We start from the raw sequence: 57,671 nt of genomic DNA, 5'->3' as shown, positions 1-57,671 counted from the left end.
GTACTCGACGGGCATGGGCAGGGCGGCCGCGAGGTCGTCGAGCAGGGTGGGGGAGTGCCAGCCGGGGAGGTGGGAGGCGTACCGCAGGCGTCCGGTGCCGGGATCGAAGGCGCCCGGGGTGCCGATGACGACCCTGCGCACGTCGGACTGTACGAGCCCGGCGGCCTTCACCGCGCCGTCGAGCGCCTCGGTCACCTGGTGCACGACGGAGTCGGCCCGGCGGCCGGGGGTCGGCAGTTCGAACTCGCCCGCGCTCGCGCCGGTGATGTCGGCCACGGCGGCGCGGATACGGTGCGGGGTCACGTCGAGGCCGGCGACGTACGCCGCCCTGGGGTTGACCGCGTACAGCTGGGCGTTCGGTCCGGGGCGGCCCTCGGTCGTACCGGTGGCGACGACGAGGCCGGCGGTCTCCAGGCGGACGAGCAGCTGGGACGCGGTGGGCTTGGAGAGGCCGGTGAGCTTGCCGATCCTCGTGCGGGAGAGGGGGCCGTGTTCCAGGAGGAGGTCGAGGGCGGCGCGGTCGTTCATCGCGCGCAGCACGCTGGGTGTGCCCGGCGTACTCGGTGTGCCCGGCACACCTGGCGTGCTCGGCGGTCCGGCCATGCCCACGCACCCACCCTTCGCTGCCGTTCGGCCGCCGCCATTGTCCTGCTGCGGCCCCTTGAACACTGTTAGGAAAGTTTCCTGTTCCGTGGACGAACGTAGGACGCCGCCAGGCCGCCGTCAAGAGGCCGCCCACGGACAGCGCCCCCGCAGGCAACCGGAGCGTTGCCTGCGGGGGCGCGGGACGGGCGGAGGACCCGCCTACTTGTTGAGGTTCGTGGCGGGCGGCGGTATCGGCGACGCCGCGAGGGACTGCGGAGATGTCGGGCTGGCCAGGGCGGACGGCGCCGCCATGCCCGCCGTCGGGTCACCCGGCGCGGCCTCGTCGCCGAGCGCCGCCGGGCCGCCGACGATCCGGATGCCGGCCCGGTCGAACGCCTGCTTGATGCGCCAGCGCAGCTCCCGCTCGACCCCGAGCGCCTTGCCCGGCATCGTCTTCGCGGAGACCCGCACCACCATCGATTCGAGCAGCACCGAGTCCAGGCCGAGCACCTCGACCGGGCCCCACAGCATCTCGTTCCACGGCTCGTCCTTGGCGAGCTCCGCGGCGGTCTCGACGATGACCTCGCGCACCCGGTCCAGGTCCTCCGTCGGCCGCACCTGTACGTCGACCGCGGCCGTGGCCCAGCCCTGGCTGAGGTTGCCGATCCGCTTGATCTCGCCGTTGCGGACGTACCAGATCTCGCCGCCGTCGCCGCGCAGCTTCGTCACCCGCAGGCCGACCTCGATGACCTCGCCGGACGCCACCCCGGCGTCAATGCTGTCCCCGACGCCGTACTGGTCCTCAAGGATCATGAAGACGCCGGAGAGGAAGTCCGTGACCAGGTTGCGCGCGCCGAAACCGAGCGCGACGCCCGCCACACCGGCCGAGGCGAGGAGCGGCGCGAGGTTGATGTTGAGCGCGCCCAGCACCATCAGGGCGGCCGTGCCGAGGATCAGGAACGACGCGACGGACCGCAGGACCGACCCGATCGCCTCCGAGCGCTGGCGGCGCCGCTCGGCGTTGACCAGCAGGCCGCCGAGCGCCGTGCCCTCGACCGCCTGGGCGCTGCGGTTCATCCGGGCTATCAGCTTGGTCAGGGAGCGGCGGATCACCGTGCGCAGCACGGCGGCTATCACGACGATCAGGAGGATCCGCAGACCGACGCTCAGCCAGGTGGACCAGTTCTGCTCGACCCAGCTCGCGGCGTTGTTCGCCTGCTGCGCCGCCTCGTCGAGGGTGACGGGCTCGGGCGACGGATCGGCGGCCGACAGGACGGACCAGAGCACGGCGGGACCTCCAGGCGGGACGGGACGACAACAGACCAACCACACTAACGGGGCATCCCGCGTGGTCCGGCGCGCTGTTCGAGGGAGAGACAAGACTCACCAGGGCATCAAGGTGGTGTGGTCGAAAACACTTCGAGCCCGTTACCCGGACGTGGTGGCGTTTCGACCAGGCATGAGGGGAGACTGAGAGCAGATCGTCCCGGCGCGAGCCACGCGCCGCCGGCGTAATAGGAGGCATCCGTGCCGCATGTCCTGGTCCTCAACGCGTCGTACGAGCCGCTCGGCGTCGTACCGCTCCGCCGCGCGCTCGTCCTCGTCCTGGAGAACAAGGCTCTCTGCCTCGAGGAATCCGGCGCCTTCATGCACAGCGCGACCCGCGCTGTCCCCGCACCCAGCGTCGTGCGGCTGAAACGGTTCGTGCGGGTCCCCTACCGGGGGCCCGCCCCCCTCACCCGCCGTGCGCTCTTCGCCAGGGACGGCGGGCGCTGCATGTACTGCGGTGGCGTCGCAACCAGCATCGACCACGTGGTGCCGCGCAGCCGGGGCGGCCAGCACGCCTGGGAGAACGTGGTGGCCGCGTGCCGCCGCTGCAACCACGTCAAGGCCGACCGGCACCTCATGGAGCTCGGCTGGCGCCTGCGCCACCAGCCGGCGCCGCCGTCCGGGCTGGCCTGGCGGATCATCGGCACCGGGCACCGGGACCCGCGCTGGCTGCCGTACCTGCAACCGTTCGGCGCGGACGACGCGCTGGCCCGGATCGACGGCATCTCGGCCTGAGGTCCGGGCCTTTCGCCGCTTCCCGGGCGGGGCGGGGGACGCCTTGCCCGGGCCGGGTCGCCGGCCCGGCGGAGTGGGGGCGGGCCGTGTGGGGGAAGCCCTGTGCGGCGGCCGCCGCGCCCGGGGGCTGACCGGCGTCGGCCACCGTGCGTGGCGGAAGCCCGCCGGGGCCGCCGGCACCCCGCGCCGGGGCTAGTCCGCGTCGGCCACCGCGTACGCCTCGACCGCGAACAGCGAGTAGCCGAACGGCAGCGCCCGCTCGTCGCACTGCACCCGCACGAAGCGCGCGTTCCCCGCGTCCATCCGGACCGCCTCGCGGCCGCCCCGCCCGTCCCGGACCGTCGCCGCCGTGCGCCATGTGCGGCCGTCCTCGGACACCTGGACGCGGTACCTCTTCGCGTACGCCTCCTGCCAGTGCAGGACGACCTGTCCGAGCCGCACCGGCTCCGGCAGCTCCGCCTGCCACCACGCCGAGGGCCCGATCGGTGACGTCCACCGGGTCGCCGGGTCGCCGTCGGCCGCGTTCGGCGCCGTGAAGTCGGCGGTCTCGTCGCCCGACGACGCCACCCGCACGCCCCCGCCCCGGACGAGATCGGGCCCGCCCGTACGCGGGAAGGCCCGCACGGTGAGCACGCTGTCCTGCCCGTCGAACGACACCGGCACCTTGTACTCGCCCGCCCGCACCGCCTTGTCCACCCGGACGTCGAGCGGCACGGCGGTGGACGCGCCGCGCGGCACCGTCGTCGCCCTGGGCGCGCGCACCTCGATGCCCTTCGGGGCCTCGGCCGTCAGCCGGCCGCGCACCTCGCCGGGCCGCTGCCCGGTCAGCCGTACGGTCACCCGCTCCGGCCGGCTCCCGCCGATCTCCGCGTCCGTCTCGGTGCGCTCAAGTCGCAGCCCCGCCCGCGGCTCGTCCGCGAACCACGGCACCACCCGGTGCACGACGGGCGCACCCCCGCCACCGGCCTCGTCCCAGGTCAGGCGTACGGCGTCGACCCGCGCACCCTCGGCGGCCGTCTGCGTCCAGCCGCTCTCGGACAGCGTCCCGACCCGCCGCCAGCCGTGCCCCGGCACATGGGCCTCCACCGCCGCGCCCTCGCCCGTACCCGGCTCGGTCATGGCGGTCAGCGCCTCGACGGGCCGCGCCCGGTCCAGCCGCACGGTGTACGAACCGGCCTCCTCCGTGACCCGTCCCGCCTCCCGGTCCGCACCGGTCCAGGCGTCCGCCGCCTTGACGGTCCGCGCCACGAAGGCGTCGAGCACGCCCTTGCCGACGGTGACCCGGCTCGCCTTCAGGGAGCCCCGCAGCGCGTCCAGGTCCAGCGAGGCGCGCCAGGCGGCCGGACCGTCGCCGCGCGCCTGCGCCTGGAGCAGGTCGACGGACAGCTCGCCCGCCCGCCCGTATCGCGCCAGCTGCTCGGTCCACGGCCGTACCTCGTCGTCGAAGGCGCCGCCCGCCGAGTCCTGGAGCCGCAGCGGGGCGTCGCGCATCACCGTGAACGCGTCGCGCAGCCGCTTCGCCGCCGCGTCCCGTGCGCCCGGGTCGGCGGACGTCCGCGTCCGCCAGAAGCCGTCGATGAGCGGCCGCAGGTACGCCGACTCCTCGCCGCCCAGCACGGACGACGCGTCGTTGCCCGCCAGCGCCCGCATCGCGGCGCGGGCCTGCGCGTCGTCGCCCGCGAGGTCGTCCATCGCGGCCTGCCAGGACTCCTGCGGCTGGTAGCCGCGCGGGTTCCAGGCGTAGTCGGCGGCGGTGAACAGGGGGATGCGCGAGGCCGACGCCTGCTCCATGGCGTTGGCCAGCACAGCGGCGGACCCGGCCGCGACGGCGGGGTCCCGGCCCGTGTACGGGCCGAGGAAGATACGGTCCTGCGCGTAGTCGTTGACCGGGTAGTTGTCCATCGTGACCAGCGGATGCGCGAACGCGGCGCGGGCGCCCGCGAGTTCACGCCCGGTGATCGTCTTCGGTACGACGCCGACACCCGTCCACGCGACGTGCACCCCGCCGTCCAGCTCGGCGGCGAGCGCCCGCCGGTAGTCGGTGTCACCCTCCTGGTAGAACTCCGTCGGCATCACCGACAGCGGCTCGGAGCCCGGATGCCGCTCCGCCAGGTGCCGCGCCACCGCGTTGGCCACCCGCGCGTGCGCCTTCGCCGCCGCTTCCGGTCCGGACCCGAAGGCGTCGGCGTCCGCGTCGCAGTGCCACTCGCTGTAGCTGACGTCGCCGAACTGGAGCTGGAAGGTGCGCACGCCCAGCGCCCACATCGCGTCGAACTTGCGGTTCAGCGCCTTGATGTCGCCGTCGGACGACATGCACATGGCCTGCCCCGGGGCCACGGCCCAGCCGAGCGTCACATGGCTGCCGCGGGCCCGCTCTGCCAGTGCCCGGAAGTCGGCGCGCTGGTCGGCCGGGTACGGGTCGCGCCAGCGGGCCTGCCGGTACGGGTCGTCACCGGGGGCGTAGAGGTATCGGTTCTGCTTCGTGCGGGCCATGAAGTCGACCTGGGCGAGCCGCTGTTCGCGGGTCCACGGCTGCCCGTAGAAGCCCTCGGTCATGCCGCGCACGGCCGTCCCCGGCCAGTCCCGGACGACGACTCCGGCGATCCGCTTTCCCCGGCTGTCGCTGCCGGCCCCGCTGTCCTGGTCGTCCGTCACCAGTTGGCGCAGGGTCTGCACGGCGTGGAAGAGGCCGTCGTCGCCGACGCCGTCGAGCGCGACCGTGTCCCGTCCGCCGACGCTGCCGACGGCTATCCGGTAGCCCCCGGACGGCAGATCGGCGCGTTCGGGTGCGCGCAGGGCGCGCAGCGCGTCGTTCGCGCCGGTGCCCCCGGCCCGTACGACCAAGCCACGTGCGGGCAGCGGCTCGTCCGGCCGCACGGTGTAGAGCGTCGTGACGCCCGCGTCACGCAGTACGTCCCCGAGGGCCTTCAGGGCGTACGGATCAGTGCCCTCCTCCGCGACGAGCGCCGCTTCACCGCCCACCCGCACCGACTGCCCCGCGGCCCGCATCGACTGGGGCCGGGGCCAGACGGAGGGCAGGGCCGCGGCGTCGTTCCCACGGTCCGGCTTCGTGGTGGAGGGGGCGCCCGGGTCGGGGTCGGAGGGGGCGGCGAACGCTCCGTGCGAGCCGCCGAGCAGCCCCCCGATTACAGCGACCGCGACGGCGGTCGCACCCCTCGCGCCTCTCCTGCGCCCCAACTGCACGGCCGTCTCCTCAGTCGCGTCAGCGTCCCCTGTGGGCCCGAGCCCACCACCCGTCCGGCCGGGTGTCAATTCTCGTCACGGGAACCAGGTGTGACGCGGGCCACGTTGATGGAACGTATACGTCTGCGGCCGTGTCCTTTGGGTAGGGCTGCTGTGTCCACTTAGCCCACCGTAGGGAGGCCCCTGTGGCCGCTGCACAGCTTCTCCTCTCCGCCCTGTCCAAACCCGTGCCCGTCCCCCGTGCCCAGCTCGACGACGCGTTCCCCTTCGACGACGCGGGCTTCGCGGAGCCGCTGCTCACCGCCGAGCCGCCGCTGACCAGCGAACCCCCCATGGCAGACGCCGCCCCGCTCACGAGTGAGCCTCCGATGGCCGACGTCGCCCCCCTGACCAGCGAACCGACAGCCCACGGCACGGCATCGGGCGTGGAGCCCGCGGGGGTCTAGATGGGCCTTGCCCGGCTCGCGGCCCTGCACGGCGTCGCCACGTCCTACCAGCCGTCGGCGCACCGCACGCTCCAGGTCCCCGACGACACGGTGGTGGCCGTTCTGGCCGCCCTGGGCGTCGACGCGCGCACGCCCGAGGCGGTGCGTACGGCCCTCGAAGCGCACGAGGCCGCCACCGCCCGCCGCCTGCTGCCCGCCGCACTGGTGTCCTGGACGGGTCCGGCCGGCCCCCAGCCGCCGCCGGCCCTCACCGGCCTGCCCGCCGGTACGCGGCTGCGCGTCGAGACGGAGCAGGGACCGGCCGTGGAGTGGGACGTGCCCGACGCCGCCCCGCCCGAACCGCTCACCGACGCGCCGCCGTCGGTGGCGGACGGTACGGGCGGTGGGGGTGGAGCGGGTGGCCCGGGCCGGGCGGTTGGCGAGAGCGGCGAGGTCGGCCCGCGCGTCGAGGGCGGTGAAGGCGGGGAGGGCTGGGGCCGGTTACCGCTCGGAGTGCACCGGCTGGGTGTCCGTACGCCGCAAGGGCAGGAGGACGCCGCCACGCTGATCGTCGCGCCCGCCCGTGTGCCGCGGCCCCCCGGCCGCACCTACGGGTTCATGGTCCAGCTCTACTCCCTCCTCTCCCGGCGCTCCTGGGGCATGGGTGACCTCGGAGACCTCGCCGAGCTCGCCGCCTGGTCCGGGCGCTCCCTCGGCGTCGGCTTCGTCCAGATCAACCCGCTGCACGCCGCCGTCCCCGGTACGCCCACCGACCCCTCGCCGTACCGCCCCTCCTCGCGTCGCTTTCCCGACCCCGTGCACCTGCGGGTCGAGGACGTCCCGGAGTACGCCCACGTCCCGCCGGCCGACCGCGCCCGCATCGACGAGCTGCTCGACCGGGCCGCCACCCTGCGCGACGGCGTCCTCAACAAGGGCGAGCTGATCGACCGCGACGCCGTGTGGCAGCTGAAGAAGCGGGCCCTGGAGCTCGTACGGCAGGTCCCGCTCGGCCCCGGCCGACGCGCCGCCTACTGCGACTTCCTCGCCGAACAGGGCACGGCGCTGGAGGACCACGCCACCTGGTGCGCGCTCGCCGAGGTGTACGGGCCCGACTGGCACACCTGGCCGGCCGCACTGCGCGACGACCCGCGCTCCGCCGCCGTCGGGCGCGCCCGCGACGAGCTGCACGACCGCGTCGACCTGCACGGCTGGCTGGCGTGGCTCACCGACTGCCAACTGGCCGCCGCCCAGAACGCCGCCCGCGAGGCCGGCATGCCCGTCGGCATCGTCCACGACCTGGCCGTCGGCGTGCACCCGGGCGGCGCGGACGCCTGGGCGCAGCAGGACGCGTACGCCCGCGGCATGTCCGTCGGCGCCCCGCCGGACGCCTTCAACGCGCTCGGCCAGGACTGGGGGCTGCCTCCGTGGCGCCCCGACGTCCTGGCCGCCGCCGGGTACGCCCCGTTCCGCGGCCTGCTGCGCGGACTGCTGCGCAACGCCGGCGCGCTGCGCATCGACCACGTCATGGGCCTCTTCCGGCTCTGGTGGGTCCCGGAGGGCCTGCGGCCGACGGAGGGGACGTACGTCCGCTACGACGCGGAGGCGATGCTCGCCGTACTCGCCCTGGAGGCGCACCTGGCCGGCGCGAGCGTCATAGGGGAGGACCTGGGGACGGTCGAGCCGGGGGTACGGGACGCCCTCGCCCAGCGCGGCGTGTCCGGCACGTCGGTGATGTGGTTCGAGCGCGACTGGGCCGGTACGGGCGGACCGCTGCCCCCGGACGCCTGGCGCGAGCACTGCCTGGCCACGGCGACGACCCACGACCTGCCCTCCACCGCCGCCCGCCTGACGGGCGAGCACGTGGCGCTGCGCCATCGGCTCGGCCTGCTCACCCGGCCGCTGGAGGAGGAGCGGGCCGAGGCGGCCGTGGAAGTGGCCGACTGGCTGTCGTACCTGGCCAGGCTCGGCCTGCTGCCCGAGGGCGCCGGCGACGAGGAGGGCGAGATCCGTGCCGTGTACCGGTTCCTGCTGCGCACCCCGGCCCGGATGATCGGTATCTGGCTGCCGGACGCGGTGGGCGACCGCCGGCCGCAGAACCTTCCGGGCACCTGGGACCAGTACCCGAACTGGCGCCTGCCGCTCGCCGACGCCGAAGGGCGCCCCACCACCCTGGAGGACCTGGCCTCGTCACCTCGTCTGCACGACCTCGTCGCCGCCTTCCGGCCCCGTACGGCACCCCCGGGCGCGCGGCCCGCCTAGGCGTTCGCTAGGTTGGCACCGTGGACAAGAAGAACGCCCTGCGCGCCGGTGCTGTCGCGGCCGGTACGACGCTGATGATGCTGCTCATGTCGTCCCCCGCGCTCGCGCTCACGCCCGACGACGGTGACGATCCGGGATCCGGCCTGAGTGTGGCCGAGACGCTCGGCCTGTATGTCGTGGCTCCGATCGCGCTGTTCGTGGTGATCGCGGGACTCGTCATGGTGCTGGACAAGTCCAAGAAGCAGAGCTGACCTCGCGGGGCTGCTGACCGTGCGGTCTCGCTGACCGTGCGGAGTCCCGCAGTACAGATACGACGGTTCTCCGAGGGCGCCTCCACTGGGGGCGCCCTCGGGCGTTGTCGGGGGCAGGCATGCGGGGGGTGCGGGCCCCCGTCAGTCGCGGGTGCTGCCGGCCAGTAGCAGGCGCAGCAGCTCCTGGAGCTGCTCCACCTGGTCCTCGCGGAGCCCTTCGAGTGCCTCGTGCTGGATCTCCAGCCCCGCCACCACGGCCTCGTCGACGATCGCGAGGCCGCGCTCGGAGAGCGTCACCCGCAGCCCGCGCCGGTCGTGCGGGTCGGGGCTGCGGCTGAGCAGACCGGCCCGTTCCAGCTTGTCGAGCCGGCCCGTCATCCCGCCGGTCGTGAGCATCAGCGTCGCGGAGAGCTGGCGCGGCGAGAGCGTGTACGGCTCGCCGGAGCGGCGCAGCGTCGCGAGGACGTCGAACTCCCCGCGCGCGATCCCGAACCGGTCGTACGCCTTCTCGATGCGGTCGCCCATCGCGCGCGCGACGCGATAGACGCGTCCGAAGACCGCCATCGGGGCGGTGTCGAGGTCGGGGCGCACCTCGGCCCACTGGGCCGTGATGGCGTCGACGGGGTCCTTGCCGGCCGGCTTGGCGGCGTCGGTGGTCCTGGTGGCCTTGGTCGTCATGAGCGCAGTATCCGAAGACTTCAGGTCGACCGCAAGAAAGTAGTTTGCGGGCAAGTAGCTTACGAGTAAGCTACTTGCCATCGACCTGCTTCTTCTGGTCGGTCTCCTTCCTCTTCGCAGTCCGACCTCGGGGGGTCAGTGCAGTCATGCATCGTGCCGGGACCATCGCGCTCACCGCGCTCGCGCCCATCTCGTGGGGCTCGACGTACGCCGTCGCCACCGAATTCCTGCCGCCCGACCGGCCGCTCTTCACCGGCCTGATGCGCGCTCTGCCCGCCGGGCTCGTCCTGCTCGCGATCGCCAGAACGCTGCCGCGCGGGGTCTGGTGGGGGAAGGCGGCCGCACTCGGGGCGCTCAACATCGGGGCGTTCTTCCCGCTGCTCTTCCTCTCCGCGTACCGGCTGCCGGGCGGCATGGCGGCGGTCTTCGGCTCGCTGGCACCGCTGTGGGTCGCCGGGCTCGCCGTCCTGCTGCTGAGCGAGAAGCCGACCGTACGCACCCTGCTGACCGGGATCGCCGCCGCGCTCGGTGTGAGCCTGGTGGTGCTGCGCGCCACCGCCGCGCTGGACACCCTGGGGGTGCTGGCGGCCCTCACCTCCTCCGCGTCGATGGCCGCGGGCACAGTGCTGACCAAGCGCTGGGGGCGGCCGGAGGGCGTGGGTCCGCTGGTGATGACCGGCTGGCAACTGACCGCGGGCGGGCTGCTGATCGCACCCGTCGCCTTTCTGGTGGAGGGTGCGCCGCCGGCGCTGGACGGGCGGGCCGTCGGTGGCTACCTCTACCTCGCGCTGGTGAACACGGCGGTCGCGTACTGGCTGTGGTTCCGCGGCATCGGCCGGCTCACCGCGACCTCGGTGACCTTCCTGGGGCCGCTGTCGCCGCTGACCGCCGCGGTGATCGGCTGGGTGGCGCTGGGGGAGGCGCTGACGCCGGTGCAGCTCCTGGGCATGGCGATCGCGCTCGGAGCGACGCTGCTGGGGCAGGGGAAGGCGGCCGCTCCGAAGGGAGGGCCTCCGGGGCAATCGTTCAGATCAACTGAAGGGATCGATCAAAAAGATTCGATGGACCTGATGGGTGGGGCGGTGCGACGGTAGAGCTCGCGATCAAGAAGCGCGGAAGTGCGGAAGCGCGGAAGCGCGAAGGAACACGTCGGAGGGGCAGGGGACAACAGTGGCAGTCCAGGACCGCGTCCAGGTCGGTAGCGAGCCGGTGGGAGAGAGGGGGAGTGCGGACGCCGGAGCGGGCGGGCGGTCGGTAGGCGCCGAGAGGGCGACCGCCGTCGGTCTCGTGCTCGCGGCCGTCGCGACGGTCGTCTGGTCCGGCAGCTTCGTCACTTCCCGGGCCCTCCACGACTCCGTCCCGCCCGTGCAGGCTGCCTTCTGGCGCTGGATCGTGGCGATCGTCGCCGTCGCCCCCTTCGCCGCCCGCGAGGCGTGGCGCCAACGGGCGGTGCTGCGGCGCAACTTGGGCTTCGTGGTGCTGGCTTCGCTCCTCGGCGTGACGGTCTACAACACCCTCGTGAACCAGGCCGGACTCTCGACGTCGGCCGGCAACATGGGCATGATCATGGCCGCCTCGCCGGTTCTGATGGCCGCGTACGAGCGCCTGGGAGGCGCCCGCATCGGCGCTCGCCGCACGGTCGGCATGCTGGTGGCGTGCCTTGGGGTACTGCTTCTGGTCAGCAAGAGCTCCCTCGCCATGGACTTCGCCGCCGGGGACCTGTGGATGCTGGCGGCGGCCGTCTGCTTCGGCTCGTACAGTGCGCTGCTGCGGCGCAAGCCCACCGGGATCGGCGGACTGGCGTTCCTCTTCAGCACGTTCGTGCTCGGCGCGTTGATGCTCCTGCCGGCGTACGCCGTCAGCCTGGCGCTCCAGGGTGGCTTCCAGCCGACGGCGGGAACGGTCGGCCCGCTGGTGTACGTGGGCGTCTTCTCCTCCGCGGTCGCGTTCTTCGCGTGGAACAAGGCGATCGCGCTGATCGGCGCGGCGAGGGCGGGCGTCGTCTACTACCTCCAGCCGGTGTGCGTGGCGCTGCTCTCCTTCGTCCTGCTGGGCGAGGCGACGGGCCCGGTGCAGATCGTATGCATGGCGCTGATCCTCGGCGGAGTGATGCTGGGGGCGGGACGGGGGCGGTGACGGGAGGGCTTTCCGCCTCCGGCCGGGAAGGGCGCCGGGATACATTCCGTCCCATGATCGAGTGGGACATCAAGAAGCTGCGGATCCTGCGGACCCTGCGTGAGCGGGGGACCGTGACCGCGACGGCCGAGGCGTTGATGATGACGCCGTCGGCCGTTTCGCAGCAATTGTCCAACCTCGGCAAGCAACTCGGCGTACCCCTCCTTGAGGCGCACGGGCGGCGGGTTCGCCTGACGGACGCCGCCCACCTGGTGCTGCGGCACGCGGAGGCGGTCTTCGCGCAACTGGAGCAGGCGGACGCCGAGTTGACGGGCTACGTGCGGGGAGAGGCGGGCGAGGTGCGCGTGGGGGCGTTCTCGACGGCCGTGCCCGCGCTGGTGGTGCCGGCGGTACAGCGGCTGCGTACGACCCATCCCGCGCTGGAGGTGCGGGTGCGGGAGGCGGAGGCGGCGGAGGCGTACGAGCTGCTGGCGAGCGGGGCCGTGGACCTGGCGCTGTCGCTGGCGGCGCACGCGCCGACCGCCCGCGACCAGCAACTGGCCCGCGTGCCGCTGCTGGCCGACCCGCTGGACGTGGCGCTCCCGGCGGGACACCCCATGGCGGCGGCGCCGGGGCTGAGGCTGGCCGACCTGTCGGGCGAGCCGTGGATCTTCGGCGGGAGCGGGCCGTGGTCGGAGATCACGCGCCACGCGTGCGAGGCGGCGGGCTTCGTGCCGGAGCAGGCGCACAGCGCCGCCGGCTGGACGGCGATCCTGGCCATGGTCGAGGCGGGCATGGGCGTGGCGCTGGTGCCGCGCATGGCGGCGGCGGAGCGGCGAACGGGAGTGGTGATGCGGGTCCTGAGCGCGGACCAGCCCCAGCGCCACGTCGTGGCGGCGGTACGCCGGGGAGCGGAGGCGGGTCCGGCCGTGGCCCGCGTCCTGGCCGCCCTCCGGGAGGTGGCTACGGCGCGACGGGGGTGAAGGGTGTACCACTGGTTGTTCGGCGGGGTGGTTCTCGGGCCGTCCCTGGCGCTTCAGGGTCGGTGGGCCGGGGTGGTGCGTCAAGGGCGCTCCTGCGTCGCGTCGCCTTCGGCGATTGCGCTTCGCTCCACCCTTGACCCACCACCCCGGCCCACCGCTGACGCTCAACAGGGGACGGCCCAAGAAAAACGCCCAGCACGGGAAGTCCGGGGAGTGGTGCGGGTGGGTTCGGTGGCTGTCGGGTGAGTGGGTGGGGCGCGGTAGCTTCCGGGGGTGGTGCGGCCCCTGGCTCGGCGGGTGCGGCGACGGTTGTTGGTGCGGCACCACGTTTGCGATGCACATATGCGCCCACGCCGGTGGTCGGCCGGCCTGGCCGGGCGACCTGCGGACGCTGCGCTGCCCTGGAATGGCGCCAACCGCACAGTTCCTGGCGGCGGTCGCCTCTCCAGGCTCATCAGTCACACGGGTAGTGGCTCGGTGCGCGGTCTGGGGGTTTTGGTTCGTTGCGGTCGGTGGCTGCCCGAGGGGCCGGTGAAGACTCCTGACCCCGCCACCGTTCATCTCTGCTTCAAAGCTTGTCCAGAAACATTCGATGGACCTGACCGTTCATTCGGTGTGACAGTCGGTCCCATGACGACGAACTCCGCACAGGCCGAAGACCCGCACGCCAACGACGCCGCGCCCTACGGGGGTGGCGACCCGTACGCCGATTACCGGGGCGGGGACTTCCCCTTCACCGAGCTCGTCGACCTGGCCGACCGGCGTCTCGGGGCCGGGGTCGTCGCCGCCAACGACGAGTTCTTCGCCGAGCGCGAGAACCTCCTCGTCCGCGAGCGTGCCGTCTTCGACCCGGAGCACTTCGGGCACAAGGGCAAGATCATGGACGGGTGGGAGACCCGCCGGCGGCGCGGTGCCGACGGCGCGCACCCCTTTCCCGCGCCCGACGACCACGACTGGGCCATCGTCCGCCTCGGCGCCCCCGGCGTCATTCGCGGCATCGTCGTCGACACCGCGCACTTCCGGGGCAACTACCCGCAGCGCGTGAGCATCCAGGCCGCCGCCGTGGAGGGGTCGCCGAGCCCCGAGCAGCTGCACGCCGCCGACGTGAAGTGGGAGGAGATCGTTCCCCTGACGCCCGTGCGGGGGCACGCCGCCAACGGGTTCGAGATCAGCGGCGAGCGCCGCTACACGCACGTCCGGCTCTGCCAGCACCCCGACGGCGGTGTCGCCCGGCTCCGTGTGCACGGCGACGTCGTGCCCGACCCGCAGTGGCTCGACCTCCTCGGGACCATCGACCTCGTGTCGGTGCTCAACGGGGGTGTGTACGAGGACGCTTCCGACAAGTTCTACTCGTCGCCGACGCAGATCATCCTGCCGGGGACCTCGCGGAAGATGGACGACGGGTGGGAGAACCGCCGGCGCCGGGTCCGCGACACCAACGACTGGGTGCGGTTCCGCCTCGTGGCGCAGGGCGCTGTCCGCGCCGTCGAGATCGACACGGCGTACCTCAAGGGGAACTCGGCCGGCTGGATCGCCCTCAGCGGGCGCAACGGCGAGAACGGTGAGTGGTTCGAGATCATCCCGCGCACCAGGCTCCAGCCCGACACGCTGCACCGCTTCAAGCTCCCGGCCCAGGCCGTCGCCACGCACGTACGGCTCGACGCCTTCCCCGACGGCGGCGTCGCCCGGATGCGGCTGCACGGGGCGCTCACCGAGCAGGGGGCGGCCGACCTGCGGGCGCGGTACGAGGACGTGGCCGGGCAGTAGCCCACAGACCCCGCCCGGCGGCCGGCAGCGGCACAGCGCCCGGCCGCCGGGCGGTTTCAAGCGCCGAAAGGGCGCTCCCCGCTGGGGGAGCGCCCTCCAGGCGGCTCCTAGGCCGCGGCGTCCGCTGCCTGTGCCTTCAGGGCGCGTTCGATGCCCGAGCGGGACTCCAGGACCAGGCGGCGCAGGGCCGGGGTCGGGTCCGCCGAGGCAAGCCAGGCGTCCGTCGCGTCCAGCGTCGCCCGGGAGACCTGGACCGCCGGGTACAGGCCGACCGCGATCTGCTGGGCCATCTCGTGGCTGCGCGACTCCCAGATGCCCTTGACCGCCGCGAAGTACTTCTCCGTGTACGGCGCCAGCAGCTCGCGCTGGTCGGTCTGGACGAAGCCGCCGATCAGCGCCTCCTGCGTGGAGTTCGGGAGCTGGTCGGAATCGATCACCGACGCCCACGCCTGGGCCTTGGCCTCGGCCGTCGGCCGTGCCGCGCGTGCCGACGCCGCGTGCAGCTCGCCCGCCGACGTCCTGTCGCGCTCCAGCTCCGCCGCGATCGCCTTCTCGTCCGCCCGGCCCGTCGCCGCGAGGCGTCCGACGAACGCCCAGCGCATCTCGGTGTCGACGGCCAGGCCGTCCACCGTCTGCGTGCCGTCCAGCAGGCCCTGGAGGAAGTCCAGCTGCTCGTCGGTACGGGCCGTGGCGGCGAACGCCCGCGCCCACGCCACCTGGTGGTCGCTGCCCGGCTCGGCCGCGCGCAGGTGCTCCAGCGTCGCCGCCGTCCACCGCGCCAGGCCCGTCTCGCGCCACTGCGGCGCCGCGTACAGCTCCAGCGCCAGCTTCGCCTGGCGGTGCAGGGACTGCACGACGCCGATGTCCGACTCCTTGCCGATGCCCGAGAGCACCAGCGCCAGGTAGTCGCGGGTGGCGAGCTCGCCGTCGCGCGTCATGTCCCACGCGGCCGACCAGCACAGCGCGCGCGGCAGGGACTCGGCGAAGTCACCGATGTGCGCCGTGACCATGGCCAGCGAGTCCGCGTCCAGACGCACCTTCGCGTAACTCAGGTCGTCGTCGTTGAGGAGGACCACCGCGGGGCGGGGCGTGCCCGCCGGGAAGGGGACCTCGGTCAGCTCGGCCGCGTCCACGTCCATCTCGATGCGGCTCGTACGGACCAGCTTGCCCGCGCCGTCCAGGTCGTAGCAGCCCACCGCGATCCGGTGCGGACGCAGGGTGGACGTGCCCTTCGCACCGGCCGGGAGCGCCGGGGCCTCCTGGCGGACGGCGAAGGAGGTGATGGTGCCGTCGGCGGCCGTCTCGATCTCCGGGCGCAGGACGTTGATGCCGGCCGTCTCCAGCCACGCCTTCGACCAGGTCTTCAGGTCACGGCCGGACGTCTTCTCCAGCGCGCCGAGCAGGTCGGGCAGGCGCGTGTTCCCGAACGCGTGCGCCTTGAAGTACGCCTGCACGCCCTTGAAGAACTCGTCCTGGCCGACGTACGCCACGAGCTGCTTCAGTACGGAAGCGCCCTTCGCGTACGTGATGCCGTCGAAGTTGACCAGGACGTCGTCCAGGTCACGGATCTCGGCCATGATCGGGTGCGTGGACGGCAGCTGGTCCTGACGGTAGGCCCAGGTCTTCTCCGAGTTCGCGAAGGTCGTCCACGCGTGGGGCCACTTCGAGCCCTCCGCGTGCGCCTGGCAGGCGACCGACGTGTAGGTGGCGAACGACTCGTTCAGCCACAGGTCGTTCCACCACTCCATGGTGACCAGGTCGCCGAACCACATGTGCGCCAGCTCGTGCAGGATGGTCTCGGCGCGCCGCTCGTACGCCGCGTCCGTCGTCCGCGAGCGGAAGATGTACTGGTCGCGGATGGTCACCGCGCCCGCGTTCTCCATCGCGCCCGCGTTGAACTCCGGCACGAAGAGCTGGTCGTACTTCGCGAAGGGGTACGCGTAGTCGAACTTCTCCTGGAACCAGTCGAAGCCCTGCCGCGTGACGTCGAAGATGTCGTCCGCGTCCAGGAACTCGGCGAGCGAGGGGCGGCAGTAGATGCCCAGCGGGACGCTCTGGCCGCTCGCGTTCTCGTACGAGCTGTGGACGGAGTGGTACGGGCCGACGATCAGCGCGGTGATGTACGTCGAGATGCGCGGTGTGGGCTCGAAGACCCATACGTCGGCCTTCGGCTCCGGGGTGGGGGAGTTCGAGATCACCGTCCAGCCGGACGGGGCCTTCACGGTGAACTGGAAGGTCGCCTTCAGGTCCGGCTGCTCGAAGGACGCGAAGACGCGACGGGCGTCCGGAACCTCGAACTGGGTGTAGAGGTAAGCCTGCTGGTCGACCGGGTCGACGAAACGGTGCAGGCCCTCACCCGTGTTCGTGTACGCGCAGTCGGCGACGACCTTCAGCTCGTTCGGTCCCGCTTCGAGGTGCTTCAGAGCGATCCGCGAGTCGCGGAAGACCGCCGCGACGTCGAGCGACTTCCCGTTCAGCACGACCTGGTGCACGGCGGGCGCCACCAGGTCGATGAAGGTCTCCGCCCCGGCCTCGGCGGACTCGAAGCGCACGGTGGTCACGGACCTGTACGTGCCGCCCTCCTGCGCGCCGCTCAGGTCGAGCTCGATCTCGTACGCGTCAACAGTGAGCAGGCTCGCCCGCCGCTGGGCCTCTTCGCGGGTCAGATTCGTGCCAGGCACCCGGTCATCTCCTCGGTATGTGTCGTTTTTCGCCATCCTTCCACGCCGTCCGCACGATGGCTGCTGAGTCAGCTCGCAGCTGACAGGACGCGATGTCCGAAGTCCGCCGGCACGTCACCGGCGCGGTGACCAGGGTGGCCGTATGACCACACACCCCTTGCTCGCTGTCCCTCCCGCCGCGCTCCGGCAGCTCCGGGCCGTCGACGACGCCGGGCGCGCCCGCGTCCCGTACACCGACGAGGAGGGCGGCGCGCCGCTGCGCTGCTGCCTGCGCCCGAGCGAGGCCGGCGAGCGCATCGCCCTCGTGTCGTACGCGCCGCTGCGCCGCTGGGCGGCCGGCACGGGCGCCCGGCCCGGGGCGTACGACGAACAGGGACCCGTCTTCATCCACGCCGAGGAGTGCGGGGGCCCGCTGCCGGCCGACGGCTACCCCTTCGCCCGGCCCGGCGCCCTGCGCAGCGTGCGCCGCTACGACGCCGGGGGACGCATCGTCGGCGGCCGGCTGCTGGAGATCCCGGACGACGCGACGGCGGCCTTCGACGCCGTGTTCGCCGGGGCCTTCGCCGACCCGGAGGTGGCGCTGGTGCACGTACGGGCCGTCGAGTACGGCTGCTTCCTCTTCGAGGTACGCCGTCCCTGAGCCGCGCCCGCGACCGCCCGCGCGAACGTCCGGACCCGCTCGGTCTCGCCGTCCCGGTGCCACACCATGCCGAGGACGGAGTCGGGCACGCCCTCGACCGGTACGAAGACGACGTCCTCACGGCCGTGGTAACGCGCCGTCGGCCGGCACAGCAGCATCCCGCCGCGCCCGGCGGCGACCAGCGTCAGGCCCTCCTGGAGCGTGGTGACCGAAGGCCCCGGGGCGGCGGAGGGGGCGTGCGCCTCGCGCCAGTAGGCCGGGGCGGGCGGCGACGCCGTGACCAGCGGGAGGGACGCGGCCTCGGCGGCGGTCAGCGAGGTCCGGGAGGCGAACGGGTGACGCAGCGACAGCGCGACCGTCTGCCGCTGCCCGGAGAACACCGGACCCAGCCTCAGGTCCGGCTCGCCCATCGGCAGCAGCACGACGGCCGCGTCCACCTCACCGCGCCGTACCGGCCCGAAGGGGTCGCAGAAGGGGATCTCCGCGATCTCCGTCACGCAGCCGGGGTGCCGCTCCTGGAAGGCGGTGATCGCCTCCGTCAGGCAGGCGTCCGCCGTGCCCTGGAAGCCCACGCGCAGCGTGCCGGTGACGCCCCGCGCGTCGGCGCGCGCGTCGTCGACGGCCGTACGGAGCGAGGCGTACGCCGGACGGAGGTCCGCGAGGAGCCGTTCGCCGGCCGGTGTCAGACGCACACGGCGGCTGGTCCGGTCGACGAGACGGGCGCCGATGCGGGACTCCAGCGCGCGCAGGAGCTGGCTGACGCGGCTCTGCGACACGTACAGCCGCTCGCCCGCACGGCCGAAGTGCAACTCCTCGGCGAGCGCCAGGAAGCTTTCGAGTTCACGGATCTCCAGCCCGGCCACGCATGCCCCCTGATCGACGAGTCCCGCTCATAGAAGGATGAGCGCTTCGCCGTTGTTCCCCGCCGCGGTGCGCAAGAGGCTGGACGGCATGCACAGGAACAGGCGCTGGAACACGCGCTCGCACACACAACAGACCGGTCGGCGGGGGGCGTTGCCGCCCGCCGTGTTCGCCGTCGCCGCCGCGACCCTCGCCGTCGTCACGACCGAGATGCTGCCGGTCGGCCTCCTCACGTCGCTCGGCACGGGCCTGGGCACGTCCGACGGCACGGCGGGCCTGACCGTCACCCTCCCCGGCCTGGTCGCGGCGCTCGCCGCGCCCCTGCTGCCGGTCGCCGTGCGGCGGGCGGACCGGCGGCTGGTGCTCTGCGCGCTGATGGTGCTGCTGGCCGTCGCGAACGCGCTGTCCGCCCTGGCCCCCGGCTTCGGGGTGCTGCTGGCCGCGCGGGCGCTGGTCGGGGTGTGCATCGGCGGGGTGTGGGCCGTCGCCGCGGGCCTCGCGGGGCGGCTGGTGCGGGAGGACGGGGTGGGGCGGGCCACCGCGCTGGTCTTCAGCGGCATCGCGGTGGCCTCCGTGGCGGGGGTGCCGACCGGGACGCTGCTGGGGGAGCTGGCCGGATGGCGCTGGGCGTTCGCCGCCATGGGCGCCTTCTCGCTCGCGGTGGCCGGGCTGCTCGCCCTGCTGCTGCCGCCGTTGCCCGCCCGGGGCGCCGTGGGGCTGGGGGAGGTCGCCGGGCTGCTGCGGGTGCCGCGGGTACGGGCGGGGCTGCTGGTGGTGGTGGCACTGGTCACCGGGCACTTCGCGGCGTACACCTATGTGCGTCCGGCACTGGAGCGCGTACCGGACATCGGCACGGGACTGATCAGCGTGCTGCTGCTGGTGTACGGCATCGCGGGCATCGCCGGGAACTTCCTCGGCGGCGCGGCCGCCGCCCGCGACCCCCGCCGGACCCTGCTGGTGATCTCGGCGGCGCTCGGCGGCACGGTCCTGCTGACGGCCGCGCTGGGCGGCGCCCGCGCCCCGGCCGCTGCGGCGCTGCTGGTGCTGTGGGGCCTGGCGTACGGCGGCGTCTCGGTCGGCGCGCAGAACTGGCTGATGGCGGCGGCGCCGACGCGGCAGGAGGCGGCTTCGGCGCTCTTCGCCGGCGTGTTCAACGCGGCGATCGCCCTCGGCGCGCTGCTGGGCGGGCGGGCGGCGGACCGGTACGGCGTACCGGGCGCGCTGTGGCTCGGCGGCGCGCTGGCGCTGCTGGGCACCGTGGCGGTGATGACGGCCGGGCGCGGAACGGCGGGGCCGGGCTCCGCGGAGCCCGGCCCCGCCGGAGGTGAGAGGAACGAAGGGGTGGAGAGAGTCAGCCCTTGAGCTCGGCCGCCACCAGCTCCGCGAGCTGCACGGCGTTGAGCGCCGCGCCCTTGCGCAGGTTGTCGCCGGAGAGGAACAGCGCCAGGCCGTTGTCCACGGTCTCGTCGCGGCGGATGCGGCCGACGTACGAGACGTCCTTGCCGGCGGCCTGGAGCGGCGTCGGGATCTCGGACAGCGCCACGCCCGGGGCGCCGGCCAGCAGCTCGGTCGCGCGCTCCACGCTCAGCGGGCGCTCGAACCGCACGTTGACCTGGAGCGAGTGGCCGGAGAAGACCGGCACGCGCACGCAGGTGCCGGAGACCTTGAGCTCGGGGATCTCCAGGATCTTGCGGGACTCGTTACGGAGCTTCTGCTCCTCGTCCGTCTCGAAGGACCCGTCGTCGACGATCGATCCGGCCAGCGGCAGGACGTTGAACGCGATGGGGCGCTTGTAGACGCCCGGCTCGGGGAACTCGACGGCCTCGCCGCTGTGCGTGAGCTCGGCGGCGTGGTCCACGACCTTCTTGACCTGGCCGTCGAGCTCGGCGACACCCGCCACACCCGAACCGGAAACGGCCTGGTAGGTGGTGGCGACCATCGCGGTCAGCCCCGCCTCGACGTGCAGCGGCTTGAGGACCGGCATCGCGGCCATCGTGGTGCAGTTCGGGTTGGCGATGATGCCCTTGGGGCGGTTCGCCACCGCGTGCGGGTTGACCTCGGAGACGACCAGCGGCACGTCCGGGTCGCGGCGCCAGGCCGAGGAGTTGTCGATCACGACGGCGCCCTGCGAGGCGACCTTCTCGGCCAGGGCCTTGGAGGTCGCGCCGCCGGCGGAGAAGAGCACGATGTCCAGGCCGGAGTAGTCGGCCGTCGAGGCGTCCTCGACGGTGATGTCCTTGCCCTGCCACGCGATCGTGGAGCCCGCGGAACGGGCGGAGGCGAAGAGGCGCAGCTCGTCGGCCGGGAACTCGCGCTCGGCCAGGATGCTGCGCATGACTGTGCCGACCTGACCGGTGGCTCCGACGATTCCGACCCTCACGAGGACTCCTTCGTGCGTACGAACGTGCTGCAGGCGGCTGACCTGGTGCTGCCACCCATCATGCGTCTCTCCAGGGCGGCCTTGTCCAATCCATTGTCCGGCCCCTGGACGCCGTGACCAGCGTCACCTCAGCTCGAAACCCCAGCGGCCGCCGGTTCTGATCTGGAGGAAGCCCCTGGGGAAAGTGTGCAGGCCGGGGCCGGTGGTGATGCGCCGCACAGGCTCCAGGCGCTCGTCGAGCGCCCACACGACGGTGAGGTCGGGGTTTTCGCGCGACTCGTGCGTGAGCATCATCTCGACCTCGGGCCCGGTGTTCCGTACGACGGCGTAGCCGTGACCGGAGAGCGCGTCGCCGAGGACCGGTGCGCTGTCGGGGGACACCGGCTCGATCTGCCAGCCCGTCGCCGCGGAGGCGACCACCAGGACGTAGCAGTAGCCGGCGTCCGCCACCCAGAGCGGTCCGACGACCGGCCGGCGCCTGCCGCGGGTGTCGCCGGAGATCACCGCCTTGCCCGTCGCCTGGACGGTGCGGGTGGTGAGCTGGTCGTCGTCGGACGTGGTGCGGCGCAGGCCCAGCAGCGCGGGCGGGCCGTCGTAGCGCAGGACCGCGCTGCCGGTGCCGGTCAGTGGGCCGGTGAGCGCCGGGGCCGCGGTCGCCGGGTGCAGGTTCAGGTTCCAGTCGACGGCGTTGTCGACCCGCAGCCGGACCTCGGGCTCTCCGTGGCGGAACAGCAGGGTGCGGCCGTGCGGACCGTGGTCGGCGCCGCGCAGGAAGCGCTCCTCGTCGTCGTACTCGTCCAGCATCACCACCTCGTAGCCGAAGAGGGAGCGGTCGCTCTGGATCGCGTACTCCAGGACGGCGGGCCGGCCCGGGTTCGGGTTGGTCAGGGTGACCGTGCCGGCGCCGCGGCCGTGCCGGGCGCCCGGGCCCCCGGCGGCGGCCGGGTGCGTGTCCGGCAGCGGACGGGGGGTGAGCGACCAGGGGCCGTCCGCCTCGACCTTGATCACCAGCGGGCCCTCGGTGAGGGGAACGGTCTGCCGCAGCGGGCCGGTCTCGTTGACGAGGAGCTCGTAGTCGTCGTCGAACTTCTCGGGCCGGCCCGAGCTGGACACGCCGAAGTAGCCGCCCTCGTCCTCGTCGCCGTCGAACGTCACGTCGAGGTCGGCCACGGGGCCGCCGTAGACCAGCACCTCGGGGCCGAAGCCGTGGATGCCCTGGCCGATGGCGCGCGCGACGGACAGCGGCTGCACCATCACGGTCCAGTCGTTGTCCGCCTCGATCTTCAGCCGCAGCGGGCGGTCGGCGCGGTGCTGTACGAGCGCCCGGCCGCGGAAGGTGGCCAGGGTCGTGTTGAAGAGCAGCTCGTCGTCGCGGTTGCGGCGGTCGAGGGTCTCGACGCAGAAGTAGCCGTCCCCCTCGTGCCAGCCCTCGACGATCACCGGGCCGGGCGGAACGGGCCCGTCGACGGTGACGACGTCGTTGCCGTGGCCGCGCCGTACGAAGGCGGGGAACTCGGGGCCGAAGGCGTGGGGGACGCGGTCCCGGACGGGCACGGCGTCCCGCACGGGGGCGGGTGCGGTGACCGGGGCGGCGGTGTGCACGGGCGCCTGAGGGTGCGCCGCCTGCGGTACGGGCGCGTGCGCCGGCGGGGCGTCGTACGGCTGGGGCTGGGGCTGGGGCGGGGCCTGCGGTGGCTCGCCGCCGTCGACCGCGATGCCGAAGTCGGTCGCCAGCCCGGCCAGCCCGGAGGCGTAACCCTGCCCGACCGCGCGGAACTTCCACCCGCCGTCGCGCCGGTAGAACTCGCCGAGGACGAACGCGGTCTCCGTCGTCGCGTCGTCCACCGCGTAGAGCGCGACCATCGCTCCGGCGCCGGTGAGGACCTGGGCGTACAGGCCGGGTACCGAACCGAAGACGCCGCCGTCGCAGGAACCGGCTATCAGCACCCGCTGCACGGCGAGCTCGACGCGCGGCAGGTCGACCTCCAGCCACTCGGCGAGCTGCCCGTTGCCCTCGTTGGTGCCCAAGTGGCGCACGGTGCCCGACGGGTGCTGCGGCTGGTTGTAGAAGACCAGGTCGGCGTCGCCCCGTACCTTGCCGTTCGCGTCCAGCAGGAGGGCCGAGGCGTCCACGGCCGGGGCCCCGGCCACGTTCCGGCGGCAGACGGCCACCCGGAGAAGCTCGCTGGGCACAGGGGTGTTGGCCCCCTTGATGATCTGCGTCATGGGGTTCATGGTGACAGTGAAGATGATGTGAAGTCGATGCGCTGTTCGCACGGGTGCCGGGCGGATCGCCACGAAAGCCGAAGGGGCGGGCGCCTGTGCGGGCGCCCGCCCCTCCTCAGCAACTCACCGCCAAGCGGCCGTGGTTACGGCGTGACCTTGTCGATCTGCGCGCTGCCGGAGCCCGCGATCGTGCCGCGCGCGTTCACCAGCTGCACCTCGCCGAAGAACTTGCGCCCCTCGGGAGCCGCACCGGCCACCACGACCTCGGCCTTGACCTGGGCCGAGGCGCCGTTGGCCAGCTTCACGAGCTGCGCGTCGTCGATCTTGACCTCGCCGAGCGACGGGGCGAAGTACACGTCGCGGTAGTCGTACCCGGTGGTCCCGGCCGGGACCGAGTATCCGTCGACGACGATCCGGTACGTGCCGGCGGCGGGCTTGACGAGGCTGACGGCCTCCTCCGAGTCGCCGTCGGCGGCCTGGCCGACCAGCGTGCTGCCGAGGTAGACCGACAGGTCCAGGTCCGCGGCGGCGTCGGAGACCTTGCCGATCGCGATGTCGAGGCGCTCCACGCCCTCACCGACGGTGAGCGTGGACTCCTGCTGCTCGCCGTCCTTGATCGACGGACGGGCGTCCTTCGACGAGCCGAGCGAGCCGGCCTTCAGCTTGCCCTCCAGCGCGGCGAAGCCGTTGGTGACCTTCCACTCGACCGGAGCCGGCGTGCCGACCTTGGCCTCGGGGATGGTCTGCACAGCCGGGTCGAAGGCGGCGCCGAGCACCGTCACGTCCAGCTTGTACGGGTTGTCGAGCACCGGCGACGTACGGCGCGACTCGACCTCGATCTCCCAGACACCGGCCTGCGGGTTGGGGTACGAACGCACGTCGGGACGGCACGTGTTGGCCGGGTTGGTGTAGTTCGGGTAGCAGTTGACCGTCGAGGTCGGGTCCGACGGCACACCGTACGGGTGGATGGAGATGAAGCGCGTCTGGCTGCCCTCGGCGAGCCCGCCCAGGGCGACCTCCAGGGACTTCGCGCCCTCGGGGACGTTCACGAAGTACGACTTCGGGGCGTTGCGCTGCACCGAGCCGGTCGCGGAGAACGCGTACGAGGGCTGCGCCAGCGCCTCGGCGGCGACCACGGTGGTCAGGATCTGCTTGTCGATGCCCTCGGTGGCCTTGTCGGACACCTCCAGGATCGCGCTGTGGATGCCCTTGGCGCGCGGCTGGGCGGAGACCTTCACGGTGACCGGCTCGTTCAGCGGGAGCCGGACCACGTCGTCACCGACGATCTTGAAGGTGCCGTCGTTGTTCTCGAAGTGCAGCTCGTGGCGGACGGCGCCGGCGGGGCCGGTGGTCCGGGTGAGCGTGAGGTCGTAGACCTTCTTCTGGCCGGCCTTCAGGCCGCCCTCACGGTCGTACAGACCGGTGCCGAAGCCCGGCGTCTTGAGGAACTGGTCGATCGCGGTGTCGACCGGGGCCTTCACCGTGTACTCGTGCGCCGACGCGTTCTTCCTGATCGACTTCCAGGCGTCCACGATGTTGATCAGGCCGGCGCCCTCTTCGTGGGGCTGGAAGCCCTTGATGTGGTCGGCCTGGCTGACGAGCGCGGTGCGCAGCTTCGCCGGGGTGAGTTCGATGTTCTTCTGCTTCGCGGCCGACAGCAGCAGCGCGCTCGCGCCCGCCGCCTGCGGAGAGGCCATCGAGGTGCCCTGGAGCATCGAGTAGCCGGCCGGGAGCTGGTAGCCGGCCTCGGCGACCGGGCCGCCGGGCGACCAGGTCTGGGTGGTGTTGATGGACGCGCCGGGCGCCGAGATGGTCGGCGCGAAGCCGCCGTCCTCACGCGGGCCGCGCGAGGAGAAGGGCATCATGGCGTACTTCTTCGACACGGCCGAGCCGTAGTTGGCGGCCCAGGTCTCCTTGGAGATGGACGCGCCGACCGAGATGACCTTGTCCGCCAGCGACGGGTCGCCGATGGTGTTGGTGCCCGGGCCGCTGTTGCCGGCCGAGATGACCAGCTGCACGCCGTAGGTGTCGATCAGGCGCGTGTAGAGCTCGGCGCGCGCGTTGTTGCCGTCGTTCAGCGCGGGCAGGCCGCCGATCGACATGTTGACGATGTCGACACCGCGCTTGGTGACGAGGTCGATCATGCCCTCGGTGAGCGCGACGTTGGTGCAGCCGCCGCTCCAGGTGCAGGCGCGCGAGGAGACCAGTTTGGCGCCGGGGGCGGCGCCGTTCATCCGGCCGCCGAAGAGGCTGTTGGCGGCGGTGATGCCGGCGACGTGCGTGCCGTGCGAGCCCTCGATGACGCCGATGTTGACGTAGTCGGCCTTCGCGCCGGCCGCGTTGTAGACGACGTCCTTGCGGATCTCGGCGACGAACGGGATCTGCTCGACGACGTCGGTCGCCGGGTCGTCCTTGCCGAAGTACCGGACCTGGTGCCCGTCCTTGTACGGCTTCATCGCCTCTTCGTCGCCGAAGTCGGCGTCGTTGTCGAGGTCGACGCGGACCGTGCCGGCGGTGGCGTCGTACAGCACGCCCCAGACGTCGGTGGTGTCGCCGTCGCGGTTCAGGTCACCGGCCATGTCGCCACCCTTGGTGGCGTCCTCGCGGAAGAGGTTGAACCTGTAGCTGCCGGCGGGGGCCGACCACGTGCGGTCCGCGATCGCGAACGTCGGGCCGTCGACCGCCGCCGTCATCCGGCGCCAGGTGCCGTCGCCGTCCGCGACCGGGTCGGTGGCCGTCACCCAGTCGACGATCTTGCGCTCGCCGGTGGTGGTCTTCTGGAGCGCCGGGTGGCCCAGGTCGACACCCGAGTCGAGGATGCCGATGGTGACGCCCCGGCCGTCGGCCTTCGGGTTGTCCTCCACGAAGTCCACGGCGCCCGTCTCGAAGGACGGGTTGTACGGGTTCTCGGCGGGCGTGCGCTTCCCGGGGGCCGGGTAGGTGCCCTGCGCGGCGGTCCTGGCGCCCTTGCCGCGGTCGGCGGCGGGCGTCGGGTCGTCCAGCGCGATCTCCTGCTTGAGATCGATGGCGTGGACGGAGGAGAGCTTCGCGGCGGCCTTGATGGCCTTGTCCGCCGCCCCGGTGGGCAGGGTGGCCCGTACGTATCCGAGCTTGTCGTCCGTACGGCCGACCAGGCCGCCCTGGACGGCGTCGAGCTGCTGGGCGACCTGCTCGGTGGCGCCGGGCGCGGTGGCGACCATCAGCGTCACGCTCTTCGCTCCGTCGGCCTCCGCGTCGGCCAGCAGCTGGGCGTCGGCGGAACCGAGCTTCGCGGCGGCGGACTTGGGCGCGGGCGTGGTGGAGCGCGGGTCGTCGGCGCCGGCTGCCATCGCGGGCAGCGGTGCGGCCGCACACAGCGCGGCGACCAGACCGGCGGCGAGCGCTATGCGGGCCGCGGGTCTGGCCCCGGGTATGGAGCCGGATGATTCGAGGGTCATGGGCTTCCCTGTATGTGAAGAAGGAGTCGTCCGGGCTGTCGTCCGGAATACGGTGCCGGATGACCGCTCAGCCTTGCCTAAGTGATGCTTGTTTGGGGAGAGTTGCCGGGGGCGCAATTCGGTGGTGGCGCACATCCGCCACCGCGCGGTATGCGCCACGGGGCTCGAATCGCCAGATTCCGGGCGCTGTTGCGGTGCGTGCCCGTAACCTCGCTCAATGAACCGAGAGCTCAGGGTGGCGGCCTACGCCGTGTGCGTGCGGAACGAGCGGGTGCTGCTGGCCCGCTGGGTGGCGCCCGACGGCGCGAAGCGGTGGACCCTGCCGGGCGGCGGCATGGACCACGGCGAGGATCCGTACGACACGGTGATCCGCGAGGTGGAGGAGGAGACGGGGTACGCCGTGGAGCCGGTGCGGCTGCTCGGAGTCGACTCCATCACCCGCCGCTATCCGCGCAGGCTCGGCGCGTTCGCCGACTTCCAGGGCCTGCGCGTCGTGTACGAGGGCGAGATCACCGGCGGCGAACTGCGCCACGAGACGTCCGGCTCCACGGACCTGGCGGCCTGGCACCCCCTGGACGCGGTGCCCCACCTCGACCACGTCGAGCTGGTCGACACGGGCATGGAACTGTGGCGCACCCGGCCGGCGACGGGGCGGGTGGTGCCACCGGGGAGGGGAGCGCCCGCACCCGAGCGGTGATCCCTGTTCGGTGATCGGCGTTGCGCGTTGCGGAGCCGTTAACGCGCAGGCCACTCCGGGTGTCAACGATCCAGTGGGGCAAGGGGTTCCACTGGCTCCCGCCGGCGGTCCACCCCTGCCCGGCCGATGCGACCGCACCCCGGGGAGACCGCGCCATGTCACGCCTACGCTCCGCAGCCGAAGCAGCCCTCGACCGCCGATCCTTCCTCGCCGCGACCGGAGCGGTCGGCGTCGCCGCCGGCATCGGGCTCGCCCTCCGCCCGGACCGCGCCGCGCAGGCCGGCGCCGTGGCCGCCCCGGGCCCGGCCGGCGCGCCTGCGGTGGTGGCGGCGCCGTCCACCCGCGCCCTCGCCCCCGTCCCGCCCTGGACCGGCACCACCCTGCGCAAGGTCGCCACCCCGCGCGGCTCCACCTCCGGCTACCGGCGGCTGGGCACCGGCCCCGGCTGGAAGCGCGTCGTACGGACACAGCTGGCCGCCGCCCGTGACGGGCGCGCGGAACGCCGTACCGCCCTGGCGTCGTTCGTACAGCTCACCGACCTCCACCTCACCGACGTGCAGCACCCCGTCCGCACCGAGTACCTGCGCGCCCAGGCGGCCGGCGCGTGGCGCCCGCAGGAGGCGCTCACCGTGCACGGCGCGATCTCGCTCGTCGAGCGCGTCAACGCGCTGCGCGGCGGGCCGGTCACCGGAGCGGACCTCGACTTCGTGATGACGACCGGCGACAACACGGACAACAACTGCAAGGCCGAACTCGACTGGTTCCTGCGCACCATGAGCGGCGGGCGCATCACCCCCGACACCGGTGACCCCGGCCGCTACGAAGGCGTACAGGACTCCGGCCTGCCCCTGTACTGGCACCCGGACGGCGCACTGCGCGACGCCGACAAGCAGCGCGGCTTCCCCCGCCTGGAGGGCTACTTCGCCGCCGTCCGGCGCCCCGTGAACAGCCCCGGTCTGCGCCTGCCCTGGTACTCCACCGTCGGCAACCACGACGACCTGCCCAGCGGCTGCTTCGCCAACGCCGGCGCGTCCGGCTACCTCGCCGACTTCGCGGTGGGTGGCCGGAAACTGCTGTCCCTCCCGGTGAACGACGCCAAGGCGCTCGCAGCCGTACTCCGAAAGGGCAGCGACCCGCGCGGCACCTACTTCACCGACCTGCTGCGCCGCGAGTCCCGCCGCATGCGCTCCGTCACGCCCGACCCGGCCCGCGCCCCCTTCACCCCGCGCGAGTACGTCGAGGCGCACCTCGACCCGGCGTACGCGGGCGCCGGCCCCGCCGGACACGGCTACACCCGCCAGAACGCCGAGACCGGAAACCTCTACTACTCCTTCCGCGTCGCCGACGGCGTGGTCGGTGTCAGCCTCGACACCACCGACCGGGGCGGCCACTTCGCGGGCTCGATCGGCAAGGCCCAGCTGGACTGGCTGGGGCGCACCCTGCTCGCCCACCGGGACGAGCACCTCATCGTTTTCAGCCACCACAACAGTTGGACGTTCGACGACGGCGGCGGCGACAAGCTCGTCGCCCTGTTCAAGCAGCACCGCAACGTCATCGCCTGGATCAACGGACACAGCCACCGCAACGAGATCCTCGCCCACGGCAGCTTCTGGGAGATCTCCACCGCCTCCCACGTCGAGTTCCCCCAGCTCGCCCGGATCGTCGAACTGACCGACAACCACGACGGCACGCTCTCCCTGTTCACCACGCTGATCGAGTCCGCCGCCCCGCACCGCACGGACTACACCGACCTGTCGCAGACGGGCCTGGCGGCGCTCTACCGCGAGCTCTCCCTCAACGCACCGGGCGCCCGGCAGACCCTCGCGGGTCCGCTGGACGCCCGGAACACGGAGCTGCTGGTGAAGAAGCGCTGAAGCACTCAGGACGCCGTCACCGGGGCAGCACCACCACACAGGCGGGCGGCTCCCGGTCGCTCGACGCCATCAGGGCGGTCCGGACGACGGTCGCCTGCTGGTCGAGCGCTTCGCGGAGCTTCTTCGGCGTGATGTGGACGACGGTGATGCCCAGGCGCTCCAGGTGCTCGCGCTTGCGGGCGTACTCCGGCCATTCCCCACGCTCCCGGCTTCGCTCGAGCAGGGAAGACCCCTTTGCGTCCTCGTCCTGGCGTGGCGCTCGGGTGTCCAGCTCCACGGCCACGGCGTGGTCGGGCCAGTAGATGTCGACACCGCCGAGGTGGGGGCCGCCGGGCAGCCGCAGATCGACGTTCCAGAGCGGGTCGGGCAGTCCGTGGTCGCGGACCATGCGGTACAGCCGGTCCTCGGCGATGGCCCGCCCCTCGGCGAGCAGGGAGTCGACGGCGTCGACGACGTGCGGACGCGAGAGCAGCCGCGCCAGGGTCAGCTCCCGCACCACGGCGGCCGGTTCGCAGTGCCCGCCGCGTACGGCCTCGGTGAGCAGGCGGCGTACGACGTCGGCGTCGGTGAGCTGCGCGACGGCGTCGGCGAGGGCGCGGGCGACGGGGGCGACCGGCAGCCCGACGATCTCCTGGGCCTGCGGCATGGAGTGCACCCGGACCAGCCGTGCGCAGCCGGTGGAACGCAGGCGCCGGGTGCGGGGCACCAGTACGTCGATCCGGTCGAGGGACAGCAGCGAGGGCGCGCAGGAGAAGCGGTACAGCGCGAGCGCCGCCAGCCCGGTGAGCATGACGTCCCCGTACGAGCCGGCCTCGCCCTCCGCCCTGACCTGCGCCGGGACCACCGGGCCGCCGACGGACGCGGTCGGCCGCCCCGCGTACAGCAGGGCGGCGTGCAGCTGCTCCTCGCTGGTCGGCGGGCCGGGGTGCAGGACGAAGACACCGGGCAGGAGCTGCTGCCAGGGCCCGCCGGGCCGGCACTGCCCGGACATCTGGGCGGCGGACACACCGTGCGCCCGCAGCTGCACGGCGGACAGCACGCGCCGCTGGGCGTCGGTGAGGTGGCTGAGGGGGCGGGGGGAGACCGGGGTGTTGTGGTTCATGTCCCGGGGTTTCCCGCGCGCCCCCGGTCTCCTAACCGCTGTTACACAGCCGTCGACAATTCAGGACATCACCGCACTAAAGTACGGCCGTTCGACTGCCGAAACCCCACCCGCCGAACACCCGACCCGTCCACGCCGTCCGATGGCCGAGTGTACGTACGAAGCACTCGGCCACCCGGCCGTCCGGCCCTACACGGCAGCCGCACCCCGGTCGCACGCCTGCCCCCGCAGCGCCCGCGCCAGGTCGTCCCGCGCCTCCAGCACCAGCCGCCGCAGCGCCGGAGCCGCGCCCTCGTGGCCGGCCAGCCAGGCGTCCGTCGCGTCCAGGGTGGCCGGGTCGTCCTGGAGCCCCGGGAACAGCCCCGAGACCACGTCCATCCCGATCTGGATGGACCGCTCGGCCCACACCCGCTCGATCGCCGCGAAGTACTTCTGCGCGTACGGAGCGATCAACTCCCGCTGCCCCGGCTGCACGAAGCCGTCGATGGTGGCCACCACCAGCGCGTTCGACAGGGCGTCGGACTCGACGACCGCCGCCCACGCCTGCGCCTTGACGGCGGCCGAAGGACGCGACGCGAGGCACCGCACCTGGTGCCGCTTGCCCGACGCCGTGTCGTCCCGCGCCAGCTCCGCGTTGATCACCTCGTCGTCGGCGACGCCGTGCGACGCGAGCGGCCCGAGGAAGGCCCAGCGCAGCTCCTGGTCGACCTCCAGCCCGTCGATCTTGGCCGTGCCCGCCAGCAGCCCCTGGAGGAGCTGGAAGTCGGAGGCCCGGCACGCCGTCGCCGCGAAGAACCGCGCCCACGTCAGCTGGTGCTCACTGCCCGGCTCCGCGATCCGCAGCTCCCGCAGCGCGCCGTCCGCGAGCGACTGCCCGCCCTGCTCGCGCCACTCGGGCGCCGCGTAGTGCGTCAGCGCGGAGCGCGTCCAGGCGTGCAGCATCTGGAGGACCCCGATGTCGGTCTCGCGCCCCGCGAACCGCAGGACGAGATCCACGAAGTCCCGCGCCGGCATCAGCGCGTCCCGCGTGAGGTTCCACAGCGCCGACCAGCACAGCGCGCGCGCCAGCGGGTCGGTCACCTCGCCGAGGTGGGCCCGCAGCGTGGCCAGCGACTCCGCGTCGAAGCGGATCTTGCAGTAGGTCAGGTCGTCGTCGTTGACGAGCACCAGGTCCGGCTTCTCGCTGCCGGCGAGTTCCGCCACGACCGTACGCGGCCCGGCCACGTCCACCTCCGCCCGCGCGTACCGCACGAGCGCGCCCCCGGTCTCCTCGCGCCGGTACAGCCCGACCGCCACCCGGTGCGGCCGCAGCTCGGGGTGCGACTGAGCGCTCTCCTGGAACACCGCCAGCTCGGTGATCCGCCCCGCCGCGTCGTACACCACCTGCGGCGTCAGCGAGTTGACCCCGGCCGTCTGGAGCCACGCCCGCGACCAGGACGCGAGATCCCGCCCCGAGGTCTCCTCCAGCACCGCCAGCAGGTCCTCCAGCCGGGTGTTGCCGTACGCGTGGCGCTTGAAGTACCGCCGGGCGCCCTCCATGAAGGCGTCCTTGCCGACGTACGCGACGAGCTGCTTCAGCACGGACGCGCCCTTGGCGTACGTGATTCCGTCGAAGTTGAGCTTCGCGTCCTCCAGGTCACGGATGTCGGCCGTGATCGGATGCGTCGAGGGAAGCTGGTCGGCCCGGTACGCCCACGCCTTGCGGTTGTTGGCGAAGGTGACCCACCCGTTGGTGAAGCGGGTCGCCTCCACCATCGAGTACGACCCCATGAAGTCGGCGAAGGACTCCTTGAGCCACAGGTCGTCCCACCACCGCATGGTGACCAGGTCCCCGAACCACATGTGCGCCATCTCGTGCAGGATGACGTTGGCCCGGCGCTCGTACGACGCCTGCGTGACGTTCCCGCGGAAGATGTACTCCTCGCGGAAGGTCACGCAGCCGGGGTTCTCCATGGCGCCGATGTTGTACTCCGGCACGAAGGCCTGGTCGTACTTGCCGAAGGGGTACGGGAAGTCGAAGTTGTCGTGGAAGAAGTCGAGGCCCTGCTTGGTGACGGTGAAGATGTCGTCCGCGTCGAAGTGCCGCGCCAGCCCCTTGCGGCACAGAGCACCGAGCGGGATCTCGATCTCCGAGCCGTCGCTGAGCGTCCGCCGGTAGAGATCGCTCTCGTAGTGGTACGGGCCGGCGACGAAGGCGGTGATGTACGTCGAGATCGGCTCGGTCTCCCGGAAACGCCAGACCTTCGCGTCGCCGCCCCCCTCGCTCACCGTCTCGCTGACCCCGTTGCTCCACACCGTCCACGCGGCGGGAGCTGTCACCTCGAACCGGAAGGGCGCCTTCAGGTCCGGCTGTTCGAAGGTGGCGAAGACGCGCCGCGCGTCGGCCGGCTCGTACTGCGTGTACAGGTAGACCTCGCCGTCCTCCGGATCGACGAAGCGGTGCATGCCCTCGCCGGTGCGGCTGTACGCGCACTGCGCGTCCACGACCAGCACGTTCTCCTCGCGCAGCCCGGCCAGCGCGACCCGGGTGCCGTCGAACACGGCGGCGGGGTCCAGCGACTCGCCGTTGAGTGTGACGGCCGTCACGGACGGAGCCAGCAGGTCCACGAAGGTGCCGGCGCCGGGCCGCGAGCAGCGGAAACGAACGGTGGTCACCGAACGGAACGTACGCGGCTCGTCCCCGCCGTCCTCCCGGGTCTCGCCGACCGCCGATCGCAGGTCGAGGGCCACTTCGTACCCGTCGACGGACAGCAGCTCGGCCCGCTCACGGGCCTCGTCGCGGGACAGATTCTCACCGGGCACGGGCACTCCTTCGTGTCTCGTTCGAACCTCACGATCCTCCCACGCGGCAGTGACAGGGGAAGCGCGGGAATGCCCCCGGCGGCCGGTGGCGTTGCCTCGGACAGACCGCTACCGCGAGCCCGTGCGCCGATGAGGAGAGACATGCCCGAGAACCTTGAGACCGCCCAGACCCTCGTGACGCCCCAGCGGACCGCGGGCCCCGAGGAGTCCACGAGCGGCACGACCACGGCGGACTTCTGGTTCGACCCGCTGTGCCCGTGGGCCTGGATGACCTCCCGGTGGATGCTGGAGGTGCAGAAGGTCCGCGATGTCGAGGTCCGCTGGCACGTCATGAGCCTGGCCGTACTGAACGAGGACAAGCTGGACGAGCTTCCGGAGCAGTACCGCGAGCTGCTCGGCCCCAAGGGCTGGCGCCCGGTGCGCGTGGTGACGGCGGCCCGTGAGCTGCACGGCGACGAGGTCGTCGGCCCGCTCTACACGGCGCTCGGCACCCGCTTCCACAACAAGGGCGAGGGCGCGACCCTGGAGGCGATCGCGGGCGCACTGGCGGACGCGGGTCTTCCGGCCGAGCTGATCGAGTACGCCGACAAGGACACGTACGACGCCGAGGTGCGCGCCTCGCACAAGGTGGGCATCGACAAGGTGGGCCAGGAGGTGGGCACCCCGGTCATCTCCGTCCCCGGCGCCGACGGCGGCGAGGTCGCCTTCTTCGGCCCGGTGGTCACCCCGGCCCCGAAGGGCGAAGAGGCGGCGCGGCTGTGGGACGGCACGCTGATGGTCGCGTCGATCCCCGGCTTCTACGAGATCAAGCGCACGCGCACGCAGGGCCCGGTCTTCGACTGAGCCCGGACGCAGCCGGCCCCCGCGAGTCACGTCCTCGCGGGGGCCGGCCTTTCTTCCGCCTGCAGGTGAAGGTTGAGAAGACGATCACGAGCAGGACGTCATCACGCGCCTACGGCGCCAGCAGCAGGTTGAACCCGCGCTCCTTGGCAGCGGCGTAACGCTTCGCCACGTCCTGCCAGTTGACGACCTTCCACATCGCCTCGATGAAGTCCACCTTCTGGTTCTTGTACTGCAGGTAGAAGGCGTGCTCCCAGGCGTCGAAGACCAGGATCGGGACGGAACCCTGGCCCACGTTGCCCTGGTGGTCGTAGATCTGCTCGACGATCAGGCGGCCGCTGACCGGCTCGTACGCGAGCACGCCCCAGCCCGAGCCCTGGGTCGTCGCGGAGGCCTTGGTCAGCTGGGCCTTGAACTTGTCGAAGGAGCCGAAGGACTCGGCGATCGCGTCCGCGAGGTCGCCGACGCCGTCCTTCTCCAGCGGCTCGCCGCCGCCGTCGCCGGTCATGTTGTGCCAGTAGATGGAGTGCAGGATGTGGCCGGAGAGGTGGAACGCGAGGTTCTTCTCCAGGCCGTTGATCGTTCCCCACGCCTCCTTGTCGCGCGCCTCTTCCAGCTGCTCAAGGGTGTCGTTCGCGCCCTTCACATAGGCCGCGTGGTGCTTGTCGTGGTGCAGCTCGATGATCTCGGGGTTGATGACGGGTTCCAGCGCCGCGTAGTCGTACGGAAGTTCAGGAAGTGTGTAAATGGCCATGTCCGAGCCCTCCGACTGCTTATTGCGACCGATATGCAAGTGCAGATTAGCAGCAGAAGGGCTCGTAAAGGATCACACCGCGCTCGTCCTTCGGTCCTAGGACCCGGACCCGGCGGCGCTCCGCGCGACGACGGCGAGGTCGGGGAAGTCGGTCACCACCGCGTCGACCCCCATCCCGTAGTGCAGGGCGTACTCCGCGAAGGCGTCGCCGAAGTCGTTCGGCGCGGTGCCCCTGCGGAACTGCGCGGGCAGGAACTGGTTCTCGCAGCGGAAGGTGTACGCCCCCACCTTCAGCCCCGCCGCGTGCGCGTCCGCGAGCAGCGGAGACGGCGCCACGAGCGACGACTTGTCCGGGCCGATCCAGTCGGCGTACTCCGCGATCCGGGCCAGGCCGGCGGGCGTCATCATCTCCTTGTACGTCTGCGGGTGGCCGTACGGTCCGCCCGTCGTCCCGAGCGCCTGCCACAGCGGCAGCCGCAGCCCGGCCTCCGCGAAGCGGGTCAGGCTCGACGGCTCGAAGGACTGGACGACGCACTCGTGGGCGCGCAGCCGGTTGCGCCGGACGACCGCGACGAGTTCCGGTTCGAGGGGCAGGCCGATGGAACGGAAGTAACTGGGGTGCTTCGTCTCCGGGAACACCGCGATCGTGCGCCCGTGCCGCTTCGACAGCTTCCGCGCCACATCCACGACCTCCTGAAAGGTCATCACCTCCAGGCGGCCGTCGAACACGGTGTTCCGGTTCCTCACCAGCGGCAGCCGCTCGACGGCGCGCAGGGTCTTCAGTTCGGCGAGCGTGAAGTCCTCCGTGAACCACCCGGTGACGGACCGCCCGTCCACCGTCTTCGTCGTACGCCGCGACGCGAACTCGGGGTGTGCCGCGACGTCCGTCGTCCCGGAGATCTCGTTCTCGTGCCGCACCACGAGGACGTGGTCCTTCGTCGGCACCAGGTCGGGCTCGATCCAGTCGGCGCCGGTCTGGACGGCGTGGGTGTACGAGGCGACGGTGTGCTCGGGGCGCCAGCCGGCCGCGCCCCGGTGTCCGACGACCACGGGCCCCTTGCTCCGCCGCGGCTCGGCGGCGGCCGCCGTGGAGGTCGCGGCGACCGTGGCCGCGGCCCCGGCGGCGAGAAGTACGGAGCGGCGCCTCGGCTGTGATGCGGGCATACGAGTCTCCCTGGGAAGAGGTCTGGGGGTGCACGCTAGGCAGCCCTCCACCGGTCCGGGGCGGCGTACGCCCCTCTTTCACACAGCGGCCGACCACAGGCCACTCCACCGTCACCACCCGTCCCCGCCGCGAGCCGAGAACCGGCCAGGAGGGGACGCACTGCCGAGCCGAGAAGCGGCGCCTGACGGGGACGGATCGCCCCGCCGAGCCGGGAAGCCCGGAGCCCCGCACCCGGCGCAGCCGCACAAGTGCCAGGACAACCTCACATCGCCCCGCCGCCCGCGCCGCCGCCACCCCCCGCCCCCGCCCGAGCCCGCCCCCGCGCCTCTCCCAACCGCGCCAGATGCGCCGCGTACCCCCGGCTGTAGAGCTCCGCCCGCCCCGAGTCCGGCTCCACCACCGCCGTGGGCCGGGTCCACGCGGCCACGTCCAGGTCCACCCCGAACCGCCCCGCCGCGGCCAGCACCGCCCCCCGCGCCCCCACCTCCCCCTCGACCACCCGCAGCGGGCGGCCCAGTACGTCGGCGAACAGGCGCAGCCACGCCGGGGAGCGCGTCCCGCCGCCGCACACCGCCAGGTCGCCGGTGAGGCCGGCCGCCTCCAGGCAGTGGCGGGCGGCGAAGGCGACGCCCTCGCAGGTGGCCCGTACGAGGTCGCCCCGCGTCGTCTCCAGGGACACCCCGGTCAGCTCGGCCCGCAGCCGCGGCTCCACGAACGGCGCGCGTTCACCCGACGGCGCGAAGTAGGGCAGCACCCGCACCCCGTTCGCCCCCGCAGGCGTCGCCTCCAGCAGGGCGTCGACCTCCTGGTGCCGTACGCCGGTGGTCCGCAGCACCCAGTCCAGCGCCGCCGTGCCCACCATCGCCGGCATCGCCCGCAGCCACTGCCCCCGCCGGTCGGTCGAGATGTGGAGCCCGGCCGGCTCGCCGCCCTCCAGGTCGAGGACGTCCGTCGCGACGAGCGACGCCAGGCAGGTACCGATGATCAGCAGACCGTCCCCCGGCCGTGTCACCCCCGCGCCGAGCGCGCAGGCCGGCAGGTCGTACGGGCCGTCCGCGATCCGCGTACCGGGCGGCAGGCCGGGGCCGCGCGTCTCGCCGACGGCGACCGGGTCGGCGACCGGCGCCAGCAGACCGCGCCGGTGGCCCAGGCCCAGCCGCTCCAGGGTCTCGTCGTCGTACGCCCGCGTCCGGGGGTCGAGGAACGGCATGGACGCGTCCGAGACGTCCGTCGCCCGGACCCCGGTAAGGCGCTGGAAGACCATGTCCTTGCAGTACAGGGCGGTGGCGGCCGCGTCGAGCGCCTTCGGCTCGTGCCGGTCGAGCCAGGCCAGCACGGGCCCCGGGCAGCCCGGGAACATCGCGCTGCCCGTACGCCGGAACACCGACCGGAAGACGTCCGACGCCATCCAGGCGTCGAGCAGTTCGTGCGCCCTGCCGTCCATCCAGGAGATCGCGGGACGCACCGCACGGCCCTGCGCGTCCACCAGCCACACCCCGTCGCCCTGGCCCGTGAGCCCGGCGAACTCGACGGGACCGGTGAGCCCCGACGTGAGCGTGGCGAGGACCTCCACCACGGCGGCGTACACCTCGTCCATGTCCTGCTCGACGAAGCCGTCGCGGATGTCGAGCGCGACGGGGCGGGACTCGACCGCGACCTGCCGCCCCGACGCGTCGAAGACGGCGGCCTTCACCATCGACGTGCCCACATCGATCCCGACGTACATCTGGACGCCCCTTCCGAACGACCGCACCACACCGCTACACCACACCGCACCACCGCACACCGCGACACGCCACACAGCCCGGCCCGAAACCTCACCCGGTCACGTCAGGCAGTGCGCCAACGCCGCCCCGCCCGCGTACCGGGCCACCTCCGCCGCCGCGATCCGCGCCGCCTTCTCGGCCACCTGACGGCTCGCCCCGCCCAGATGCGGCGTCAGCACGACCCCCGGCAGGCCCCGCAGCCGCGCGTCGGCCGGCAGCGGCTCCTGCTCGTACGTGTCCAGCGCGGCCGCCGCCAGCCGCCCGCTCGCCAGCGCGTCGCACAGCGCGTCCGTGTCGACGAGCGGCCCCCGCGCCACATTGACCAGTACGGAGCCGTGCGGCAGGAGCCCCAGTTCCCGGGCGCCGATCAACCCTCGTGTCTCGTCGGTGAGGCGCGCGTGCAGGGTGACGACCCGGGACCGGGACAGCAGGGTGTCGAGCGAGGCGACCCGTACGCCGTGCACATCACCGCGTACGTACGGGTCGTACACCTCCACCTCCGCGCCGAACGCGCACAGCACGCGCGCGACCCGGCTGCCGACCGCGCCGTAACCGACCAGGCCGACCCGCGTGTCCTCCAGCTCCGGCCCGCACCGCTCGTACGTGAAGTAGGAGGCGTCCCACACCCCCCGCCGCGCCAGCGCGTCGTGGGCCTGCGGGATCCGGCGCATCGCGGACAGCATCATCCCGACGGTGAACTCGGCGGTCGCGGCGGCGTTGCGGCCCGGCGCGAAGCACACCCGCACGCCGCGCGCCCGAGCCGCCTCCACGTTGACGTTGACCGGCCCGCCCCGGCACACGACGATCAGCCGCAGTGCGGGGGAGGCGTCCAGGACCCGCTCGGTGAACGGCGCCATCTGCGTGACGCACACCTCGACGCCCCGCAGCGCCTCGATGAGGGCGTCCTCGCGGTCGGCGGCCTCGTCCACCTCGCCCACTTTCGTGAAGGGCTCCAGCGGCCAGGGCAGGGTGAGCTCGGTGAGTTCGAAGGGGGACGCGGTGACGGCGGCCTCCAACGCCTCACCGATCAGCGAGTTGAGGACGAAATGGTCACCGGCTGCCAGGATTCTCATCGCAGGGCCTCTCCTGTCTCGGCGTCGAAGACATGGGTGAGCCGCGGGTCCGCGCTCACCCGCACGGTGTCGCCCCGGCCGAGGCGTACCTCGGGTCCGGTCTGTACGACGAGGGGCTCGGCCACTCCTTCGAGCGCGAGCGTGGCGATCCCCGCTTCGAGGAGCGGTTCATGGGCGCTGACCCGGGCCGCGACGGCCGGCGCCGCCTCCAGGCCCGCCGCCGCCTCGCCCGCCCCCACCACCCCCGACGCCCCCGCCCCCTCCCCGCCGGCCAGCCGCAGATCCTCCGGCCTGATCCCCAGCACCACCTCCCGCCCCGCCGCGAGCCGCACCTGGACGGCCAGCCGCACGGTGTCCGAGAGCCTGACCCACCCCCGCTCCTCGACGGCCCCCGGCAGCAGGTTGATCGCCGGCTCCCCGACGAAGTCGGCCACGAAGAGGTTCGCCGGGCTGTCGTAGATCTCGTACGGCGTGCCGAGCTGCTGGATGACGCCGTCCTTCATCACCGCGATGCGGTCGGCGAGCGACAGCGCCTCCTCCTGGTCGTGCGTGACCAGGATCGTGGTGTGCCCCAAGTCCTGCTGGATGCGCTTGAGTTCCCGGCGCGTGGTGTCGCGCTGCGCCGCGTCGAGGTGCGAGAGCGGCTCGTCGAGCAGCAGTACGTCCGGCTCGCGGATCAGCGCCCGCGCCAGCGCGACCCGCTGTTTCTGGCCGCTGGAGAGCCCGCCCGGCCTCGCGTCGAGGAGTCCCGTGAGGCCGATGCGCTCGGCCATGTCCCGTACGCGCGACGCCACCTCCTCGCGTGGCCTGCCGCGCGCCGCGAGCCCGAACCCGAGGTTGTCGGCGACGGTGAGCGGCGGGTAGAGCGCGTAGTTCTCGAAGGCCACCCCGATGTTGCGCTGCCGGGCGGGGACCGCCACCACTGACGCGCCGCCGACGAGGATGTCCCCGCCGGTCACGTCCTCCAGGCCCGCGATCATCCGCAGGGCGGTGGACTTGCCGCAGCCGGACGGGCCGAGCAGGCCCAGCAGTTCACCGGAGCGCAGCTCCAGGTCGATGCCCCGCACCGCCTCCACCGGCGGGCGGCCCCGCACGGCGTAGGTCTTGCGCAGCGCGCGCAGCGCCAGCTCAGTCATGGTCCGGGCCCCCCGTCGCCGTCGGGCACACCTCGTACGGGACCTTGTGCTCGTCGAGGTCGCGCAGCAGTTCCGCCGATGCCCCGTCGTCGACCAGGAGCAGGTCGAAGCGGGAGAGCGGGGCGACCCGGTGGAGGGCGACGCGGCCGAGCTTGGAGTGGTCGAGCAGCAGCACGTTCTTCGCGGCGGAGTCGAGCATGGCGCGTTTGACGGAGACGATGTGCTGCTCCTGGTGGTAGGCGAAGCCGCCGGAGACGGCGGACGTCGACGTGAAGCAGATGTCGACCCGCAGGAGCTGGATCGCCTCCACGCAGGAGACGCCGAGGAACGAGGAGTGCAGCGGGTCGTAGTCGCCGCCGAGCGCCATCAGGTGCAGGCCCCGCTCGCTCGACAGCAGCGTCAGCGCTTCGAGGAAGTTGGTGACGACGGTCAGCGGAGTGATCGACGAGGCCCCGCCCGAGCCGCCCGTCGACGTACCTCCCGGGGAGCCGAGCCGGCGTGCGATCTCCAGTGTGGACGTCGAGTCGTCGAGCATCACGGCCATGCCGGGCTCGATGAGCCGCAGCGCGCGGTCGGCCACGGCGGCCTTCTCCGCGCGCATCGTCTTCAGCCGGTACGCCACGTTCGACTCGAAGACGCCGGACGGCTGGGCGGTGACGCCGCCCCGGAACTTCCGTACCAGGCCCTGGCGTTCGAGCTCGTCCAGGTCGCGGTGGATGGTCATCAGGCTGACGTCGAAGCGCTCCGCCAGTTCGGCGGCGGTCGCCGAGCCCGCCGCGAGCACCTGTTCCGCGATGGCCGCCTGGCGGGGCGCGGGTCCGCGCTGCTGGTCGCCGCTCATCCGGTGACCCTGCGCCCCGGCCGGCCCGGCCCCTCGGTGTCGTCCGCCTCGAACAGCAGCAGGCTCTCCGGCCGTACGGACAGCCGCACCGGTGCGTCGGGCCGCAGCCCGGCGGCGTCGGCGCGCGGCACGACCAGCGACAGGTGCTGCGCGCCGAGCCGTACGGTGACCTCCGTGGCCCGGCCCAGGACTTCGGTGATGTAGACGCTGCCCACGAGCTCGATGCCGCCGGGGCCGAGCACGGACGACCCCAGCGACAGATCGCGCGGCCGGACCCCGATCTGGACGCGGGTCCCGGGGGCGGGCGGCCGTACGCTGTGGGCGGGCCCCGGAGCCGGCGTGATCCGCGGGATCTCGAAGAAGCGGTCGGCGGAGACGAATCCGCCGTCACGGGTGATCGTGCCCGGCAGCAGGTTGATGCGCGGCCTGCCGAAGGAGCGGGCGACGAACGTGTCGTACGGCTGGTGCCAGATCTCCTCGCGCGTCCCCGTCTGGACGATCCGGCCCTCCCGGATGACCCCGATGCGGTCCCCGAGCGCCAGCGCCTCCACCGAGTCGTGTGTGACGTACAGGGTCGTGGTGCGCCGGACCGCCCCGATGGCCTTCAGCTCGGCGCGCATCGCCTGGCGCAGCTTCGCGTCGAGGTGGGACAGCGGCTCGTCGAGGAGGAACGCGCGCGCCGGGCGCACCAGGACGCGGCCGAGGGCGACGCGCTGGCGCTGCCCGTTGGACAGCCGGCCCACCGGCCGCTCCAGGAGCGCGCCGATGCCGAGCAGGTCGGCGACGGCGCCGACGCGCTCGCGCGCCTCGGCGGCGGGCAGCTTGTAGCGGGGGGAGCGCAGCGGGGAGGCGAGGTTGTCGTACGCGCTGCGGTGCGGGTAGAGGGCGTACGACTCGAAGCACATCGCGACGCCCCGGTCGTACGGCTCGACGCCCGTCATGTCGGTGCCGTCGAGCGAGACCGTCCCCGACTCGGGCTGTTCGAGCCCGGCGACGGTCTTGAGCGTCGTGGTCTTGCCGGCGCCGGACGGGCCGAGCAGGCAGAAGAACTCGCCCTGCCCGACGTCGAGATCGAGACCGTCGAGCGCCGTGTTCCTGCCGTACGCCTTGTGGACGCCGCGCAGCGAGATCGCGGAGGGCATCAGGACTTCACCGCCCCGAACGACAGTCCCCGCACCAGGTACCGCTGGATGGTGAGCGCGAGGAGCAGCGGCGGGATCACCGACACCAGGGCGGCGGCGGCCGTCAGGTTGTACTTGGGGCGGTCGCCGCCGAGGAAGGACAGCGCTCCGACCGTCACCGTCTGCGCCTCGGAGGAGGTGAGGATCAGCGGAAAGACGAAGTTGTTCCAGGCGAAGATGAACGCGAGCAGCGACACCGCCGCGATGCCCGGCTTGACCAGCGGCAGCGCGACCTTGAAGAACGCCTGTTTCCGCGTGTAGCCGTCGAGCAGCGCGGCCTGCTCCAGCTCGGGGGAGAGGTCGGAAAAGTACGAGCGCATGATCCAGACGATCAGCGGCAGCGTGACGAGCTGGAGCACCCAGATCATGCCGACGTACGTGTCGAAGAGCCCGAGCTTCTGGTAGAGCACGAACAGTGGGATGATCACGGTCAGTTCGGGGGCGAACCGGAAGGACAGCAGCGTGAACATCAGGTTCTCCGAGCCCCGGAACCGCCACCGCGCGGCCGCGTAGGCGGCGGGCAGCCCGATCACCAGGGACAGCCCCACGGCCCCGAGCGACACCACCAGGCTGTTGACGAAGAACCGCGGGAACGGCACGCCCTCGTCGCTGCCCGCCCCGAGGACCGTCCGGTACGAGTCGAGCGTCGGGGCGAACGAGAAGTACGTACTGAACAGCTCGTTCGGCGGCTTCAGCGACAGGATGATCATCCAGGCGATGGGAAAGAGCGCGAAGACGAAGTACAGGATCAGCGCCCCGTCGGCGGCGATCGCGAGCAGCCGGCGCTTCACTTGGGCACCTCCGCCGCCCGGTTCTGGATCTTCCCCAGGTAGCGCACCAGCACCATCGTCACCAGGTAGACCACCGCCCACAGCACGATCATGTAGCTGATCCCGAACGAGTACCGCTGGAAGCGGATCGCCTCCAGGTACGCCCGGATCTGGAGCACCACGGTCGAGTCACCGGGACCGCCCTCGGTCAGCGCGTAGATGATGTCGAAGACCTTCAGCGAGTCCATGAACCGGAAGATCACCGCGACCAGGACGTACGGCCACAGCATCGGCAGCGTCAGTTTGCGGAACGTGAACCACCACCCGGCCCCGTCCACCGCCGCGGCCTCGAACGGCGAGGCGGGCAGCGACCGCAGCCCCGCCAGGGCCAGGATGGCGACGAACGGCGTGTAGACCCACACGTCCACCGCGATCGACGACAGCAGAGCGCCCGCGGGGGTGTCCGTCCACTGCACGCCCCCCATACCGAAAGGTTTCAGCAGGTAATTGACGACGCCGACACTCGGCTGGAGCATCAGCTTCCACATGATCGCGGCGATCACGGGGGCGATCATCAGCGGCAGGATGAGGATCTTCTCCAGCACCCGCCCGACCCGCGTCGAGCGGTGCAGCAGCAGCGCGACGGCCACCCCGAGCACGGTCTCGAAAGCCGCCGCCCCCACCGCGTACAGCACCGTGACCCATGCCGAGTCCCAGAAGGACGACTCGCCGAAGATCCGCCGGTAGTTCGCCAGGCCGACCATGTCCGGCTGCGGCTTGCTCGCCGCGAAGTCGAAGACCGTGTAGTACAGCCCGAGCCCGAAGGGATAGAGGATCCCGCCGGTCAGCAGCAGGGCCGGAACGATCAGCAGGTACGGCCGCAGCCCGCGCCGCCAGCGCGGAACGACACGCGCCGGCGGCCCGCTTCCCCCGTGCGAGGCCGCCCCGTGGTCGGTCTCGGTGAGGGACGACGACACGGAGCCGTCACCCGACCTTCGCGGCCAGGTCGCTCGCCAGCCCGTTCAGCACCGACGTGGCGTTCTTGCCGCCGTAGATCTCCTGGAGGGACGCCGCCCAGCTCGTCGTCGCGTCGAAGAACTGCTCCTGCGGCGTGAACTGGATCTTCGTCTGGTCGACGACCGTCTCGAAGGTCTCGATGAAGCCCTCGATCCCCTTCATCTTGTCCTTGTACGCCGCGTCCTGGCTGACGGACTTCCGTACGGGGTCGATGTGGTTGCCCTCGACGGCCGCCTTGCGCAGGTGCTCCTTGCCGGTCGCCCACTGGAGGAACAGCCACGCCGCGTGCTTGTTCCTGCTCTTGGCGTTCATGCCGAGCGACCAGATCCACATGTTCGTGGCGAGCGACCCGTCCGGCCCCTTCGGCCCGGGATGGAAGGCGATCTTCCCGGAGGCGGGCGACGCGCCCTTCACCGCCTGGAAGTAAGCGGCCGTATCGGCGTCGAACAGCATCCCGGCCTTCTTCGCGCCCAGGTCGCTGGAGCACTGGTACCAGGTGTACGACGTCCAGGACGGCGGCCCGCCCTTCTTGACCATCTCCGCCCAGTCCCGGGTGAAGGCCACGGCTTCCGGGGTGTTCATGGCGGGCTTGATCTTCCCGCCGTCGACCGTGAAGTCCTTCAGCCCGTACCGCGAGTACATCGTCATGAAGCCGGGATGGATCGTCGCCCAGCTCCGCGACCCGCGCACCGCCACGCCGTACATCCCGTCGAAGCCCGCTCCCGGCGCCCTGCGCTTGATGGCGCCGGATATCTCGCGCAGCTCGTCGAAGGTCTCGGCGGGCTTCAGCCCCAGCTTCCTGAAGACCTCGGTGTTGTACGCGACGACGTTCGTCTCCCAGCCCCACGGCAGCGCGTACTGCCCGCCCTGCCCGAGCGGGGCGCCGGCCTTGAGGGACCACTGGTCGGCCTGGAGGAGATTCGGGAAGAAGTCGCCCTGGTCCCATTCACCACCGGTCGCCGAGGAGTTGCTCATCCAGGGGCCGAGGTCCTCCAGCCACCCGGGCGGCCCGTACTGCCACACCATGTAGGCGCCGAGCATGAAGACGTCGTACGAGGCGCGGCCGCTGGACAGGTCGACGGTGAGCTTGTCGAAGTAGTTGTCCTCGGGGAAGACGTCGTACTCGACCTTGACGCCGGTCTTCTCGGTGAAGGACTTGAGGTCGGCGATCAGCGCGTCCGTGTACGGGTGCTTGTTCAGCAGCGCCTTGACCGTCCTGCCCTTGGCCTTCTTCCAGTCGAACGAGCCGGTGACCTCGTCGGCCGCCGACCCGCCCTTCCCGCCGCCCTCGTCACCGCCGAAACCGGCGCCACAGGCACTGAGCAGCGGGGTCGCGGACGCGGCCGCCGTGAGGGCGAGGAACCGCCGCCGGTCATGTACGCGCATGTCCATCCCGACCTCCGCCACCACGTGCAGTCGATTGGTGAACAGAGCTTGGAACAGCGGTAGTTGAGCGTCAATCCCTCGCGCAACGGAAAATCTCGGTGCACAGTGAGAACTTCACACACGGCGCCGATACGCGCGGGAGGTTCGCGTGCGGTCCGACACGTCCCACGAGTCCGCCAAGGACCCGGCATGGCTGGGCATCGACCTCGGCACGCAGAGCGTCCGGGCGGTGGCCGCGACCACCCGCGGACACCTGCTGGGCAGCGGCTCGGCCCCGCTGACCGGCCGGCGCACCGGCGTGCGCCACGAACAGGACCCCCGCGACTGGTGGACCGCCGTCTGCGCGGCGACCCGGGCCGCGCTCGGCGACGTACCCGCGCGCCGTGTCCACGCGCTCGCCGTGTGCTCCACCTCCGGCACGGTCCTGCTCACCGACGCGCACGGCCGTCCGCTCACCCCCGGCCTGATGTACGACGACGGGCGGGCCGCACCGGAGGCCGGCGAGGCGGGCACACCGCCGAGCTGGGGCCTGCCGAAGGCCCTGTGGCTGGCCCGGCACCGCCACGGCGCACGTGCGGGCCGTCCGGTGCGGCTGGCCCACCAGGCCGACACGGTGACCGCCCGGCTGACCGGCGGGCCGGTCCCCACCGACTCCAGCCACGCCCTGAAGTCGGGCTACGACCTGGAGCGCGACACCTGGCCGGAGGAAGCCCTCGCCCTCCTCGGCCTGGGCCCCGCCCTCTTCCCCGACGTCGTACGCCCCGGAACCCCCCTCGGCAGGGTCACGGCGGAGGCGTCGGGGGAGACCGGCATCCCCGCCGGAACCCTGGTCGTCGCCGGGACGACCGACGGCTGCGCCGCCCAGATCGCCTCGGGCGCGCTGCGCGTCGGCGCCTGGAACTCCGTACTCGGCACGACTCTCGTCCTCAAGGGCGTGGCCCCCGAGCCCGTCCGCGACCCCGCCGGCATCGTCTACAACCACCGCTCCCCGGACGGCAACTGGCTGCCCGGCGGTGCGTCGAGCGTCGGCGCGGGAGCCCTGACCGCCGCCTTCCCCGGCGCCGACCCGGCCCGCCTCGACCGCCTGGCCGCCCGCCACGAGCCGTCGGTGGCCCTCGCGTACCCGCTCACCTCGCGGGGCGAGCGCTTCCCGTTCCGCGCCCCGGACGCCACCGCGTTCGTGCTCGGCGGCGGTACGTCGCAGGGCGACCGGTGGGCGGCGCTGCTCCAGGGCGTCGCCTACACGGAACGCCTGTGCCTCGACTACCTCCACTACCTGGGCGCACCGGTCGAGGGCCCCCTCACGTTCACCGGCGGCGCGGCGCGCAGCGCGTACTGGAACCGCCTGCGCACCGACGTCCTGGGCCGCCCGGCCCGCGTCCCGGAGCAGACCGAACCGGCCCTGGGCATGGCGGTACTGGCGGCCTGCGGGGCGGGGGCGGCTGCCGACCTGGCGGGGGCGGCGCATTCCATGGTCCGCGTCCGCCACGTCCTCGAACCCGACCCGTCCCGCACGGCGGCGTTCGCGGACCCGTACGCCCGCCTGGTCGGCGCCCTGCGGCAGCGCGGCTGGCTGCCGGAGGCGGTGGCGGCCCACGCGTTGTCGCGGCTGGGAACGTGACCGGACGACGCGGACCCCCCGGCCGTGAGGGCCGGGGGGTCCGCGTCGCGTACGGGCGAACGCCTCAGTCGTCCTTGGCCGCGCCGTCGTCCCCGGCGGGCTCGGCGTCAAGCTTCTCGCCGGCCACGGGCCCGGCGTCGGCCGCGGGCCGCGCGCCGGCGGCCCCCGCCACCGAACCCGGCTCCGCCATGGGCGTGCGTACCGTCTGGAGAATGAAGCCGGCCACCGCGAGGAACAGCGTCAGACCACCGCTCCAGTACAGCTGCATCCGCGTCTCCTCCTCCCGGGCCATGAGGACGAACACCGCCGCCATGCCCGCGAGCGCCACCCACGTCAGCACCGGGTAGAACCACATCTTCACGACGAGCTTCTCCGGCGCCTCGCGCTCGGTCCGCCGGCGCAGCAGCAGCTGCGAGACGGCGATGAAGATCCAGACGACCAGGATCAGCGCGCCGATCATGTTGAGCAGCCACTGGAAGATGTCGTTCGGCCGCCAGTAGCTGAGCAGCACGCACACGAAGCCGAAGACGGACGACACCAGCACCGCGACGCGCGGAACACCGCCGAACACCGCGCCCAGCGCCTTCGGGCCCTGACGGCGGGAGACGAGCGAACAGGCCATGCGGGAGGCGCCGTACACGTTGGCGTTCATCGCCGAGAGCAGCGCGATCAGCACGACCACGTTCATGATCTGACCGGCGGCGGGGATGCCGAGGTGGTTCAGGGTCGCGACGTACGGCCCGTCCGTGACGACCGCCTTGTCGTTCCAGGGCACGAGCGTGACGATGACGGCCATCGAGCCGATGTAGAAGATCGCGATGCGCCACATCGCCGTGCGCACGGCCTTCGCGACGCCCTCGACCGGACGCTCCGACTCCGCCGCGGCGATGGTGACCGTCTCCAGGCCGCCGTACGCGAACACCGAGGCCAGCAGGCCGACGATGAGCCCCTCGGAGCCGTTCGGCAGGAAACCGCCGAGGCCCGTGAGGTTGTGGGCGCCGGGCGAAGGCGTGTCCGAGCCGGGCAGGACGCCCAGGATCGCCAGGGCGCCGATGCCGAGGAAGACGGTGATCGCGCCGACCTTGAGCGCGGCGAACCAGAACTCGAACTCGCCGAAGTTCTTCACGGCCGCCAGGTTCGTCCCGCAGAACACCAGCATGAAGAGGGCGACCCACGCCCACTCGGGGGAGTCCGGGAACCAGCCCACCATGATCTTCGCGGCGCCGATGCCCTCGAGGCCGACCGCTACGCAGAGCAGGAACCAGAACGCCCAGCCCGCCGTGAAGCCCGCCCACGGGCCGATCGCGCGCTCCGCGTGCACGGAGAAGGACCCGGACGCCGGGTTCGCGGCCGACATCTCACCGAGCATGCGCATCACGAGCATGACCAGCAGTCCGGAGATCGCGTACGCGACGACGATCGACGGCCCGGCCGCGGCGATGCCCGCGCCCGATCCGACGAACAGCCCCGCGCCGATGACGCCGCCGAGGGCGATCATCGACAGGTGGCGCTGCTTGAGTCCGTGGGTGAGCGGCGAGTCGACCTTGTTGTCGACACCGTCGGCGGCGGCGTCCTCGACAGGCGCCGGCGCGGGAGTCCGAGACATGGGGGTGCCCTGTTCAGTAGCTGAGACCGGGGGAACAGACGCCACAGTCTGAGTACGGGCACCGCTCACAGGGAACACTTGACCGCTATACGGACACCACGCTCACACCTTGTGAACGCTCACGCACGCCGCGCACGCACTTCCCTCACCAGCGCCACCATGAGCACCGCCCCCGTCGCCCCGGCGGACCACAGCAGCTGCGGCCGTGCGGCGTCGTCGGTCAGCATGAGCAGCAGTACGCCGCCGAGCCCGGCCAGCGTCACCCACGTCAGCCAGGGAAAGCCCCACATCCGCAGCGTCAGGGTCTGCGGAGCCTCCCGCTCGATGCGCCTGCGCAGCCGCAGCTGCGAGGCGGCGATCAGCCCCCAGACGAACAGCAGGACCGCGCCCACCGCGTTGAGCATGTAGAGGAAGACGGTTTCCGGCCACAACAGGTTCAGCAGTACGGACACGAACCCGAAGGCCACCGAGGCCAGCACGGCCCGCCGCGGCACCCCGCCGCCCGACACCTTCAGCAGCCCCTTGGGCGCCTCACCGCGCTCGGCGAGCGAGAACACCATCCGGGAGGACCCGTACAGGTTCGCGTTGAGCGCGGACAGCAGGGCGACGAACACCACGATGTTCATGATCTGCCCGGCGGCCGGGACGCCGATCGCGTCGAGCACGGTGACGTACGGGCTGAGCCCTGCCTTCTGCGCGGTCCAGGGCAGCACGGTGACGATGACCAGCATCGACCCGACATAGAAGAAGAGGATGCGCCACACGGCGGCGCGCACCGCGCGGGCGACGTTGCGCGCCGGGTTCTCGGTCTCGGCGGCGGCGATCGTGACGACCTCCAGGCCACCGAAGGCGAACACCACGGTCAGGACACCGGAGACGACTCCTTCCCACCCGTTCGGCAGGAACCCGCCCAGCCCGGTCAGGTTCGTGAACCCGACCGCCTCGGTGTCCGGCAGCACCCCGAACACGGCGAGCAGCCCGAGCCCGAGGAACAGCACGATCGCGCCGACCTTGAGCGCGGCGAACCAGAACTCGAACTCGCCGAAGTTCTTCACGGCCGCCAGGTTCGCGCAGGTGAACACGACCATGAAGATCAGCACCCAGGCCCACTGAGCGACAGCCGGCAGCCACCCGTGCGCGATCTGCGCCGCCGCCGTCGCCTCCACCGCCAGCACCACGACCAGCAGGAACCAGTACAGCCACCCCACGCTGAACCCGGCCCAGCGGCCCAGCGCCCGTTCGGCGTGCACCGAGAACGACCCGGAAGCGGGCATCGCCGCCGACATCTCGCCGAGCATCCGCATCACGAGCATCGCGAGGGTGCCCGCGATCAGATACGAGACGACGATGCCGGGGCCGGCGACCGCGATCCCGGCGCCCGAGCCCACGAACAACCCGGCGCCGATCACCCCGCCGAGGCCGAGCATGGTCAAGTGGCGCTGCTTGAGCCCGTGGGCCAGCGGCTCGGCCTGGTCGTCGTGCATGTCGCTCGCAGCTCTAAGGGGTCATTTGGCAAGAACCTACAGTCTCGCCGAGCCCGCCCTCTTGGCGCAAAATGGGCCCCCGCGCCTCCCACCTCAGTGACGAGCATCACGCCATCCGACGATTACACACGCCTCTTTGTGCGAACCCCACCACCGGATCAACATCGCCTTTGTCGGCGACTGATGGTGATCGCTCGTTAACTCCTGGGCTACGGTCACGAGGTCCTTTCTCCCCACCCCCCTCCCACCCCGGAGTTCCGATGAGCACTGCCGCCGCCCCCGCCCGCTCCGGAGCGGTCCTCGCCGACCTGCTGCCGTCCACCACCGCCACCCGGGCGCTCGCCCGCGACGCGGCCCTGGTGCTCGGCGGCGCCGCGCTCACCGGCATCGCCGCCCAGATCGCGGTCCCCGTCCCGGGCTCCCCGGTCCCCGTCACCGGCCAGACCTTCGCGGCGCTGCTCGTCGGCACCGCCGTCGGCGCCCGCCGCGGCTTCCTCTCCCTGGCGCTGTACGCGCTGGTCGGCATGGCCGGTGTGCCGTGGTTCGCGGGCGGCACCTCGGGTGCGGGCGGCGCGTCCTTCGGCTACGTACTCGGCATGCTGCTGGCCGCCACCGTGGTCGGCGCGCTGGCCCGCCGCGGCGGCGACCGCTCGGTGCTGCGCACCGCGGGCACGATGGTCCTGGGTTCGGCGGTCATCTACGCCGTCGGCGTCCCGTACCTCGCCCTGTCCACCGGCATGTCGCTCGGCGCGGCGGTGGCCGCCGGCCTGGTGCCGTTCCTCATCGGCGACGCGCTGAAGGCGGCGCTGGCGATGGGCGCGCTGCCCACCGCGTGGAAGCTGATGGGCGACCGCGCCTGAGCGCCCGCCGACACGGAAGGGCCCGCACCTCGTACCTGAGGCGCGGGCCCTTCCGTGTGTCCGGCGGTCGGGACTAGGCCGACTGCTCCGCCTTCTCGCGGTCGCGCCGCAGCTTCTCGCGTATGAACGCGATGCCGACGACGACGGCCGCCACCAGCAGCGACAGCAGCACCTGCTCCCGCGCCGCGTCGTCGAACGCCATGTAGACGATGACGAACGTGATCATCGCGGCGGTCGCCCATGTCAGGTACGGGAAGAGCCACATCTTCACGATCAGCTTCTCCGGCGCCTCGCGCAGGATGATGCCGCGCATGCGCAGCTGCGTGAAGCAGATGACCAGCCACACGAACAGCGCCACCGCGCCCGAGGAGTTCAGCAGGAACGCGAACACCGTGTCGGGCCACTTGTAGTTGAAGAAGACCGCCACGAAGCCGAAGGCGACCGACGACAGGATCGCCGCCGTGGGTACACCCTGCTTGTTCGTGACCGCGAACGACTTCGGCGCGTCGCCGCGCTGTCCGAGCGAGAACGCCATGCGCGAGGCGGTGTAGAGCCCGGAGTTCAGGCACGACAGCACAGCCGTCAGCACGATGACGTTCATGATCTGACCGGCGTGCGGAATCCCGATCGAGTTGAGGGCGGCGACGTACGACCCGTCCTTGACGATCGACTTGTCGTTCCACGGCAGCAGCGTCAGCACCACGAAGATCGAACCGAGGTAGAAGACGCCGATGCGCCAGATGACGCTGTTCGTGGCCTTGGTCACGGCGCGCTGCGGGTCCGAGGACTCACCGGCCGCGAGCGTGACGATCTCGCTGCCCATGAACGAGAAGACGACCATCAGCACACCGGTCAGGATCGCGCCGGGGCCGTGCGGGAAGAACCCGCCGCTGTCCGTCAGGTGCGCGAACCCGGTGCCCGGGTTGTCGGACCCCGGCAGTACGCCGAAGACGGCCAGCAGACCGATGACGACGAAGCCGCCGATCGCCACGACCTTGATCCCGGCGAACCAGAACTCGAACTCACCGTAGGACGAGACGGAGACCAGGTTGGTGGCGGTCAGCACGACCATCACGATCAGGGCCCAGCCCCACTGCGGCACGGCCGGTATCCAGCCTTCGAGGATCTTCGCGCCCGCGGTCGCCTCGACCGCCAGCACCACGACCCAGAAGAACCAGTAGAGCCAGCCGATGGAGAAACCGGCCCAGCGCCCGAGTGCGCGGTCCGCGTACGCGGAGAAGGAGCCGGACGTCGGGTTCGCGGCGGCCATCTCGCCGAGCATCCGCATGACGAAGACGACCAGGGCGCCGACGAGTGTGTACGACAGAAGGATCGCCGGGCCGGCGGCGGCGATACCGCCGCTCGATCCCACGAAGAGACCGGCGCCGATGACGCCGCCAATGGCGATCATGGACAGATGGCGGTTCTTGAGACCGGCCTGGAGACCGTCGGAAGGCTGCGGATTCCCTGGCTGTACCGGGTTTCCGCCTGCCTTCGCAAGGGTCGGCTGCGCGCTCATGCACAATCCTTAGCTTCTTGGGGCACTCGGGTTACGAGCCCCCGCATTCAAACCGGAAGTGACGCGGGACGGAAGACCCGATTCCGGATCGTTGTACGAAATCCGCAGCAGCACCCCATCCGCCCCCTGGTCACCCCCCTGCCTCCACCCCGGCGACGGCTACCCCGCCGCACCCGTGCCACACTCGTCCCATGCGCGTGTACCTCGGTTCCGACCATGCCGGATACGAACTCAAGAACCACCTCGTCGAGTGGCTGAAGGCCCACGGCCACGAGCCCGTCGACTGCGGCCCCCACATCTACGACGCCGTGGACGACTACCCGCCGTTCTGCCTGCGTGCCGCGGAGAAGACCGCCGCGGACCCCCGGAGCCTGGGCATCGTGATCGGCGGCTCCGGCAACGGTGAGCAGATCGCCGCGAACAAGGTCAAGGGCGTACGCGCCGCACTGGCCTGGAGCGAGCAGACCGCCGCGCTCGGCCGTGAGCACAACGACGCCAACGTGATCTCGATCGGCGGCCGGATGCACACGCAGGAGGAGGCCACGAAGTTCGTGGAGATCTTCCTCGCGACTCCGTACTCCAACGAGGAGCGCCACCAGCGCCGCATCGACATGCTGGCGGCGTACGAGGAGACGGGCGACCTCCCCCCGATCCCGGCCCACCACCCGCAGCAGCCGTAAGCCCGCAGACCGGCCCCGCACCAGGTCCCAGCGCCCCGGTGCGGGTCGCAGCTGCCCCCGTTTCCGCCGCCCCCCGGGGTCGAGCGACGCCGCCCCGCACACTCGGGTTGCCGGGAGGAGACGCCCCGGCGCGGTGCCGACCCCGCAGCCCCGAGCCCGCCGCGCCCCGAGCCCGCCGCAGGACCCGCAGGAGACCGCAGCCATGCCCGAGGGGCACACCATCCACCGCCTGGCGGACGACCACCGCGCCCGCTTCCTGGGCACCCGGCTACGCGTCACCAGCCCCCAGGGCAAGTTCGCGGACAGCGCCGCCCTCCTGGACGGCGCCCCACTGGACGCCGCCGACGCCCACGGCAAGCACCTCTTCCTCGGCTTCGAGGACACCGGCTGGGTCCACATCCACCTCGGCCTCTTCGGCAAGCTCGGCTTCGGCGCGACCCCCGCCCCGCCGCCCACGGACACCGTCCGCCTGCGCCTCGTCAACGACGACCACTATGCCGACCTCCGCGGCCCCACCACCTGCGCCCTGATCACCGACGCCGAGAAGCAGGCGATACACGACCGCCTGGGCCCGGACCCGCTGCGTCCCGACGCCGCCCCCGACAAGGCCTGGCAGCGGATCTCCCGCAGCCGCACCACGATCGCGGCGCTGCTCATGGACCAGAAGGTCGTCGCGGGCGTGGGCAACGTCTACCGCGCCGAAGTGCTCTTCCGGCACGGCATCGACCCGTACCGCGCGGGCAAGGACCTCACCCGCCGCGAGTGGGACGCGATCTGGGCCGACCTGGCCGTGCTCATGCGCGAGGGCGTACGCAACAACAGGATCGACACGGTCCGCCCCGAGCACATGCCCGAAGCGATGGGCCGCCCGCCGCGCGTCGACGACCACGGCGGCGAGGTCTACGTGTACCGCCGGGCGAACATGCCCTGCCACATCTGTGGCGGCGAGATCCGCACCGCCGGTCTCGCCGCCCGCAACCTCTTCTGGTGCACGACCTGCCAGAACCGCCAGGGCTGACCCGCGTCCTCGCACCGCACCGCCGCAGCGGCTGCGGGGTGGGTGCCGGACATGCGGGGCAGCGCCGGTCCGAGCCGGGCCCCAGCCGCCCCCGGGGCCCGCGCGCCGGCCGGTCAGAACGCGTGCGAAAGCCACGGCACGGTCGTGGACCCGAACGCCACCGACGCCTCCGCCAGCGCCCCCGGCCGCAGTTCCCGTACCCGGCCCGCCGCCGCCAGGGAGGCCAGGCTGACGCCGCCGAGATACGCCGCGCCCAGCTCCCGCACGGACAGCGCCAGATCCGCCGCCTCGTCCGTCCGCTTGCACGCCGCACCCCCCTTCGCGTCACCGGTGAGCCGCCAACTCCCCTCGTTCCAGGGGCAGAACGGGTCGGACACCTCGAAAACGACATCCACCGGCGCCAGATAAGCACGGGCCTCCAGCGCTTCCCCCAGCCCCACCAGCCGCACGTAGAGCGCGTCGCGCAGCCGTACGTCGCACCGGCGGATGTCGGAGACGAGGTGCTGCCAGGCGTCGTCCAGCGGACGGTTGCGCACCCGGATCTTCGACGTCAGGTCGATGTCGAAGAGAAAGCGCCACAGCGCCGCGTACGCCGCCGGGTCGAGCGCCTCCAGGTCGCGCAGGACGACCGTGCCGTCGGACCCGGCGGGCTTGAAACTGAACCGGGCGTACCCCACGACGTCCCCGCCCCGCTCGGCCAGCACGCACCGCAGCGGCGAAGCGCCCTCGCGGTCGCTCTCCGGGTCCAGCAGCGGCATCCGGTCCCAGTACGGCCGGCGGGCGAGCATTCCGGGCCGGGCCGGCACGTTCCGCGCGTACACCGTCTCGCAGGCGTCCCGCGCGGCCGCCGGCTTCGCGAACCGCAGCCGTACGCCGTCCGTCCCCGCCGGCGCCTCCAGCCGGACCCGGGCCGTGTCGATCTCCGCCGACAACTGCTGGGTGGCCGCGCCGTATCCGAAGCGGCCGTAGATCGCGGGCTCCGAGGCGGTGAGCAGGGCGAGCGGCTCGCCCCATTCCCGTACGTCGTGGAGCTGGCGCCGCATCATCCCGGTGAGGATCCCGCGCCGCCGGTGCGTCGTGGCGACGCTCACCAGGCTCACTCCGGCGGCCGGCACGACGGCGCCGCCGGGAACGGACAGCCGGAAGGGGAACGCGGTGGCCGTGCCGACGCACTGGTCCTCGTCCCAGACGCCCAGACTCCGGGCCGGCTCGGTGATCGCGCGGTCGAACTCCCGCTCCTCCGCGCTCTCGGGCAGGCCCCCGAAGGCGAGTTCGACCGCCTCGAACCAGTCGTCCCACTCACTCGCACGCAACACGCGTAATTCGGTGGTCATATGCCATGCCTACCAGGCCCCCGGCATTCGAGCGACCCAATTTCGAACACAATGTCACAGGGGTCCCCCTGCGGAGCAGCGGCAGGGATGGATAGGGTCCACCGCAATGGCAGGTGGAGCAGGAACCGAATCGTTCTCGGCACGGACGCGCAAGAGCGCGCACCGGGCCCGGATCGCGCTGCGTAAATCCGGCGTCGACTACTTCAGGGGCGACGGCTCGGACTGGATCGCCCTGGCGGGCCTGCTGCTGACCGTCCCGGCCATCGTCACCGGCACGATCGCGTCGCCGGCCTGGTGCGCGCCGGCCCTGCTGGTCCTGCCGATCGTGGCCGGCGGACTGCTGCTGCGCCCGGCGAGCCTGCTCGGCCTGTACGCCGCCGCCGCGACCGGGCTGATCGTCGAGTCGGTCGTGCTGGGCCCCTATACGCAGGGCCCGGGCACGGTCACGCCCGGCACCGTCCTCACGGTCGCCGCCTGCGGCTTCTTCGGCCTGATCATCGCCCAGTTCCGGGCCAGGGTCGGCGTCCCGTGGCGACGCGGCGGCACGATGCTCTTCGACCTGCGCGAACGCATCCGGGTGCAGAGCGCGCTGCCCCGCCTGCCGAAGAACTGGCACAGCGAGATGGCGCTGCGCCCGGCGGGCGGACAGTCCTTCTCGGGCGACTTCGTGGTCGCGGCCCGCACGAACGGCGGGCGCACCCTGGAGGTCGTCCTCACCGACGTGTCCGGCAAGGGCATGGACGCCGCCTCGCGCGCGCTGCTCCTGTCCGGGGCGTTCGGCGGGCTGCTGGGATCGCTCCCGCCGCACGGCTTCCTGCCCGCCGCCAACGGCTACCTGCTGCGCCAGGACTGGGAGGAGGGCTTCGCGACCTCCATCCACCTGGTGCTGGACCTGGAGTCCGGCGACTACGAACTCCTGTCGGCGGGCCACCTCCCCGCGCTCCAGCTGCACGCGGGAAGCGGCCGCTGGGAGGAGAAGTCCGGCGAGGGCCCGCTGCTCGGCGTGTACGACGGCGCCCAGTTCGACGCCTGCAAGGGCTCGCTGGCGCCCGGCGACGTCCTGATGCTGTTCACGGACGGCCTGGTCGAGGCATCCGGCCGGGACATCGCGGAAGGCATCGACCGCCTGACGGGCGAGGCCGACCGCTATGTGTCCTGCGGCTTCCAGGGCGCGGCTTGGCACCTGATCGAAGCGGTGGCGAAGGACGTCAACGACGACCGGGCGCTCCTGTTGATCTGCCACGACGCGTAACCCACGACGCGTAACCCAGGACGCGTAATCCGGGCAGTGCGGACCGCCCGTCAGCCCACCAGTTCGCGTTCGCGCGCCGGTCCGCCGCTGCCGCCGCGCCGCCCGCCCGGCAGGACCCTGCCAGTGCGACCGGCCCGCCGCCAGAGGTCCCAGCACGGCGAGCAGCACACCTCGCAGGTCTTCCGGCCGCCGCCCCGCCACCGGGCCCCGTACGCGCACACGGCGGGAGTCCGTACAGTCGGACCATGCCGTATCTGACGCTCACCCAGGTCGAGGCCGTCGCCCGGGCCGCGCACGCCGGGCAGACCGACAAGGCGGGCCGGCCGTACGCCGAGCACCTCGCCGCCGTCGCCGAGGGCGTCCGCGCGCGCGGCGGCTCCGAGGAGCAGATCGCCGCCGCCTGGCTGCACGACGCCGTGGAGGACGACGCGCTGTCCGCGCAGTGGCTGGCCGGGGCCGAACTGCCGCAGGCCACCAAGGACATGGTGCTCGCCCTGACCAAGCGCCCGGGGGAGGAGCTCGCCGCGTACACCCGGCGAATCCTCGCCACGCCCGGCGCGCGCCTCGTCAAGGAGGCGGACCTCGCACACAACGCGGACCCCGGCCGTCTCGCCGTGCTCGACGAGGCGACCAGGGTCCGTCTCACGCTCAAATACGCGGAGGTACACCGTCTCCTGGGACTGGAACCGGGGCCCGGGACCGCCCGCTAGGAGGACACCTTGGCGGCGGGGCGGCGCTCCCGCTGCCGGGCGTTCTCCACCGGGTCGCGGCGGAACGCCCAGTTCATCTCCGGCTCCATCGCCCAGCGGAACAGCCGCCGCACGAAGGGCGTGCAGAGCAGCGTGACCACGACCGCCATCGCGACGGTCAGGCAGATCTCGCCGAGCGGGGTGGACAGCCAGGGGTACGTCTCGAACAGGTCCGCGTAGCCGGCGCCCTTCACCAGGAAGCCGTGCAGCAGGTAGCCGCCGAGCGTGCCGGCGCCGAGCACCGTGAACCACATCGTGCGGCCCGGGACCCAGGCCAGGAAGCAGGCCGTCAGGACGAGCGAGCAGCCGAAGAGCGCGAAGGTCATGACGACCCCGGCCCACCACGGAGCGCCGATCTGCTGTGCGGCGCTGCTGTGGTAGAACCACCCGAGCCCGAGGCGGGGGGCGGCCCAGTACGCGAAGACGACCGTGGCCAGCACGACGGGCAGGGCCAGCAGCCGCACCTCGCGCCTGCGCACCATCCGGAAGTGCTCCGGCTTCAGCAGCAGACCCAGCACGAAGTACGGCAGGAACTGCAGCACGCGCTGGAGGTTGAGGTCGTCACCGATGTTGGGCGTCACGGAGGCG

At 72.4% G+C, this 57,671-nt stretch carries 44 protein-coding genes and 1 pseudogene (2 of these 45 running past the window's edge); 19 read left to right on the top strand and 26 right to left on the bottom strand.

All coding sequences use genetic code 11. The features are described from left to right. Positions 1-603, bottom strand: the beginning of a protein-coding gene (locus IE185_RS04425; protein WP_373303678.1) for an ROK family transcriptional regulator. Its footprint begins 636 nt before the window's first position; the window shows 603 of its 1,239 coding nt (coding positions 1-603); the start codon lies at positions 601-603; the stop codon falls past the left edge of the window. Between the two features lie 201 nt (positions 604-804). Beyond that, entirely contained in the window at positions 805-1,872 is a 1,068-nt protein-coding gene (locus tag IE185_RS04420; protein WP_138899160.1) for a mechanosensitive ion channel family protein, read from the bottom strand. 240 nt (positions 1,873-2,112) lie between these two features. Between IE185_RS04420 and IE185_RS04415 the strand changes: the two genes are divergently transcribed. Next, the gene (locus IE185_RS04415) at positions 2,113-2,649 is read left to right on the top strand and encodes an HNH endonuclease (RefSeq protein WP_138899159.1); all 537 of its coding nucleotides are present in this window, start codon (positions 2,113-2,115) and stop codon (positions 2,647-2,649) included. A gap of 192 nt (positions 2,650-2,841) precedes the next feature. Here IE185_RS04415 and IE185_RS04410 read toward each other — a convergent pair whose 3' ends face one another. Beyond that, on the bottom strand, positions 2,842-5,853 hold the full coding sequence (locus tag IE185_RS04410; protein ID WP_189714626.1) for a glycoside hydrolase family 84 protein: 3,012 nt from the start codon (positions 5,851-5,853) through the stop codon (positions 2,842-2,844). A 185-nt stretch (positions 5,854-6,038) separates the two neighbouring features. Here IE185_RS04410 and IE185_RS04405 point away from each other — a divergent pair, with 185 nt between their 5' ends. The 3 genes from IE185_RS04405 to IE185_RS04395 are packed head-to-tail and all read left to right on the top strand — an operon-like array spanning position 6,039 to position 8,788. Continuing rightward, entirely contained in the window at positions 6,039-6,299 is a 261-nt protein-coding gene (locus IE185_RS04405; RefSeq protein ID WP_138899712.1) for a hypothetical protein, read from the top strand. After that, a complete protein-coding gene (gene malQ / locus IE185_RS04400) occupies positions 6,300-8,537 on the top strand; it encodes a 4-alpha-glucanotransferase (RefSeq protein ID WP_189714624.1) in 2,238 nt (745 codons plus the stop codon). A 20-nt stretch (positions 8,538-8,557) separates the two neighbouring features. Beyond that, entirely contained in the window at positions 8,558-8,788 is a 231-nt protein-coding gene (locus IE185_RS04395; protein ID WP_138896634.1) for a hypothetical protein, read from the top strand. Between the two features lie 141 nt (positions 8,789-8,929). On the opposite strand, the gene IE185_RS04390 is transcribed toward IE185_RS04395, so the two are convergent. Continuing rightward, the gene (locus IE185_RS04390) at positions 8,930-9,466 is read right to left on the bottom strand and encodes a MarR family winged helix-turn-helix transcriptional regulator (protein ID WP_138896633.1); all 537 of its coding nucleotides are present in this window, start codon (positions 9,464-9,466) and stop codon (positions 8,930-8,932) included. 146 nt (positions 9,467-9,612) lie between these two features. Between IE185_RS04390 and IE185_RS04385 the strand changes: the two genes are divergently transcribed. The 4 genes from IE185_RS04385 (at position 9,613) to alc (ending at position 14,331) form a co-directional block, all read left to right on the top strand. Further along, positions 9,613-10,560 (top strand): EamA family transporter, encoded by a 948-nt coding sequence (locus IE185_RS04385; RefSeq protein WP_138896632.1) that lies wholly within the window; start codon positions 9,613-9,615, stop codon positions 10,558-10,560. A gap of 193 nt (positions 10,561-10,753) precedes the next feature. Then, complete coding sequence (locus IE185_RS04380; protein ID WP_229843351.1) at positions 10,754-11,602, top strand: DMT family transporter; 849 nt, start codon at positions 10,754-10,756, stop codon at positions 11,600-11,602. A 53-nt stretch (positions 11,603-11,655) separates the two neighbouring features. After that, a complete protein-coding gene (locus tag IE185_RS04375) occupies positions 11,656-12,564 on the top strand; it encodes a LysR family transcriptional regulator (RefSeq protein WP_189714622.1) in 909 nt (302 codons plus the stop codon). Positions 12,565-13,194: 630 nt separating this feature from the next. Continuing rightward, on the top strand, positions 13,195-14,331 hold the full coding sequence (alc, locus tag IE185_RS04370; RefSeq protein ID WP_138898230.1) for an allantoicase: 1,137 nt from the start codon (positions 13,195-13,197) through the stop codon (positions 14,329-14,331). 107 nt (positions 14,332-14,438) lie between these two features. On the opposite strand, the gene pepN (IE185_RS04365) is transcribed toward alc, so the two are convergent. Continuing rightward, complete coding sequence (gene pepN, locus IE185_RS04365) at positions 14,439-17,012, bottom strand: aminopeptidase N (protein ID WP_138898229.1); 2,574 nt, start codon at positions 17,010-17,012, stop codon at positions 14,439-14,441. 142 nt (positions 17,013-17,154) lie between these two features. On the opposite strand from pepN (IE185_RS04365), the gene IE185_RS04360 reads away from it, so the two are divergent. Beyond that, positions 17,155-17,652 (top strand): DUF1203 domain-containing protein, encoded by a 498-nt coding sequence (locus IE185_RS04360; RefSeq protein ID WP_138898228.1) that lies wholly within the window; start codon positions 17,155-17,157, stop codon positions 17,650-17,652. 2 nt (positions 17,653-17,654) lie between these two features. On the opposite strand, the pseudogene IE185_RS04355 reads toward IE185_RS04360, so the two are convergent. After that, a pseudogene (locus IE185_RS04355) lies at positions 17,655-18,515 on the bottom strand (LysR family transcriptional regulator); the annotation flags it as partial. An 88-nt stretch (positions 18,516-18,603) separates the two neighbouring features. Here IE185_RS04355 and IE185_RS04350 point away from each other — a divergent pair. Further along, positions 18,604-19,875 carry an MFS transporter gene (locus IE185_RS04350; RefSeq protein WP_189714620.1) on the top strand — a complete coding sequence of 424 codons (1,272 nt, stop codon included), beginning with the start codon at positions 18,604-18,606 and terminating at the stop codon, positions 19,873-19,875. Here IE185_RS04350 and IE185_RS04345 read toward each other — a convergent pair. The 3 genes from IE185_RS04345 to IE185_RS04335 all read right to left on the bottom strand — a co-directional run bounded on the left by IE185_RS04345 (position 19,865) and on the right by IE185_RS04335 (position 26,556). Further along, positions 19,865-20,893 carry an aspartate-semialdehyde dehydrogenase gene (locus IE185_RS04345; RefSeq protein WP_138898953.1) on the bottom strand — a complete coding sequence of 343 codons (1,029 nt, stop codon included), beginning with the start codon at positions 20,891-20,893 and terminating at the stop codon, positions 19,865-19,867. The two genes, IE185_RS04350 and IE185_RS04345, sit on opposite strands and share 11 nt — an antisense overlap. A 123-nt stretch (positions 20,894-21,016) precedes the next feature. Then, positions 21,017-23,119 carry a TerD family protein gene (locus IE185_RS32965; RefSeq protein WP_229843338.1) on the bottom strand — a complete coding sequence of 701 codons (2,103 nt, stop codon included), beginning with the start codon at positions 23,117-23,119 and terminating at the stop codon, positions 21,017-21,019. 143 nt (positions 23,120-23,262) lie between these two features. Further along, the gene (locus IE185_RS04335) at positions 23,263-26,556 is read right to left on the bottom strand and encodes a S8 family serine peptidase (protein ID WP_138898098.1); all 3,294 of its coding nucleotides are present in this window, start codon (positions 26,554-26,556) and stop codon (positions 23,263-23,265) included. Positions 26,557-26,773: 217 nt separating this feature from the next. Between IE185_RS04335 and IE185_RS04330 the strand changes: the two genes are divergently transcribed. After that, the gene (locus IE185_RS04330) at positions 26,774-27,253 is read left to right on the top strand and encodes an NUDIX hydrolase (RefSeq protein ID WP_138898097.1); all 480 of its coding nucleotides are present in this window, start codon (positions 26,774-26,776) and stop codon (positions 27,251-27,253) included. 155 nt (positions 27,254-27,408) lie between these two features. Further along, positions 27,409-29,127, top strand: a complete 1,719-nt coding sequence (locus IE185_RS04325; RefSeq protein WP_189714618.1) for a TIGR03767 family metallophosphoesterase — start codon at positions 27,409-27,411, stop codon at positions 29,125-29,127. Between the two features lie 16 nt (positions 29,128-29,143). Here the strand turns inward: IE185_RS04325 and IE185_RS04320 are convergent, their stop codons facing one another. After that, positions 29,144-30,229 (bottom strand): hypothetical protein, encoded by a 1,086-nt coding sequence (locus IE185_RS04320; protein WP_138907997.1) that lies wholly within the window; start codon positions 30,227-30,229, stop codon positions 29,144-29,146. Positions 30,230-30,418: 189 nt separating this feature from the next. After that, a complete protein-coding gene (gene pepN / locus IE185_RS04315; RefSeq protein WP_138898053.1) occupies positions 30,419-33,031 on the bottom strand; it encodes an aminopeptidase N in 2,613 nt (870 codons plus the stop codon). 141 nt (positions 33,032-33,172) lie between these two features. On the opposite strand from pepN (IE185_RS04315), the gene IE185_RS04310 reads away from it, so the two are divergent. Further along, positions 33,173-33,874, top strand: coding sequence for a mycothiol-dependent nitroreductase Rv2466c family protein (locus IE185_RS04310; protein ID WP_138898052.1), 702 nt, complete (start codon positions 33,173-33,175; stop codon positions 33,872-33,874). A 109-nt stretch (positions 33,875-33,983) separates the two neighbouring features. On the opposite strand, the gene IE185_RS04305 is transcribed toward IE185_RS04310, so the two are convergent. From IE185_RS04305 to IE185_RS04260, 10 genes are all read right to left on the bottom strand, one after another. Beyond that, positions 33,984-34,625 (bottom strand): superoxide dismutase, encoded by a 642-nt coding sequence (locus IE185_RS04305; protein WP_138898051.1) that lies wholly within the window; start codon positions 34,623-34,625, stop codon positions 33,984-33,986. Positions 34,626-34,721: 96 nt separating this feature from the next. Further along, on the bottom strand, positions 34,722-35,789 hold the full coding sequence (locus IE185_RS04300; protein WP_138898050.1) for a glycerophosphodiester phosphodiesterase family protein: 1,068 nt from the start codon (positions 35,787-35,789) through the stop codon (positions 34,722-34,724). Positions 35,790-36,052: 263 nt separating this feature from the next. Beyond that, positions 36,053-37,516: an FGGY-family carbohydrate kinase gene (locus IE185_RS04295; RefSeq protein WP_189714616.1), complete on the bottom strand. Its 1,464-nt coding sequence runs from the start codon at positions 37,514-37,516 to the stop codon at positions 36,053-36,055. Positions 37,517-37,615: 99 nt separating this feature from the next. Next, positions 37,616-38,629, bottom strand: coding sequence for a 2-hydroxyacid dehydrogenase (locus IE185_RS04290; RefSeq protein ID WP_138899190.1), 1,014 nt, complete (start codon positions 38,627-38,629; stop codon positions 37,616-37,618). Beyond that, positions 38,626-39,765, bottom strand: a complete 1,140-nt coding sequence (locus IE185_RS04285) for an ABC transporter ATP-binding protein (RefSeq protein ID WP_189714614.1) — start codon at positions 39,763-39,765, stop codon at positions 38,626-38,628. The genes IE185_RS04290 and IE185_RS04285 overlap by 4 nt, the downstream gene beginning before the upstream one ends. After that, the gene (locus tag IE185_RS04280) at positions 39,758-40,606 is read right to left on the bottom strand and encodes a DeoR/GlpR family DNA-binding transcription regulator (protein WP_138897541.1); all 849 of its coding nucleotides are present in this window, start codon (positions 40,604-40,606) and stop codon (positions 39,758-39,760) included. The genes IE185_RS04285 and IE185_RS04280 overlap by 8 nt, the downstream gene beginning before the upstream one ends. After that, positions 40,603-41,748, bottom strand: a complete 1,146-nt coding sequence (locus tag IE185_RS04275; RefSeq protein WP_138897540.1) for an ABC transporter ATP-binding protein — start codon at positions 41,746-41,748, stop codon at positions 40,603-40,605. The genes IE185_RS04280 and IE185_RS04275 overlap by 4 nt, the downstream gene beginning before the upstream one ends. Continuing rightward, positions 41,748-42,578 carry a carbohydrate ABC transporter permease gene (locus IE185_RS04270; protein ID WP_138897539.1) on the bottom strand — a complete coding sequence of 277 codons (831 nt, stop codon included), beginning with the start codon at positions 42,576-42,578 and terminating at the stop codon, positions 41,748-41,750. The genes IE185_RS04275 and IE185_RS04270 overlap by 1 nt, the downstream gene beginning before the upstream one ends. Further along, complete coding sequence (locus IE185_RS04265) at positions 42,575-43,534, bottom strand: carbohydrate ABC transporter permease (RefSeq protein ID WP_138897538.1); 960 nt, start codon at positions 43,532-43,534, stop codon at positions 42,575-42,577. The genes IE185_RS04270 and IE185_RS04265 overlap by 4 nt, the downstream gene beginning before the upstream one ends. 7 nt (positions 43,535-43,541) lie before the next feature. Continuing rightward, positions 43,542-44,960 carry an ABC transporter substrate-binding protein gene (locus tag IE185_RS04260; protein ID WP_229843337.1) on the bottom strand — a complete coding sequence of 473 codons (1,419 nt, stop codon included), beginning with the start codon at positions 44,958-44,960 and terminating at the stop codon, positions 43,542-43,544. Positions 44,961-45,108: 148 nt separating this feature from the next. Here IE185_RS04260 and IE185_RS04255 point away from each other — a divergent pair, with 148 nt between their 5' ends. Next, entirely contained in the window at positions 45,109-46,581 is a 1,473-nt protein-coding gene (locus IE185_RS04255) for an FGGY-family carbohydrate kinase (protein ID WP_189714612.1), read from the top strand. A 64-nt stretch (positions 46,582-46,645) separates the two neighbouring features. Here IE185_RS04255 and IE185_RS04250 read toward each other — a convergent pair whose 3' ends face one another. Together IE185_RS04250 and IE185_RS04245 are read right to left on the bottom strand one after the other, a co-directional pair. After that, positions 46,646-48,187, bottom strand: a complete 1,542-nt coding sequence (locus tag IE185_RS04250) for an amino acid permease (RefSeq protein WP_138898855.1) — start codon at positions 48,185-48,187, stop codon at positions 46,646-46,648. Positions 48,188-48,306: 119 nt separating this feature from the next. Next, positions 48,307-49,671, bottom strand: a complete 1,365-nt coding sequence (locus IE185_RS04245) for an amino acid permease (RefSeq protein WP_138898856.1) — start codon at positions 49,669-49,671, stop codon at positions 48,307-48,309. Positions 49,672-49,931: 260 nt separating this feature from the next. On the opposite strand from IE185_RS04245, the gene IE185_RS04240 reads away from it, so the two are divergent. After that, positions 49,932-50,531, top strand: coding sequence for a biotin transporter BioY (locus IE185_RS04240; protein WP_189714610.1), 600 nt, complete (start codon positions 49,932-49,934; stop codon positions 50,529-50,531). A gap of 73 nt (positions 50,532-50,604) precedes the next feature. Here IE185_RS04240 and IE185_RS04235 read toward each other — a convergent pair whose 3' ends face one another. Beyond that, on the bottom strand, positions 50,605-52,050 hold the full coding sequence (locus tag IE185_RS04235; RefSeq protein ID WP_138899321.1) for an amino acid permease: 1,446 nt from the start codon (positions 52,048-52,050) through the stop codon (positions 50,605-50,607). 191 nt (positions 52,051-52,241) lie between these two features. On the opposite strand from IE185_RS04235, the gene IE185_RS04230 reads away from it, so the two are divergent. Together IE185_RS04230 and IE185_RS04225 are read left to right on the top strand one after the other, a co-directional pair. After that, complete coding sequence (locus IE185_RS04230; protein ID WP_138910036.1) at positions 52,242-52,730, top strand: ribose-5-phosphate isomerase; 489 nt, start codon at positions 52,242-52,244, stop codon at positions 52,728-52,730. Positions 52,731-52,932: 202 nt separating this feature from the next. Continuing rightward, positions 52,933-53,748: an Fpg/Nei family DNA glycosylase gene (locus IE185_RS04225; protein WP_189714608.1), complete on the top strand. Its 816-nt coding sequence runs from the start codon at positions 52,933-52,935 to the stop codon at positions 53,746-53,748. Positions 53,749-53,861: 113 nt separating this feature from the next. On the opposite strand, the gene IE185_RS04220 is transcribed toward IE185_RS04225, so the two are convergent. Further along, positions 53,862-55,082, bottom strand: a complete 1,221-nt coding sequence (locus tag IE185_RS04220; RefSeq protein WP_138898258.1) for a GNAT family N-acetyltransferase — start codon at positions 55,080-55,082, stop codon at positions 53,862-53,864. A 106-nt stretch (positions 55,083-55,188) separates the two neighbouring features. Here IE185_RS04220 and IE185_RS04215 point away from each other — a divergent pair, with 106 nt between their 5' ends. Both IE185_RS04215 and IE185_RS04210 read left to right on the top strand, forming a co-directional pair. Next, a complete protein-coding gene (locus tag IE185_RS04215) occupies positions 55,189-56,334 on the top strand; it encodes a PP2C family protein-serine/threonine phosphatase (RefSeq protein ID WP_138898257.1) in 1,146 nt (381 codons plus the stop codon). 245 nt (positions 56,335-56,579) lie between these two features. After that, positions 56,580-57,044, top strand: a complete 465-nt coding sequence (locus tag IE185_RS04210; protein WP_138898256.1) for an HD domain-containing protein — start codon at positions 56,580-56,582, stop codon at positions 57,042-57,044. On the opposite strand, the gene IE185_RS04205 is transcribed toward IE185_RS04210, so the two are convergent. Next, positions 57,041-57,671, bottom strand: partial view of an acyltransferase family protein gene (locus IE185_RS04205; RefSeq protein ID WP_189714606.1) — the 3' portion only. 605 nt of this gene lie beyond the right edge of the window; the window shows 631 of its 1,236 coding nt (coding positions 606-1,236); its start codon lies beyond the right edge, outside the window; the stop codon is at positions 57,041-57,043. The genes IE185_RS04210 and IE185_RS04205 overlap by 4 nt on opposite strands.

It is taken from the genome of Streptomyces chryseus (genome assembly GCF_014650755.1).
Taxonomy (GTDB): Bacteria; Actinomycetota; Actinomycetes; order Streptomycetales; family Streptomycetaceae; genus Streptomyces; species Streptomyces chryseus.
This window is presented reverse-complemented; position numbering and strand designations above follow the sequence as displayed.

Bases quoted from the DNA above. Each gene is read 5' to 3' on its own strand.
- IE185_RS04390 (WP_138896633.1), bottom strand. From the start codon at position 9,466: ATGACGACCAAGGCCACCAGGACCACCGACGCCGCCAAGCCGGCCGGC.
- IE185_RS04245 (WP_138898856.1), bottom strand. From the start codon at position 49,671: ATGCACGACGACCAGGCCGAGCCGCTGGCCCACGGGCTCAAGCAGCGC.
- malQ (WP_189714624.1), top strand. From the start codon at position 6,300: ATGGGCCTTGCCCGGCTCGCGGCCCTGCACGGCGTCGCCACGTCCTAC.
- IE185_RS04375 (WP_189714622.1), top strand. From the start codon at position 11,656: ATGATCGAGTGGGACATCAAGAAGCTGCGGATCCTGCGGACCCTGCGT.
- IE185_RS04280 (WP_138897541.1), bottom strand. From the start codon at position 40,606: ATGAGCGGCGACCAGCAGCGCGGACCCGCGCCCCGCCAGGCGGCCATC.
- IE185_RS04325 (WP_189714618.1), top strand. From the start codon at position 27,409: ATGTCACGCCTACGCTCCGCAGCCGAAGCAGCCCTCGACCGCCGATCC.
- IE185_RS04230 (WP_138910036.1), top strand. From the start codon at position 52,242: ATGCGCGTGTACCTCGGTTCCGACCATGCCGGATACGAACTCAAGAAC.
- IE185_RS04250 (WP_138898855.1), bottom strand. From the start codon at position 48,187: ATGTCTCGGACTCCCGCGCCGGCGCCTGTCGAGGACGCCGCCGCCGAC.
- IE185_RS04335 (WP_138898098.1), bottom strand. From the start codon at position 26,556: ATGACCCTCGAATCATCCGGCTCCATACCCGGGGCCAGACCCGCGGCC.
- IE185_RS04330 (WP_138898097.1), top strand. From the start codon at position 26,774: ATGAACCGAGAGCTCAGGGTGGCGGCCTACGCCGTGTGCGTGCGGAAC.
- IE185_RS04350 (WP_189714620.1), top strand. From the start codon at position 18,604: ATGCACAGGAACAGGCGCTGGAACACGCGCTCGCACACACAACAGACC.
- IE185_RS04385 (WP_138896632.1), top strand. From the start codon at position 9,613: ATGCATCGTGCCGGGACCATCGCGCTCACCGCGCTCGCGCCCATCTCG.
- IE185_RS04285 (WP_189714614.1), bottom strand. From the start codon at position 39,765: ATGACTGAGCTGGCGCTGCGCGCGCTGCGCAAGACCTACGCCGTGCGG.
- IE185_RS04300 (WP_138898050.1), bottom strand. From the start codon at position 35,789: ATGCCCGCATCACAGCCGAGGCGCCGCTCCGTACTTCTCGCCGCCGGG.
- IE185_RS04210 (WP_138898256.1), top strand. From the start codon at position 56,580: ATGCCGTATCTGACGCTCACCCAGGTCGAGGCCGTCGCCCGGGCCGCG.
- IE185_RS04260 (WP_229843337.1), bottom strand. From the start codon at position 44,960: ATGCGCGTACATGACCGGCGGCGGTTCCTCGCCCTCACGGCGGCCGCG.
- IE185_RS04305 (WP_138898051.1), bottom strand. From the start codon at position 34,625: ATGGCCATTTACACACTTCCTGAACTTCCGTACGACTACGCGGCGCTG.
- IE185_RS04295 (WP_189714616.1), bottom strand. From the start codon at position 37,516: ATGTACGTCGGGATCGATGTGGGCACGTCGATGGTGAAGGCCGCCGTC.
- IE185_RS04310 (WP_138898052.1), top strand. From the start codon at position 33,173: ATGCCCGAGAACCTTGAGACCGCCCAGACCCTCGTGACGCCCCAGCGG.
- IE185_RS04360 (WP_138898228.1), top strand. From the start codon at position 17,155: ATGACCACACACCCCTTGCTCGCTGTCCCTCCCGCCGCGCTCCGGCAG.
- IE185_RS32965 (WP_229843338.1), bottom strand. From the start codon at position 23,119: ATGACGCAGATCATCAAGGGGGCCAACACCCCTGTGCCCAGCGAGCTT.
- IE185_RS04235 (WP_138899321.1), bottom strand. From the start codon at position 52,050: ATGAGCGCGCAGCCGACCCTTGCGAAGGCAGGCGGAAACCCGGTACAG.
- alc (WP_138898230.1), top strand. From the start codon at position 13,195: ATGACGACGAACTCCGCACAGGCCGAAGACCCGCACGCCAACGACGCC.
- IE185_RS04275 (WP_138897540.1), bottom strand. From the start codon at position 41,748: ATGCCCTCCGCGATCTCGCTGCGCGGCGTCCACAAGGCGTACGGCAGG.
- IE185_RS04320 (WP_138907997.1), bottom strand. From the start codon at position 30,229: ATGAACCACAACACCCCGGTCTCCCCCCGCCCCCTCAGCCACCTCACC.
- IE185_RS04215 (WP_138898257.1), top strand. From the start codon at position 55,189: ATGGCAGGTGGAGCAGGAACCGAATCGTTCTCGGCACGGACGCGCAAG.
- IE185_RS04290 (WP_138899190.1), bottom strand. From the start codon at position 38,629: ATGAGAATCCTGGCAGCCGGTGACCATTTCGTCCTCAACTCGCTGATC.
- IE185_RS04220 (WP_138898258.1), bottom strand. From the start codon at position 55,082: ATGACCACCGAATTACGCGTGTTGCGTGCGAGTGAGTGGGACGACTGG.
- IE185_RS04240 (WP_189714610.1), top strand. From the start codon at position 49,932: ATGAGCACTGCCGCCGCCCCCGCCCGCTCCGGAGCGGTCCTCGCCGAC.
- IE185_RS04225 (WP_189714608.1), top strand. From the start codon at position 52,933: ATGCCCGAGGGGCACACCATCCACCGCCTGGCGGACGACCACCGCGCC.